54 protein-coding genes (2 of these 54 running past the window's edge) are annotated in these 56,200 nt (G+C 70.7%); 25 read left to right on the top strand and 29 right to left on the bottom strand.

Annotated elements, in window-relative coordinates:
- On the bottom strand, positions 1–494 hold the 5' portion of the coding sequence (locus tag FXO23_RS09430) for a hypothetical protein (protein WP_158882983.1). Its footprint begins 85 nt before the window's first position; 494 of the gene's 579 nt are visible here — the first part of the coding sequence; its start codon is at positions 492–494; its stop codon lies beyond the left edge, outside the window.
- 50 nt (positions 495–544) lie between these two features.
- Between FXO23_RS09430 and FXO23_RS09425 the strand changes: the two genes are divergently transcribed.
- From FXO23_RS09425 to FXO23_RS09410, 4 genes are all read left to right on the top strand, one after another.
- On the top strand, positions 545–2,035 hold the full coding sequence (locus FXO23_RS09425; protein WP_179956727.1) for a DUF7782 domain-containing protein: 1,491 nt from the start codon (positions 545–547) through the stop codon (positions 2,033–2,035).
- Positions 2,032–2,457, top strand: a complete 426-nt coding sequence (gene dtd, locus FXO23_RS09420) for a D-aminoacyl-tRNA deacylase (protein WP_158882981.1) — start codon at positions 2,032–2,034, stop codon at positions 2,455–2,457. The genes FXO23_RS09425 and dtd overlap by 4 nt, the downstream gene beginning before the upstream one ends.
- A gap of 258 nt (positions 2,458–2,715) precedes the next feature.
- Positions 2,716–3,759, top strand: a complete 1,044-nt coding sequence (locus tag FXO23_RS09415; RefSeq protein ID WP_158882979.1) for a sigma-70 family RNA polymerase sigma factor — start codon at positions 2,716–2,718, stop codon at positions 3,757–3,759.
- A 327-nt stretch (positions 3,760–4,086) separates the two neighbouring features.
- Positions 4,087–5,754 (top strand): fumarate hydratase, encoded by a 1,668-nt coding sequence (locus FXO23_RS09410; protein WP_158882976.1) that lies wholly within the window; start codon positions 4,087–4,089, stop codon positions 5,752–5,754.
- A 314-nt stretch (positions 5,755–6,068) separates the two neighbouring features.
- On the opposite strand, the gene FXO23_RS09405 is transcribed toward FXO23_RS09410, so the two are convergent.
- The 9 genes from FXO23_RS09405 to FXO23_RS09365 form a co-directional block, all read right to left on the bottom strand.
- Complete coding sequence (locus tag FXO23_RS09405) at positions 6,069–6,509, bottom strand: SRPBCC family protein (protein WP_158882974.1); 441 nt, start codon at positions 6,507–6,509, stop codon at positions 6,069–6,071.
- A 23-nt stretch (positions 6,510–6,532) separates the two neighbouring features.
- The gene (locus FXO23_RS09400) at positions 6,533–7,063 is read right to left on the bottom strand and encodes a hypothetical protein (RefSeq protein ID WP_158882972.1); all 531 of its coding nucleotides are present in this window, start codon (positions 7,061–7,063) and stop codon (positions 6,533–6,535) included.
- A gap of 44 nt (positions 7,064–7,107) precedes the next feature.
- Positions 7,108–7,905 (bottom strand): ABC transporter permease, encoded by a 798-nt coding sequence (locus FXO23_RS09395; protein ID WP_158882970.1) that lies wholly within the window; start codon positions 7,903–7,905, stop codon positions 7,108–7,110.
- Positions 7,905–8,759 carry a 2-aminoethylphosphonate ABC transporter permease subunit gene (locus FXO23_RS09390; RefSeq protein ID WP_158882968.1) on the bottom strand — a complete coding sequence of 285 codons (855 nt, stop codon included), beginning with the start codon at positions 8,757–8,759 and terminating at the stop codon, positions 7,905–7,907. Before FXO23_RS09390 ends, FXO23_RS09395 begins: the two co-directional genes overlap by 1 nt.
- A complete protein-coding gene (locus FXO23_RS09385) occupies positions 8,756–9,826 on the bottom strand; it encodes an ABC transporter ATP-binding protein (RefSeq protein WP_158882966.1) in 1,071 nt (356 codons plus the stop codon). Before FXO23_RS09385 ends, FXO23_RS09390 begins: the two co-directional genes overlap by 4 nt.
- Entirely contained in the window at positions 9,823–10,851 is a 1,029-nt protein-coding gene (locus FXO23_RS09380; RefSeq protein ID WP_158882964.1) for a 2-aminoethylphosphonate ABC transporter substrate-binding protein, read from the bottom strand. The genes FXO23_RS09385 and FXO23_RS09380 overlap by 4 nt, the downstream gene beginning before the upstream one ends.
- Before the next feature lie 12 nt (positions 10,852–10,863).
- Positions 10,864–11,535 (bottom strand): phosphonatase-like hydrolase, encoded by a 672-nt coding sequence (locus tag FXO23_RS09375; RefSeq protein ID WP_158882962.1) that lies wholly within the window; start codon positions 11,533–11,535, stop codon positions 10,864–10,866.
- Positions 11,532–12,650 carry a TIGR03364 family FAD-dependent oxidoreductase gene (locus tag FXO23_RS09370; protein WP_158882960.1) on the bottom strand — a complete coding sequence of 373 codons (1,119 nt, stop codon included), beginning with the start codon at positions 12,648–12,650 and terminating at the stop codon, positions 11,532–11,534. The genes FXO23_RS09375 and FXO23_RS09370 overlap by 4 nt, the downstream gene beginning before the upstream one ends.
- 223 nt (positions 12,651–12,873) lie before the next feature.
- Positions 12,874–13,650: a GntR family transcriptional regulator gene (locus FXO23_RS09365; RefSeq protein WP_246257054.1), complete on the bottom strand. Its 777-nt coding sequence runs from the start codon at positions 13,648–13,650 to the stop codon at positions 12,874–12,876.
- Between the two features lie 70 nt (positions 13,651–13,720).
- Between FXO23_RS09365 and FXO23_RS09360 the strand changes: the two genes are divergently transcribed.
- Both FXO23_RS09360 and FXO23_RS09355 read left to right on the top strand, forming a co-directional pair.
- On the top strand, positions 13,721–14,101 hold the full coding sequence (locus FXO23_RS09360; RefSeq protein WP_158882956.1) for a VOC family protein: 381 nt from the start codon (positions 13,721–13,723) through the stop codon (positions 14,099–14,101).
- Positions 14,098–15,369, top strand: coding sequence for an APC family permease (locus FXO23_RS09355; protein ID WP_158882954.1), 1,272 nt, complete (start codon positions 14,098–14,100; stop codon positions 15,367–15,369). Before FXO23_RS09360 ends, FXO23_RS09355 begins: the two co-directional genes overlap by 4 nt.
- Here FXO23_RS09355 and FXO23_RS09350 read toward each other — a convergent pair.
- Both FXO23_RS09350 and FXO23_RS09345 read right to left on the bottom strand, forming a co-directional pair.
- Positions 15,330–16,436 (bottom strand): NAD(P)H-dependent flavin oxidoreductase, encoded by a 1,107-nt coding sequence (locus tag FXO23_RS09350; protein WP_158882952.1) that lies wholly within the window; start codon positions 16,434–16,436, stop codon positions 15,330–15,332. The genes FXO23_RS09355 and FXO23_RS09350 overlap by 40 nt on opposite strands.
- Positions 16,437–16,444: 8 nt before the next feature.
- A complete protein-coding gene (locus FXO23_RS09345) occupies positions 16,445–18,064 on the bottom strand; it encodes an acyl-CoA synthetase (RefSeq protein WP_179956726.1) in 1,620 nt (539 codons plus the stop codon).
- A 64-nt stretch (positions 18,065–18,128) separates the two neighbouring features.
- On the opposite strand from FXO23_RS09345, the gene FXO23_RS09340 reads away from it, so the two are divergent.
- Positions 18,129–18,920 carry a crotonase/enoyl-CoA hydratase family protein gene (locus FXO23_RS09340; protein ID WP_158883074.1) on the top strand — a complete coding sequence of 264 codons (792 nt, stop codon included), beginning with the start codon at positions 18,129–18,131 and terminating at the stop codon, positions 18,918–18,920.
- A gap of 585 nt (positions 18,921–19,505) precedes the next feature.
- Here FXO23_RS09340 and FXO23_RS09335 read toward each other — a convergent pair.
- Entirely contained in the window at positions 19,506–21,083 is a 1,578-nt protein-coding gene (locus FXO23_RS09335) for an acyl-CoA synthetase (RefSeq protein ID WP_158882949.1), read from the bottom strand.
- 98 nt (positions 21,084–21,181) lie between these two features.
- On the opposite strand from FXO23_RS09335, the gene FXO23_RS09330 reads away from it, so the two are divergent.
- The 4 genes from FXO23_RS09330 (at position 21,182) to FXO23_RS09315 (ending at position 26,737) form a co-directional block, all read left to right on the top strand.
- Positions 21,182–22,180: a Zn-ribbon domain-containing OB-fold protein gene (locus FXO23_RS09330; RefSeq protein ID WP_158882947.1), complete on the top strand. Its 999-nt coding sequence runs from the start codon at positions 21,182–21,184 to the stop codon at positions 22,178–22,180.
- A gap of 10 nt (positions 22,181–22,190) precedes the next feature.
- Entirely contained in the window at positions 22,191–23,246 is a 1,056-nt protein-coding gene (locus FXO23_RS09325) for a thiolase domain-containing protein (RefSeq protein ID WP_158882945.1), read from the top strand.
- A complete protein-coding gene (locus tag FXO23_RS09320) occupies positions 23,246–24,412 on the top strand; it encodes a thiolase domain-containing protein (RefSeq protein WP_158882943.1) in 1,167 nt (388 codons plus the stop codon). The genes FXO23_RS09325 and FXO23_RS09320 overlap by 1 nt, the downstream gene beginning before the upstream one ends.
- Before the next feature lie 114 nt (positions 24,413–24,526).
- Positions 24,527–26,737: a GH92 family glycosyl hydrolase gene (locus tag FXO23_RS09315; protein WP_158882941.1), complete on the top strand. Its 2,211-nt coding sequence runs from the start codon at positions 24,527–24,529 to the stop codon at positions 26,735–26,737.
- Positions 26,738–26,781: 44 nt separating this feature from the next.
- On the opposite strand, the gene FXO23_RS09310 is transcribed toward FXO23_RS09315, so the two are convergent.
- Entirely contained in the window at positions 26,782–28,008 is a 1,227-nt protein-coding gene (locus FXO23_RS09310) for a cytochrome P450 (RefSeq protein ID WP_179956725.1), read from the bottom strand.
- 270 nt (positions 28,009–28,278) lie between these two features.
- On the opposite strand from FXO23_RS09310, the gene FXO23_RS09305 reads away from it, so the two are divergent.
- Positions 28,279–29,442 (top strand): steroid 3-ketoacyl-CoA thiolase, encoded by a 1,164-nt coding sequence (locus FXO23_RS09305; RefSeq protein WP_158882937.1) that lies wholly within the window; start codon positions 28,279–28,281, stop codon positions 29,440–29,442.
- A gap of 20 nt (positions 29,443–29,462) precedes the next feature.
- Here FXO23_RS09305 and FXO23_RS09300 read toward each other — a convergent pair whose 3' ends face one another.
- Positions 29,463–29,963 (bottom strand): pyridoxamine 5'-phosphate oxidase family protein, encoded by a 501-nt coding sequence (locus FXO23_RS09300; protein ID WP_158882935.1) that lies wholly within the window; start codon positions 29,961–29,963, stop codon positions 29,463–29,465.
- A gap of 55 nt (positions 29,964–30,018) precedes the next feature.
- The gene (locus FXO23_RS09295) at positions 30,019–30,621 is read right to left on the bottom strand and encodes a TIGR03086 family metal-binding protein (protein ID WP_158882933.1); all 603 of its coding nucleotides are present in this window, start codon (positions 30,619–30,621) and stop codon (positions 30,019–30,021) included.
- An 84-nt stretch (positions 30,622–30,705) separates the two neighbouring features.
- Between FXO23_RS09295 and FXO23_RS09290 the strand changes: the two genes are divergently transcribed.
- Complete coding sequence (locus tag FXO23_RS09290; RefSeq protein WP_158882931.1) at positions 30,706–31,716, top strand: RNA polymerase subunit sigma-70; 1,011 nt, start codon at positions 30,706–30,708, stop codon at positions 31,714–31,716.
- Here the strand turns inward: FXO23_RS09290 and FXO23_RS09285 are convergent.
- On the bottom strand, positions 31,713–32,930 hold the full coding sequence (locus FXO23_RS09285) for a cytochrome P450 (protein WP_158882929.1): 1,218 nt from the start codon (positions 32,928–32,930) through the stop codon (positions 31,713–31,715). The two genes, FXO23_RS09290 and FXO23_RS09285, sit on opposite strands and share 4 nt — an antisense overlap.
- Positions 32,931–33,131: 201 nt before the next feature.
- On the opposite strand from FXO23_RS09285, the gene FXO23_RS09280 reads away from it, so the two are divergent.
- Positions 33,132–33,476: a hypothetical protein gene (locus FXO23_RS09280; protein WP_158882927.1), complete on the top strand. Its 345-nt coding sequence runs from the start codon at positions 33,132–33,134 to the stop codon at positions 33,474–33,476.
- A 166-nt stretch (positions 33,477–33,642) separates the two neighbouring features.
- Here the strand turns inward: FXO23_RS09280 and FXO23_RS09275 are convergent, their stop codons facing one another.
- Complete coding sequence (locus tag FXO23_RS09275; protein WP_158882925.1) at positions 33,643–34,557, bottom strand: SDR family oxidoreductase; 915 nt, start codon at positions 34,555–34,557, stop codon at positions 33,643–33,645.
- Positions 34,554–35,345: an SDR family oxidoreductase gene (locus FXO23_RS09270; RefSeq protein ID WP_158882923.1), complete on the bottom strand. Its 792-nt coding sequence runs from the start codon at positions 35,343–35,345 to the stop codon at positions 34,554–34,556. Before FXO23_RS09270 ends, FXO23_RS09275 begins: the two co-directional genes overlap by 4 nt.
- 88 nt (positions 35,346–35,433) lie before the next feature.
- On the opposite strand from FXO23_RS09270, the gene FXO23_RS09265 reads away from it, so the two are divergent.
- The 5 genes from FXO23_RS09265 to FXO23_RS09245 all read left to right on the top strand — a co-directional run bounded on the left by FXO23_RS09265 (position 35,434) and on the right by FXO23_RS09245 (position 39,846).
- Positions 35,434–36,186 carry an enoyl-CoA hydratase family protein gene (locus tag FXO23_RS09265; protein WP_158882921.1) on the top strand — a complete coding sequence of 251 codons (753 nt, stop codon included), beginning with the start codon at positions 35,434–35,436 and terminating at the stop codon, positions 36,184–36,186.
- Complete coding sequence (locus FXO23_RS09260; RefSeq protein WP_158882919.1) at positions 36,186–37,049, top strand: CoA transferase subunit A; 864 nt, start codon at positions 36,186–36,188, stop codon at positions 37,047–37,049. Before FXO23_RS09265 ends, FXO23_RS09260 begins: the two co-directional genes overlap by 1 nt.
- The gene (locus tag FXO23_RS09255; RefSeq protein ID WP_158882917.1) at positions 37,046–37,804 is read left to right on the top strand and encodes a CoA-transferase subunit beta; all 759 of its coding nucleotides are present in this window, start codon (positions 37,046–37,048) and stop codon (positions 37,802–37,804) included. The genes FXO23_RS09260 and FXO23_RS09255 overlap by 4 nt, the downstream gene beginning before the upstream one ends.
- Positions 37,801–38,865: an NAD(P)H-dependent flavin oxidoreductase gene (locus tag FXO23_RS09250; protein ID WP_158882915.1), complete on the top strand. Its 1,065-nt coding sequence runs from the start codon at positions 37,801–37,803 to the stop codon at positions 38,863–38,865. Before FXO23_RS09255 ends, FXO23_RS09250 begins: the two co-directional genes overlap by 4 nt.
- A gap of 138 nt (positions 38,866–39,003) precedes the next feature.
- On the top strand, positions 39,004–39,846 hold the full coding sequence (locus FXO23_RS09245; protein ID WP_158882913.1) for an alpha/beta fold hydrolase: 843 nt from the start codon (positions 39,004–39,006) through the stop codon (positions 39,844–39,846).
- Here the strand turns inward: FXO23_RS09245 and FXO23_RS09240 are convergent.
- The 6 genes from FXO23_RS09240 to FXO23_RS09215 all read right to left on the bottom strand — a co-directional run bounded on the left by FXO23_RS09240 (position 39,830) and on the right by FXO23_RS09215 (position 45,968).
- Positions 39,830–40,387, bottom strand: coding sequence for a sugar O-acetyltransferase (locus tag FXO23_RS09240; protein ID WP_158882911.1), 558 nt, complete (start codon positions 40,385–40,387; stop codon positions 39,830–39,832). The two genes, FXO23_RS09245 and FXO23_RS09240, sit on opposite strands and share 17 nt — an antisense overlap.
- A 250-nt stretch (positions 40,388–40,637) precedes the next feature.
- A complete protein-coding gene (locus tag FXO23_RS09235) occupies positions 40,638–41,618 on the bottom strand; it encodes a pentapeptide repeat-containing protein (protein WP_158882909.1) in 981 nt (326 codons plus the stop codon).
- 64 nt (positions 41,619–41,682) lie between these two features.
- Entirely contained in the window at positions 41,683–42,903 is a 1,221-nt protein-coding gene (locus FXO23_RS09230; protein WP_158882907.1) for a metal-dependent hydrolase family protein, read from the bottom strand.
- Positions 42,904–43,111: 208 nt separating this feature from the next.
- The gene (locus tag FXO23_RS09225; protein ID WP_158882905.1) at positions 43,112–44,560 is read right to left on the bottom strand and encodes a sodium:solute symporter family protein; all 1,449 of its coding nucleotides are present in this window, start codon (positions 44,558–44,560) and stop codon (positions 43,112–43,114) included.
- Positions 44,557–44,754 (bottom strand): hypothetical protein, encoded by a 198-nt coding sequence (locus tag FXO23_RS09220; RefSeq protein WP_158882903.1) that lies wholly within the window; start codon positions 44,752–44,754, stop codon positions 44,557–44,559. The genes FXO23_RS09225 and FXO23_RS09220 overlap by 4 nt, the downstream gene beginning before the upstream one ends.
- Before the next feature lie 23 nt (positions 44,755–44,777).
- Positions 44,778–45,968 (bottom strand): M20 metallopeptidase family protein, encoded by a 1,191-nt coding sequence (locus FXO23_RS09215; protein ID WP_158882901.1) that lies wholly within the window; start codon positions 45,966–45,968, stop codon positions 44,778–44,780.
- A 120-nt stretch (positions 45,969–46,088) separates the two neighbouring features.
- On the opposite strand from FXO23_RS09215, the gene FXO23_RS09210 reads away from it, so the two are divergent.
- Positions 46,089–47,096 carry an Lrp/AsnC family transcriptional regulator gene (locus FXO23_RS09210; protein WP_158882899.1) on the top strand — a complete coding sequence of 336 codons (1,008 nt, stop codon included), beginning with the start codon at positions 46,089–46,091 and terminating at the stop codon, positions 47,094–47,096.
- Positions 47,097–47,245: 149 nt separating this feature from the next.
- Here FXO23_RS09210 and FXO23_RS09205 read toward each other — a convergent pair whose 3' ends face one another.
- The 4 genes from FXO23_RS09205 to FXO23_RS09190 are packed head-to-tail and all read right to left on the bottom strand — an operon-like array spanning position 47,246 to position 50,960.
- Positions 47,246–48,397, bottom strand: coding sequence for an acetyl-CoA C-acetyltransferase (locus FXO23_RS09205; RefSeq protein ID WP_158882897.1), 1,152 nt, complete (start codon positions 48,395–48,397; stop codon positions 47,246–47,248).
- A 10-nt stretch (positions 48,398–48,407) separates the two neighbouring features.
- Positions 48,408–49,019 carry a TetR/AcrR family transcriptional regulator gene (locus tag FXO23_RS09200; protein WP_158882895.1) on the bottom strand — a complete coding sequence of 204 codons (612 nt, stop codon included), beginning with the start codon at positions 49,017–49,019 and terminating at the stop codon, positions 48,408–48,410.
- Positions 49,020–49,029: 10 nt separating this feature from the next.
- Complete coding sequence (locus FXO23_RS09195; RefSeq protein ID WP_158882894.1) at positions 49,030–49,806, bottom strand: SDR family oxidoreductase; 777 nt, start codon at positions 49,804–49,806, stop codon at positions 49,030–49,032.
- Complete coding sequence (locus FXO23_RS09190; protein ID WP_158882892.1) at positions 49,803–50,960, bottom strand: acyl-CoA dehydrogenase family protein; 1,158 nt, start codon at positions 50,958–50,960, stop codon at positions 49,803–49,805. The genes FXO23_RS09195 and FXO23_RS09190 overlap by 4 nt, the downstream gene beginning before the upstream one ends.
- A gap of 77 nt (positions 50,961–51,037) precedes the next feature.
- Here FXO23_RS09190 and FXO23_RS09185 point away from each other — a divergent pair, with 77 nt between their 5' ends.
- The 5 genes in view from FXO23_RS09185 to FXO23_RS09165 are tightly spaced (each overlapping or abutting the next) and all read left to right on the top strand, a layout consistent with a single transcriptional unit that may run on beyond the window.
- The gene (locus FXO23_RS09185; RefSeq protein ID WP_158882890.1) at positions 51,038–52,549 is read left to right on the top strand and encodes a FadD3 family acyl-CoA ligase; all 1,512 of its coding nucleotides are present in this window, start codon (positions 51,038–51,040) and stop codon (positions 52,547–52,549) included.
- On the top strand, positions 52,549–53,394 hold the full coding sequence (locus FXO23_RS09180) for an enoyl-CoA hydratase (RefSeq protein WP_158882888.1): 846 nt from the start codon (positions 52,549–52,551) through the stop codon (positions 53,392–53,394). The genes FXO23_RS09185 and FXO23_RS09180 overlap by 1 nt, the downstream gene beginning before the upstream one ends.
- Entirely contained in the window at positions 53,394–54,539 is a 1,146-nt protein-coding gene (locus FXO23_RS09175) for an acyl-CoA dehydrogenase family protein (RefSeq protein WP_158882886.1), read from the top strand. The genes FXO23_RS09180 and FXO23_RS09175 overlap by 1 nt, the downstream gene beginning before the upstream one ends.
- Complete coding sequence (locus FXO23_RS09170; protein ID WP_158882884.1) at positions 54,536–55,501, top strand: acyl-CoA dehydrogenase family protein; 966 nt, start codon at positions 54,536–54,538, stop codon at positions 55,499–55,501. Before FXO23_RS09175 ends, FXO23_RS09170 begins: the two co-directional genes overlap by 4 nt.
- Positions 55,501–56,200, top strand: partial view of an acyl-CoA dehydrogenase family protein gene (locus tag FXO23_RS09165; RefSeq protein WP_158882882.1) — the 5' portion only. Its footprint extends 311 nt past the window's final position; 700 of the gene's 1,011 nt are visible here — the first part of the coding sequence; its start codon is at positions 55,501–55,503; its stop codon lies off the right edge, out of view. The genes FXO23_RS09170 and FXO23_RS09165 overlap by 1 nt, the downstream gene beginning before the upstream one ends.

Here is a 56,200-nt window from a genome sequence, read left to right as displayed (position 1 = left end):
ACCCGGTATTCCAGCTGCGCTTCCCGCCAGAGCCGGTCCTGCTCGTCGGTCTTACGTCCGGACAGCAGGAGCACCGACAGGTCGGAGCGCCGGATCATCGACTCGCGCACCATCGCCCGGATGCGCTCGGGCGCGTGCACGTTGACCGGGCCCAGCACGCCGCGCGCTTCCGCGGTGACCTTGCGGAGCTCCGCGGCGAGCTGGCCGTCGAGCTCATCGCCACGGCGAGTGAGCCGTCGTGCCTGGTAAAGCACCCAATCGAAGGATTCGATGGCGCCGATCAGCTCGGCGTAGCCGGCCGCGCGCCCCTCGTAACTGCGGTTGTCGCGCTCGCGCTCGCGTTCCCGGGCCCAGCGCACTTCCTCGCGCTCCAGTTCGCGACGCCAGCGCCGGTCCTCGCGCCACCCGGCGATGAGCTGCGCGGCGATCACCCCGGTGAACCCGAACACCGCGACCACGATGGGCACCCACAGCGGGACCTGGCCGGACGACACCGCGTCACCTTAGCGGCCGCGGAGGCGCCGCCGTGGCAGCATTACCCACCGTGAGCATTGATCATCCGGAGTTGTCCGCCGAGTTCTGCAAGCGGCTGCGGGACGCCTTCCTCCGCACCGGCTACGACGCCGACGGCGTGGTCGAGGCGCTCGGTGGCGCCGCGCACGCGGCGCTGGGCCGGGGCGAGCCGGAACCCGCGTACCGGGCGACCGCCGACGGCGGCGACCTGGGCACGCTGATCAGGCTGTTCCTGCTGGGCGCCACCGAACCGGAGGCCGCGGTCGCCGCCGCGCTGGCGCCGCTGCCGCTCGCCGACGCGGCCGGGGCCGGGCTGGTCCGGGCGCACGGTTCCGGCTTCCGCGCCGCACTGGACGTGCGCCCGCACGGGGACGAGGACGGCACCTGGTGGGTCTTCTCCGACCTCGATTCCGACCTGCTCGGCGGCGAAGTGCCCGAGGACCACGTCCTCGGCGTCGGGCACGCCTCGCTGAGCCTGATCCGGGCCACCACCCGGCGGCCGGTCGGCAGCCTGCTCGATCTGGGCGCCGGCAACGGCGTGCAGGCGCTGCACGCCACTCGCCACGCCGAGCGGGTGACCGCGACCGACGTCTCGCCGCGGGCGCTCGCCCTGGCCGAGGCGACCTTCCGGCTCAACGAACTCGACGTCGAACTGCTGCGCGGGGAATGGTTCGCCCCGGTCGCCCGGCGCCGCTTCGACCAGATCGTCTGCAATCCGCCGTTCGTGGTCGGCCCGCCGCGGGTGGACTACGTCTACCGCGACTCCGGCCTCGCCGGGGACGACGCGAGCGCGCTGGTGGTGCGCCAGCTCCCGGGTTTCCTGGCCGAGGGCGGGATCGGGCAGTTGCTCGCGTCCTGGCTGCACGTCGACGGCGAGGACTGGGCCGACCGGGTCGCCCGCTGGCTGCCCTCCGGGGTCGACGCCTGGTTCGTGCAGCGGGACGTGGCCGATCCGGCGCTGTACGTCGGCACCTGGCTCCGCGACGCCGGGATCGACCCCCGTTCGCCGCGGGGACGGGCCAAGGCGGGCGCCTGGCTGGACTGGTTCGCCGAGAACCGCGTCGACGGCGTGGGATTCGGTTTCGTGACGCTGCGTCGCACCGATGCTCTCGCGCCGACCGTGGTGTGCGAGGACCTCCGGCAGGCCTACGACGATCCGCTCGGGGCCGAGGCCGCGAACTGGCTCGATCGCGTGGAGTGGCTTCGCGCACACGGAAACGAACTCCTGGACACCCGGTTCGTGGTGCCGCCCACGGTCGTCCTGGAACGGGTGGACACGCCCGGCGACGAGGGCTGGGAACCGTCCGTACGCCGACTGCACCGGGTCGACGGTCCCGGCTGGCAGCACGAGGTCGACGAGCTCGCCGCCGCGCTGCTGGCAGGTTTCCGCGGCGCGCTGCCACTTTCCGACCTCATCGACCTGCTCGCCGTCGCGCACGGCCAGTCGCCCGAAGCGCTGACCGAGGCCGCGTTGCCGGTCGTGCGGGAACTGCTCCGCCACGGCATGGTCGTTCCGGCATGAGGGCGGTGGTGGCCCGCGTCACCGAGGCGAGCGTGACCGTGGAAGGCGCGGTGGTCGGCGCCATCGAGGAACCGGGTTTGTTGGTATTGCTCGGAATTCACACCGAGGACACCGCCGGGAAAGCGGCGGTCATGGCTCGCAAACTGCACGAACTGCGCATCCTGCGGGACGAGGAATCCTGTGCCACCACGGGCGCGCCCTTACTCGTGGTGAGCCAATTCACGCTCTACGGGGAAACCCGTAAGGGGCGCCGTCCATCGTGGACCGCGGCCGCCCGCCCGGAGGCCGCGGCCACCCTCGTTGACGCGGTAGTAACCGAGCTTCGCGAGCGGGGCGCGCACGTGAGCACCGGCACATTCGGCGCGATGATGGCGGTGCACAGCGTCAACGACGGCCCGTTCACCGTGCTGGTAGAGGTCTGAACCACTACTCCATTCCTACGACACAACCGAAGCCGGGATTTCGCTCTCAGGGAAACCTCAGCTTTGGTCGAGCAACCACCCCGGGTCAGCTCACGTCATCTTCTTCAGGAACGCGGGAACGATTTCGAAGCACCCAGCGTTGACCCAATAACCAGCCAGCAAGCTGGACTCGCGAGACGAGCACTCCACAGGCTCGGCTCGCGAAGCACAACCGGCGTGACGCAGCCACACGTCAGCCCGTGACCGGGGAGGCAGAACATGTCAGTCCAAACCCTCGAGCGCGAGACTCGTGGGATTCGCCAACGCGAGATCCCCAAGCCCGCCCCCGAACCAGCCGTTGAGTCCACTGTACCCGCGCTGGGGAGTGCGGACGTCGACCTCGACGCGCAGGGCCCCGCGGCCGACCTGGTCCGCGTGTATCTCAACGGCATCGGCAAGACCGCGCTGCTCACCGCCGCGGACGAGGTCGAGCTGGCCAAGCGCATCGAAGCCGGCGTGTTCGCCCAGCACATGCTGGACACCGCGGAGAAGCTGACCCCGAAGCGCCGGTCCGAGCTCACCGCGCTGGTCCGGGACGGCCGGATCGCCAAGAACCACCTGCTGGAGGCCAACCTCCGCCTGGTGGTCTCGCTCGCCAAGCGCTACACCGGCCGGGGGATGCCGCTGCTCGACCTGATCCAGGAGGGGAACCTGGGTCTGATCCGCGCGGTGGAGAAGTTCGACTACTCCAAGGGGTTCAAGTTCTCCACCTACGCCACGTGGTGGATCCGTCAGGCCATCACCAGGGGGATGGCCGACCAGGGTCGCACCATCCGGTTGCCGGTGCACCTCGTCGAGCAGGTGAACAAGCTCGCCCGCATCAAGCGCGACCTGCACCAGCAGCTCGGCCGGGAGGCCACGCACGAGGAGCTGGCCGCGGAGTCGGGCATCGCGGCGGAGAAGGTCGCCGATCTGCTCGACCACGCGCGCGACCCGGTGAGCCTGGACATGCCGGTCGGCACCGAGGAGGACGCCCCGCTCGGCGACTTCATCGAGGACTCCGAGGCGACCGACGCGGAGAGCGCGGTGATTTCCGGTCTGCTGCAGGACGACCTGCGTCGCGTGCTGAGCACCCTCGACGACCGGGAGCAGCAGGTGATCCGGCTGCGCTACGGCCTGGACGACGGGCAGCCGCGCACCCTGGACCAGATCGGCAAGCACTTCGGGCTCTCCCGCGAGCGGGTGCGCCAGATCGAGCGCGAGGTCATGTCGAAGCTGCGCCAGGGCGAGCGGGCCGACCGCCTGCGCGCCTACGCGAGCTGACCAGGCCTACGGAGAGTGAGCGAGGGTACTGCACCCGTTCGGCCGGGTTGACTTATGACCTGGGTCACGAGACGGTCGAAGGCTAGAAGCCTGCGAACCCTCGGACGCGGAAGGGCTTGCCCGCCCTGGCGGCGACGCCGTACCGTGCCCCGGGTCTCCAGCCACGCGGCGGGTGCTCACACCTGGCCGCTTTCCCCGGAAGGTCGGGTCCGTCGGGGTGGGCCCGGCCTTCCGACATTCCGGCGGGCAACAGTGACCGCACGGGGTGTGACGGCCCGCACGCGGTAACGTCAGGGCTCCCGATCAGCGTGCAAGGGAGCCCGCGCAGTGACTGCGACCACCACCACGTTCCAGCACACCGACGTGCTGCCGCTCGGCAAGGACAACCACACCGAGTACCGCCTCGTCACGCCGGACGGCGTGCGCGTCGTCGAGGCGGGCGGCCGCCGCTTTCTCGAGATCGAGCCCGCGGCGCTGACCGCACTGGCGCGCACGGCGATCACCGATATCCAGCACCTGTTGCGTTCGTCACACCTGGCCCAGCTGCGGGCGATCGTCGACGACCCCGAGGCGAGCGGCAACGACCGGTTCGTCGCCATGGACCTGCTGCGGAACGCGGCGATCTCGGCGGGTGGTGTGCTGCCGATGTGCCAGGACACCGGTACCGCGATCGTCATCGGCAAGCGGAGCGAGGGGGTGCTGACCGGCGGTGCCGACGAGGAGGCGCTCGCCCGCGGCGTGTTCGACGCCTACCAGGAACTCAACCTGCGCTATTCGCAGATGGCGCCGGTGAACTTCTGGGAGGAGCGCAACACCGGCACGAACCTCCCCGCGCAGATCGAGCTGTACCACAAGGACGGCGGCGGCGAGCCGAGCTACGAGTTCCTGTTCATGGCCAAGGGCGGCGGGAGCGCGAACAAGACTTTCCTGTACCAGGAGACCAAGGCCGTGCTGAACCCGAAGCGGCTGGCCCGGTTCCTGGACGAGAAGCTGCGCGGCCTCGGCACCGCCGCGTGCCCGCCGTACCACCTGGCGGTCGTGGTCGGCGGGATGTCGGCGGAGTTCAACCTCAAGGTCGCGAAGCTCGCGTCGGCCCGGTACCTGGACGATCTGCCGACCGAGGGTTCCCCGCTGGGGCACGGGTTCCGCGACCGGGACCTGGAGCAGCAGGTGCTGGAGATGACCCGGCAGTTCGGCATCGGCGCGCAGTTCGGCGGCAAGTACTTCTGCCACGACGTGCGGGTGATCCGGTTGCCGCGGCACGGCGCGTCCTGCCCGGTGGGGATCGCGGTGTCCTGTTCCGCGGACCGGCAGGCGAAGGCCAAGATCACCGCGGACGGCGTGTTCCTCGAACAGCTCGAACGGGATCCCGCCCGGTTCCTGCCCGAGGTCACCGAGGACGACCTGTCCGACGAGGTGGTCGGCGTCGACCTGAACCGGCCGATGTCCGAGATCCGGGCGCAGTTGTCCCAGCTGCCGGTGAAGACCCGGCTTTCGCTGACCGGACCGCTCGTGGTGGCGCGGGACATCGCGCACGCCAAGATCGCCGAGCGGCTGGAGGCCGGCGAGGAGATGCCGCGGTACCTGCGCGACCATCCCGTCTACTACGCGGGCCCCGCGAAGACGCCGGAGGGCTACGCGTCCGGTTCGTTCGGGCCGACCACCGCGGGCCGGATGGATTCCTACGTCGAGCAGTTCCAGGCGGCGGGCGGATCGCTGGTCATGCTGGCGAAGGGCAACCGGTCGAAGAAGGTCACCGCGTCCTGCCAGGAACACGGCGGTTTCTACCTCGGCTCGATCGGCGGCCCCGCGGCCCGGCTGGCGAAGGACTGCATCAAGAAGGTCGACGTGCTCGAGTACCCCGAACTCGGCATGGAGGCGGTCTGGAAGATCGAGGTCGAGGACTTCCCCGCGTTCATCGTGATCGACGACAAGGGCAACGACTTCTTCGCCGCCACTTCGGAACCGGTCCTCCAGATCTCGTTCCGCTCCTGATCACCGGGCTCGCGAGTTCCCCGTTCCGGTAACCGAACTCCACCCTGAGCTTCTCGGGCGTTGGAGGTACCCAATGCGGCGTTGGGTACCTCCAACGCCCCGAATGCCGCATTGGTGCGCGGGACGCACCGAAGGCCGCATTGACGCTCACAGGTCTCGTCCCGCTCATGATCATCGGGGCGAAAAATAGCGAGGGACCTTTACTACCGGCAGACCGTAGTAAAGGTCCCTCGCTATCTTTCTCCGGCAGCAGAGGTCCCTTGCTGCCGGTTCTCCGCGGCCGGTGGCGGGGCAGGCCACCGGCGAGGGTGCGGTCACGCCTCGGGGAACCGGGCCGCCAGGCGGTCCAGGGTCTTCTCGATCCCCTGCTTGTTCTTCCGGGGGAAGAAGCTCAGGTCGATCAGGAACGGGATGCGGGCGGTCGACCAGTCGAACGTCTCGGTGACCTCCGTCCGGTCCCCGTCGGCCGGTTCGAGCTCCCAGCGCCACCGGTGACCGTTGAAGTGCCGCCACGCGATCAAGCGGTCCTTCTCGAACTCGACGACCGTGTTCTGGATCTTGTACGGCGCGCCCATCTTCATGTCCATGCCGAACTTCGAACCCAGCTCGAGACGCTCCACCCCGCCGGGCCGGGCCGCCTTGACCGTGCCCGATCCGTCCAGTTCGGGATGCTTCGCCGGGTCGACGAGCAGCTCGAAGATCTTGTCCGGCGTGGTGTTGATCGTCCTGGTCACCGAGACCTGCCGTTTACTCATTACCCAAGAGTAGGGCAACTGGCCTACTTCTTGCGCTGCTCGCTGTGCAGCACCACCGTGCGGTCGCCGAGCGGCTCACCCAGCTGCACGGAAACGGTCGGGTACCGGATGTCCATGGTGCACATCTGGCTGGTCTGCGCGGTCGTCTCGACCAGGTTGACCACGACCTGCTGCCCGCTCTGCTCCTTGGGCTCGGCGCTCGCCCGGCCGCAGCCGCCCTCCTGCGCCTTGATCAGCAGGGTCTTGCCATCGGAGCTGACGGACGCCTCGTGCGGATAGCCTTCCGGCAGGGCGGACGTGTTGAGCTGGCCCGGCGGCACCGGCTGCTGGCCCTCGGCGGGCGGCGGTCCGGGTCGGCCCGGGTCCACCGGGTGCCCCGGCCCGCGGGGCAACGGCGGCGCCGGTTGGGGTTCCTCGCTCGGCGGGGCCGCCGGAGCACTGTTGCCCGGCTGCTGCCCGGCGGCGGGTTTCGGACTGTCGGCTGCTGGGTTGGCACAGGCCGTCCCCGCGATCAGGACGAGTCCCGCGCCAACGAGCGTTGTTTTCCACCTCATGCCCCGAGGACGGAACGAGCCCGTACCCGGGTTGCACCGGGATCTCAGCGCTCCGCGGCCCGGCCCCGCACCACGCCGATCACCACCACCCCGGCCAGCGTCACGACCAGCAGCAACACCGTGCTCGCCGAGGCGAGGAAAACCTGCCCCCGGGCGGTGAGGTTGTAGATGCTCGCCGGGAGCGTCTGCCAGTCCGGCGGGTACAGCATCATCGTGGCGCCCAGCTCGCCCATCGACATCGCCAGCGCGAGGCTCGCCGAAGCCGACATCGACGGCAGCAGCACCGGCAACCGCACCCGCAGCAGCACCCGGGCCGGGCTCGCGCCGAGGCTGGCCGCAGCCTGCGCGAGCTGCGGATCGGTCCGGGCCAGCGCCGCGGACACCGTGCTGTAGGTGAACGGCAGCACGATCATCAGATGCCCGATCAGCACGATCCACCGGGTACCGTTGAGCAGCACCGGCGGCTGGCTGAACGCGACCAGCAACGCCAGCCCCAGCACCACCGAGGGCACCGCGATCGGCAGGTGGAAAGCCGCGTCGACCACCCGGCGCACCCGCGGCGGCGCGGATTCGGCGGCCAGTGCCGCCCAGGTGCCGACGAGCACCGAACCCGCCGACGCGATCAGCCCGGTCTGCACGCTCACCGACAGGCTCGCGAACGTCTCGCCGGACAGCGCCTGCGCGAAGTTCGCGCCGGTGAGCGCGTTCGGCAGCACACCCGTCCACGCCGTGGCGGCCGAGGCGAGCACGATCATCACCAGCGGCGCGAGGACGATCGCGGTGAACAGCACGCCGAACACCAGCCACAGCAGCACGCGGCTGCGCCGGGTCCACAGCAGCATCAGGCCTTCCTTCCTCGCGACACGGCCCACCGGTACGCGCCGTACAGCAGCAGCGAGAGCAGCACGTTGACCACCGCGACCACGCACGCGTCGGGATAGTCGAACGTGACGATTCCCTTGGTGAACACCAGAACCGGCAACGTGATCACGTCCTTGGCGCCGATGAACAGCACGATGCCGAACTCGTTCATCGCGAGCAGCATGGTCAGGCAGGCGCCCGCGGCGAGCGCGGGCAGCGCTTCGGGCAGCACGATCTGCCGCAACACGCGCCACGGCCGCGCGCCCAGGCTCGCCGCCACCTCGAGCTGCGCCGAGGAGACCTGGCCGAACGCCGCGATCGCGGGCCGCATGACAAATGGCGTGTAGAAGGTGATCTCGGCGAGCAGCAGACCCCACTGCGAATTCAGGAAACCACCGTCCCCGCCCGCGCCCAGCAGCGCGTTGAGCACGCCCATGCCGCCGTAGAGGAAGGTGAACGCCAGCGCGATGAGGAACGACGGGAACGCCAGCACGGTGTCGACCAGCCGGGACAGCACCCGCGCACCGGGAAACGGCACGAACGCGACGACCAGCGCGAAGAACGTGCCGAGCAGCGTGCAGCCGGCGGTCGCGCCGAGCGCGACGGTGACCGTCCGCCAGAGGGCGTCCAGGAACTCCCCGGAGGTCACCACCTCCGCCCAGACGTCCAGGCCGATCTCGTGGTCCTCGGAGATCAGCGACTGGCGGACCACCAGGGCCAGCGGGTAGCAGAAGAACCCGGCCAGCACGATCACCGGGGGCACCAGCCACGGCCACCGCGGTGCCCGTCGACGCCCCGGAGCCGAGGCCGGTGCGCGCAGCGCCACCGCGGTCATCCGAGCGCCACCAGCGGGCAACCGTCCGGAATGGACACTCCGACGCGCTCCCCGACCCCGGGCAGCCCATCCACTGTGGACACTTCGGCCCGCAGGGCGCACACCGGATCGAGATCGAGATCGAGGTCCAGCCGGAAGCCGCTGCCCCGCCACTGCACCGCCCGCAACCGGGCGGGAAGCCCGTCGACGGCGCTCGCGTGCACGCCGATCCGGTGCGGCCGCACGCCGAGCGCCACCCGCTGCCCGGTGGTGACCGCGGACGTCGGTTCGGCCGACAGCTCCCGCCCGCCGAGGCGCACGGTCACCACGTTCCCGCCCTCGATCCGCAGCAGTTCGACCGGAACCAGGTTGGCGGCGCCCAGGAAGCTCGCGGTGAACTCGGTGGCCGGTCTGTGGTAAAGCCGATCGCACGCCCCGACCTCGACCAGCCGCGCGTCCCGCATCACGGCGATCCGGTCGGCCAGCGCGAGTGCCTCGCCCTGATCGTGGGTGACGTAGATCAGCGTGGTGTCGGGGAGTTCGGCGCGCAGCCGGAGCAGTTCGGCCACCATGTCCTCGCGCAGCGCGGCGTCCAGTGCCGAAAGCGGTTCGTCGAGCAGCAGCACGCGCGGGCGGATGGCCAGCGCGCGGGCGATCGCCACGCGCTGCTGCTGGCCGCCGGAGAGCTCACGCGGGAACCGCCGCCGGTACGCGGCCATGCCGACCAGCTCGAGCACCTCGCCGACCCGCCGGTCGACCTCGGCGCGCGGGAGTTTGCGCGCCCGCAGGCCGAAGGCCACGTTGTCGGCGACCCGCAGGTGCGGGAACAGCGCGTAGCTCTGCACGACCACGCCGAGTCCCCGGCGGTGCGGCGGCAGCTCGGTGACGTCCTGCCCGTCCAGGAACACCCGGCCGGAACTGGGCCGGACGAATCCGGCCAGCGCCTTGAGCGCGGTGGACTTGCCCGATCCGGACGGCCCGAGCAGGGCCAGGGTCTCCCCGCGCTCCACCGCGAGATCCAAGCGGGACAGGGCGCAAGTCTGTCCGAAGTGGACCGATACGTCCCGCAGTTCGACCGCCGCCGTCATCGGCCCACGGCTTTCTTGTACGCGGCCAGATCGGCGTCCAGCTTGCCGAGCACCGCGTTCCAGTCCGGCTGCCAGATGTCCACCCCCGCCAGGGCGGCCCTGACCTTGTCCGCCTGCGGCCCGGCCGGGGTGACGTCGGCGCGGGCGGGAGTGCCGTAGGCCTCCAGGGCCTTGGCCTGCACCTCGGGCGAGAGCAGGAACTCCAGCAGTTGCTTGCCGTGGTCCGCGTGCGGGCCGCCGGTAACCAGGCCCGCGTAGTACGGAAGCGCGAAGGTGGACCGCTTGCCCGCCGCGTCCGCCGGGAAGAACACCTCGAACCCGCCGCTCTTGTCGATCTCGGCGAGGTTCATCTGCACGTCGCCGTTGGCCACCAGGATCTCGCCCTTGGCGACCTTCGGCTGCAGCTTGCCGGTCGACGAGGACGGGCCGACGTTGTTGGCCTCGAGTTTGGCCAGGTAGTCCAGGGCGCCCTGCTCGCCGAGCACGTGCTGCAGCTGCAGCAGCACGGCGGTGCCGTCGCCCGCCTCACCGGGGGTGGAGTACTGGATCTTGCCCTTGAACCGGCCGTCGAGCAGGTCGTCCCAGGTCTTCGGCGCGGGGTTGGCGTGCCGCGGGTTGTAGATGAAGCTCAGGTAGTTGTTGATCATCGCGACGTACCGGCCCTGCGCGTCGCGCTGCCCGGCCGGGACCTGCTCGGCGCCCGCGACCGCGGCCGAGGTGAGCAAGCCCTGCGACGCGACGCGCTGGATGAACGGCGGCAGCGTGACCAGCACGTCGGCCTGCGGGTTGGCCTTCTCCTTCTCCACCCGGGAGGCGACCTCGCCCGAACCCGCGGTCACCGCCTGCACGGTGATCCCGGTCTTCGCCTTGAACTCCTCGAATCGCTTGGCGTACCAGTCTTCCAGGCCGTCCACTGTGTACACCGTGACGGTCCTGCCGCCGGAGCCGCCGCCCGCCGTGCCACCGCAACCGGTGAGCACCGCCAGCAGCGCCGCGGCCACCGCGGCGATTGCCTTGTTCTTCATGCTTTTCGCTCCTCAGGCCAGGATTTCGGGGAGGTCGGCGACGGAATCCAGAACGTGGGTGGCGCCCGCTTCGGCGAGCTGCTCGCGGGTGCCCGCCCCGGTGAGGACACCGGCGGCCACCGAGACGCCCGCGGCGAGGCCGGTGCGGATGTCGGCGGGGGTGTCCCCGGCGACCGCGATCGCCCGCACGTCGCTGACCCCGACCCGCAGGGCCGCGGTGAGCACGAGGTCGGGGAACGGGCGGCCGCGGACCTCGGCGCCCGGAGCCAGGACGAAATCGGCGAGGTCGTGCCAGCCGAGTGCGGTGAGGATCGCGTCCTGGGTGCGGGGCGCGAATCCGGTGGTGAGCGCGACCCGCACCCCGGCCGCGCGGAGCTTCCGGATCGTCGGCTCGGTACCGGGAATCGGCGCGCAGTGCCCGTTCTCGATCAGCTCCTCGTACGCGCGCTGGAACTCGGCGTTGGCCCGCTGGGCGAGGTCCTCGTCCCCGTTCAGCAGCGCGCGGAACACCACTATCTTGGACTGGCCCATGGTTTCCCGGACATAACTCAGCATCTCCGGGAAGCGCGAGTCCTCTTCGGACACTCCGGCGGCACCGATGGCCGCGGTGAACGCGCTTTCCACCAGGCCGTCGTCGGCGACCGTGGTGCCCGCCATGTCGAGCGCGACGAGTTCGATGTTCATAGTCCAACCTCCTTGGCGGTGTCCTCGGCGATCGCCGGGGAGCACGTCATCCCGCGCCCGCCGGGCCCGGTGATCAGGAACGCGTTTTCGGCGATCCGGGCGCGGTGCACGATCCGCGCGGGATCGGTCGCCTGCGCGTACACACCCGCCCAGCGGCGCACGATGCGCGGCAACGGCCGCCCCAGCAGCCCGCTCGCCACCGCCCGCAGGTGCTCGTACGGTTCCTCGGTGACGTCGAAGGGGAACGGTTCCTCGCAGGCGTGCGTGTCGCCGATGGTCAGACCGCCGTCGAGGCGTTGCACCATCAGCAGTTGCATCGCGTGCTCGCGGGCCACCTCCGGTTGCGGCTGCGTCCCGTTCAGACTGTCCAAAGCGGACCCACGATAGGCCGGGTAGTAGCGGAAGCTGTCCGCGTCGGCCACCGAGGTGGTGAGCGTTTCGCCGAGCGGTTCGGTCTGCGCCATCTGCAGCCGCACCCGGCGCACCGGAACCTCCCCGGCGGCTTCGCGGACCAGCCCGCCGAGCCAGGCGCCGGTGCACAGCAGCACCAGGTCGCCGTCGTGGCGTTCGCCGCGGTCGTCGCGCACGCCGTGCTCGGTGAGGTCCCGCACTTCCCGGCCCGGCAGCCAGGTGTACCGGCCCGCCCCGGCCAGTGCCGCCCGGAGCGCGGGCTGGGCCGTCCGGGGTTCGACCGCCCCGTCGCGGTCGCACCAGAGCGCGCCGAGGCAGTCGCCGCGCAGGGCCGGGTTCAGCTCGCGGGTCTCGGTCGCGTCGAGGAGTTTGAAACCGCGCTCGGCGGCTTCGGCACGCGCGACGACTTCGCGGGCGACGGCCCGTTCGGCCTCGGTGCGCAGCACGGTGAGCGAACCGTTGGCCCGGAACCCGAGGCCCGGCACGCGTGCCCCGAGGTCCGCCCAGAGCTTGCGCGCCCGCAGCGCCGTGGCCAGTTCCGGACCGCTCGCCCGGCCGCCGACCCAGACCAGGCCGAAGTTGCGGACCGAGGCGCCGCGGGCTTCCGGTTCCCGTTCCAGGTGCACCACTTCGTGGCCGCGTTCCACGGCCTGCCAGGCGTGCATGGTGCCGAGCACGCCACCGCCCACGATGAGAATTCGCACGGCGCAGACCCTCGCCCGCCGCGGCGAACACTCGATGTCCCGTCCCCCAACCCCAGGTAAACCACCCCCGAATATTGGACCAGATGAGTTACCCATTCGTGACCTACCGGCCGGGTAACCGAAGCCCCGAAGGCGGCGTTGGAGGCGCTGGAGGTTCCCAATGTGGCGTTCGGGACGTTGAACGACGCCAATGCCGCATTGGGGGCGTTGTGATGAGCGAGGGTCAGGAGGTGGGGGTGAGGCGGGTGGTGAAGGAGAGGCGGTCACCGCGGAAGAGGGAACGCACGCGTTCGAACGGGACGCCGTCGGGACCCCAGGACACCCGGTGCATGAGCAGCATCGGCAACGCCGGGTTCGTGCCGATCAGCAGCGCCTCCCGCGGCGTGGCCAGGACGGTCTCCACCCGCTCCTCCGCGCCCGCGAACACCACGCCGAGCTGGTCCCGCAGGCACGCGTAGAGCGAACCCGCCGGATCGAAGACCTCGAGCAGGGTCGGGAACCGGGCGGCGGCCAGATAGGTCGACTCCAGCCCGACGCGTTCGGCGTCGGCGCGCAGGACGCGTTCGATGTGCACCACCGGGTCCCCGGGCTCGATCCGCAACTCGGCGGCGAGGCCGGGATCGGCGGGCCGGTGTTCCAGGGTGATCAGCGTCCGCCCCGGCTCGATGCCCTGCTGCCGCAACCCCTCGGTGTAGCTGACCAGGGCCAGCGGCTGGACGAGCTTCGGGCCCGCGACGAACGTCCCGCTCCCCTGCCTGCGCCGCAGCCGCCCCTCGAGCACCAGTTCGGACACCGCCTGCCGGACCGTCGCCCGGGACACGTCGAACCGGTCGCACAGTTCGCGTTCGGTGGGCAGGGCGGCGCCCTCCCCGAGTTCGGCGATCAGGTCGAGCACCTGCACCTTCACCGCGTAGTACCGCGGAATCCGGCCGTGCTCGGGGATGCCGTCGCGCACCGGGCCCTCCGCGGGGTGAACCGGCTGCTGGGACTGAGCCTGCACGGGAAGCGAGCTTAGAGCGAATGCGCCTAGGCTTTGCTCGCGCATATCCCCCATCCCGAGAGGTGGACCCATGAGTACGGTCAGCGTGCGTTACCTCGTGACCGATGTTGACGCGGCGATTTCCTTCTACACCACGCATCTCGGGTTCGAAGTGGTCGCCCATCCGGCGCCCGGCTTCGCCACCCTGTCGCTGGGCGCGCTACGGCTCCTGCTCAGCGCCACCGAGGGGCCCGGCGGTGCGGCGCAGCCGATGCCCGACGGCCGGAAACCGGAACCGGGCGGCTGGAATCGCATCCAGGTGCACGTCGAGGACCTGGAGAGCACGGTCGACGGGCTGCGCGCCGCCGGTGCCCGGTTCCGCAACGAGATCGTCGAGGGCCGCGGCGGCAAGCAGATTCTCCTCGAAGACCCCTCCGGCAATCCGATCGAGCTGTTCGAGGCGACTCGGTGAGCTCTGCCCAGCTCCTCCGGCGGCTCGGCACCGGCGACGCCGTGCTCATCGGCCTCGGTTCGATGATCGGCGCCGGGGTGTTCGCGGCGTTCGGCCCCGCCGCGCGGGCCGCCGGATCGGGCCTGCTGATCGGGCTCGCGCTGGCGGCCGTGGTGGCGTACTGCAACGCGACCTCCTCGGCCCGCCTCGCCGCGCGCTACCCGGCCTCCGGCGGAACTTACGTGTACGGGCGGGAACGACTGGGTGAATTCTGGGGTTATCTCGCGGGCTGGGGGTTCGTGGTCGGCAAGACCGCGAGCTGCGCGGCGATGGCGCTGACCGTCGCGGCCTACGCGGCGCCGGGGCTGGACCGGCCGTGGCGGACGGCGATCGCGGTGGCCGCCGTGCTCGCGCTCACCGCGATCAACTACCGCGGCGTGCGGCGCTCGGCACTGGCCACCAAGATCATCGTCACGATCACGCTGCTGGTCCTGGCCGGTTCGGTCGCCGCGATCGCCTTCGCCGGGGATCCCGCGGCGGAACGCCTGTCCCCGTTCCCCGGTGCGGGAGCGGGCGGGATCCTGGAATCCGCGGGGCTGCTGTTCTTCGCCTTCGCCGGGTACGCGCGCATCGCGACCCTCGGCGAGGAGGTGCGCGATCCGGCGCGCACGATTCCCCGCGCGATCCCGCTCGCCCTCGGCCTCGCCCTCGTCGTCTACGCCGTGCTGGCGATCGCGCTGCTGCTGCAGCTGGGGCCCGCCGGACTCGGCGCGGCCGCGGACCCGGTGGCGCACGCGGTCGCGGACACCACGTGGTCGTCGCTGAGCCCGGTGGTGCGCGTCGGCGCGGCACTCGCCGCACTCGGTGCGCTGCTCGCCCTGGTGCTCGGGGTTTCCCGCACCACGCTGGCGATGGCGCGCGACGGCCACCTGCCGCGGGCGCTGGCCGCGGTGCACCCGCGGTTCGGGGTGCCGCACCGCGCGGAACTCGCGGTCGGCCTGGTGGTCGCGGTGCTGGTGACCGCGACCGATCTGCGCGGCGCGATCGGGTTCTCCTCGTTCGCCGTGCTCGTCTACTACACGATCGCCAACGCGAGCGCGTTGACCTTGCGCGCCAACGAGAACCGGGCGCCGCGCGTCGTCGGCGCGGCCGGGTTCGCGGGGTGCGTGGTGCTCGCGTTCAGCCTGCCCTGGCCCTCGGTCGTCGCCGGAGCCGTCGTGCTGGCGATCGGCGCCGGCGCCTACCGGGTTCAGCGCGTTTTGTCCAAACGGGACAGTGCTTCCTCGTAGCCGGTGACCAGTTCCCCGATCACCTCGGCGACCGGGCGCACGCGGTCCATCCGGCCGACGATCTGGCCCACCGGCATGGAGACCACCGAGGGGTCGTGCGCGGCGTGGATCCGGTTGTGCGCCTGGGAAACCAGCAGGTTCTGCAGCGGCATCGGCAGCGGCTCGGGGGCGTCGGGGGCGGACCACGCCTCGGTCCAGCGCGTCTTCAGCAGCCGGGCGGGTTTGCCGGTGTAGATCCGCGTGCGGACGGTGTCCGACGAGCTCGCCGCCACCAGCGCCTGCTGCATGGCCTGCGAATCCGCCATGGTCTGCAGGTACTCCTCGGTGGCGAGCCACATCGAACCCATCCAGGCCCCGGAGGCGCCGAGCGCGAGCGCCGCCGCGACCTGGCGGCCCGAGCCGATCCCGCCCGCGGCGAGCACCGGCGCCCGGTCCCCCACCGCGTCCACGATTTCCGGCAGCAGCACCATCGACGCGATCTCGCCGGTGTGCCCGCCCGCCTCATATCCTTGCGCGACAACGAAATCCACCCCGTTGTCGACATGCCGCACCGCGTGCTCGGCCTTGCCCGCCAGCGCGGCGACCGGGACGCCCTTCGCGTGCACCTGCTCGATCACGTCGACCGGCGGCGAGCCGAGCGCGTTCGCGATGAGCTTGATCGGGTGCTTGAGCGCCACCTCCACGTGCGAGCGGGCGACCGAGTGCAGCCAGCCGAGCACCCCGGCCCGCTCGTCGGTGTCGTCCGGCAGTTCCGGCACGCCGAGCTGCTTGAGCGTGCGGTCCACGAACGCGCGGTGCTCCTCGGGGATCAGCTTGTTCAGGTCCATCGACGTGCCCTCGGTCGGGATCTTCGAGGGCATCACGATGTCCACACCGTACGGTTTCCCGCCGGTGTTCGCGTCCATCCAGTCGAGGACCGCGTCCAGCTCGGCGGCGTCGTTGAACCGCACGCAGCCCAGCACGCCGAGCCCGCCCGCCTTGCTGATCGCCGCCGCCACGTGTTCGGACGGGGTGAACCCGATGATCGGGTACTCGATGCCGAACGTGTCGCACAGGGAGGTACGCATCCTTCTCCTCAGGCTCGCTGCGGGTCGATCGCGGGCTCGTGCTCGGCCGCGTACTTCTGCGCCCACGGGTAGTCGGGTTTGCCGCTGGGCGAGCGGCCGATCTCGTCGGCGACCCAGATGGTCCGCGGCACCTTGTACCCGGCGATCTCGGTGCGCACGTGCGCGTCGATCGCCGCGAAGTCCGGCGGATGCCCGGGCCGGGTCTGGATCACCGCGGCCACCCGCTGGCCGAGCCGCTCGTCCGGAACGCCGATGACCAGCGCGTCGAACACGTCCGGATGCGATTTGAGCGCGCCCTCGACCTCCTCCGGGTACACCTTCTCGCCGCCGGTGTTCACACACTGCGAACCCCGGCCGAGCAGGGTGACCGTGCCATCGGCCTCGTAGCGGGCGTAGTCCCCGGGCACGACGTACCGGACGCCATCGATCTCCACGAAGATCGTCCGGGTCTTCACCGGGTCGTTGTAGTAGCCGATCGGGACGTGGCCGCGGCGGGCGATCCGGCCCACGGCGCCGGTTTCCGGCTCGATCCGCCGGTTGTCCTCGTCGAGCAGGATGGCGTCCTTGCCGAAGTTCACCCGGGGTCCCGCCGAGTGGTCGGCGTCCTTGCTCACCATGCCGATCCCGGTGAACCCGCTCTCCGAGGAGCCGATCGCGTCGGTGATCACCACGTTCGGCAGGTGCTCGAGGAACTCCTGCTTCACCGAATGCGAGAACAGCGCGGCGTGGCTGGACACCGCGACGAGCGAGGACGCGTCGTAACCGCCCTCGCGGTAGGCCTCGATGAGCGGGCGGGCCATCGCGTCGCCGACGATGGTGAGCACCTGGACCCGGTGTTCCTGCACGGCCTTCCAGATCTCGTGCGCGTCGAACTGCGGCACGAACACCACCGGGCTGCCGGTGAACAGCGCGCCGAAGGCGGCCCACTGCGCGGCGCCGTGGATCAGCGGGGCGGCGGGCAGGCGGACCAGGCTGGTCTCCTTGCCCTGCTCGGCCAGCGTCCACTCGTCGGGCACGTATTCACCGGTGACGAAGTTGATCCCGCCGCCGAGCGCGCGCCAGATGTCCTCGTGCCGCCACAGCACGCCCTTGGGGTAGCCGGTGGTGCCGCCGGTGTACAGGATGTACAGATCGTCGTTGCTGCGCTCGCCGAAGTCCCGCTCCGGGGACGACTCGGCGAGGGCGGCCTCGTAGTCGACGCCGCCGTAGCGCGCGTAATCGGCGTCGCTACCGTCGTCGACGACTACAACGTGTTTCAGTTTCGGAGCCTCGGGGAGGACCGCGGCGACCTTGTCGGCGTACTGGCGCTCGTGCACCAGCGCGACCAGGTCGGCGTTGGTGAACAGGTAGCGCAGTTCGCCGTGGACGTACCGGTAGTTGACGTTGACCGCGATCGCGCGCAGTTTGTACGCGGCGACCATCGCCTCCACGGCTTCGATCGAGTTCCGCGAATACACCCCGACGTGCGAACCCGGTCCGACTCCGTGCTCGGCGAGGTGGTGCGCCAGGCGGTTGGCGCGCTCTTCCAGTTGGGCGAAGGTGACCTGCCGGCTACCGCAGATGATCGCGGCGCGATCCGGCACGGCGTCGACGGCGTGCTCGAGAAGATCCGCAATGTTGAGTGCCACCCAGTCAAAGTAGAACATGTTATCGTTCTGGGCAATGGCGAGAATCGGCTCGAAGGGCGGCGAGATGACCGAAGCTCCGCACGCGCTGGTGGAGAAGCGGGGGCACACCCTGATCGTCACGATGAACCGGCCGCAGGCGCGCAACGCGCTGACCGGGGACATGCTGGCGATCATGGTGGAGGCCTGGGACCAGGTCGACCAGGATCCGGAGATCCGCAGCTGCGTGCTGACCGGGGCCGGTGGCGCGTTCTGCGCCGGGGCGGACCTGAAGTCGATGGCCCGCAACTCGCCGGGCGACTCGTTCCAGAAGGGGGCGTGGGACCCGAGCCGGATCGAGGGCCTGCTCAAGGGGCGGCGGCTGACCAAACCGCTCATCGCCGCGGTCGAGGGGCCCGCGATCGCCGGGGGCACCGAGATCCTGCAGGGCACCGACATCCGGATCGCCGGGGAGAGCGCGAAGTTCGGGGTGTCCGAGGCGCGCTGGGGCCTGTTCCCGATGGGCGGGTCGGCGGTGCGGCTGCCGCGGCAGATCCCGTACACGGTCGCGGCGGACATCCTGCTCACCGGGCGGCACATCACCGCGGCGGAGGCGAAGGACATCGGGCTGATCGGCCACGTCGTCCCGGACGGAACCGCCCTGGACAAGGCCCTGGAGATCGCGGGACTGATCGCCGCGAACGGTCCGCTCGCGGTGCAGGCGATCCTGCGCACGATCCGCGACACCGAGGGCATGCACGAGGAGGAGGCGTTCAAACTGGACGCCCAGTACGGGATCAAGGTGTTCACCAGCGAGGACGCCAAGGAAGGCCCCCGAGCCTTCGCCGAAAAACGCACCCCGAACTTCCAGGGCCGCTGACCCCGCGCGGCACGTCGCGGCATCCAGGCTGCCGGTCCACCGGGAGTCCCCGATGCGGCTTTCGGGGCCTGGATGTACCCAATGCGGCATTGGGGGCGTTGAGGGTACCGAAAGCCGCATTGGGGGCGCGGCTGACCGGGGAGGCGGCACTTCGGGGAGCCGGGGGTGCCTTGGGGGAAAGCGGTGCCTGGTTGCGTGGGCAAGCACTCCGCACTTCGCCGCCGAAGTGCGCCCCACCCGGTACCGAAATCCCTCAGTGTGCGGCTTCGCGCCGTACTCGCCGGGTGCCCGGGTGAGAACTCGCCTACCGAAACGGGAACTCGGTAGACCGAAACGAAACGGGGGACTCGCACGTCCGAAACGGGGGACTCGCGCCAGCGAGCCTCGGCCTGCCGCGAGTTCCCCGTTCCGGTCGGGTGTGTTCCCCGTTTCGGTAGCCCGAGTTCCCCGTTCCGGGAGTAGACGAGCATCAATGCGGCCTTCGGCGCACGCGGGAAGGCAAGGTTCCCCACACCACATCGAGCACGCCGAGCACCACCCGAGAAGGCCTACCGAGAAAACCTCATCGGGGGATTTTCGGGTGGGTCAGATGGCGCGGTCGCGGCCTTGCCAGTAGGGGTCGCGGAGTTTGCGCTTGTAGAGTTTGCCGTTCGGGTCGCGCGGGAGTTCGGCGACGTAGTCGATGCTCTTGGGGAGTTTGAACTTCGCCAGCCGGGAACGGGCGTACTCCAGCAGTTCCGCGGTGAGGTCGGCGGAGGGTTCGACGCCCTCGGCGGGCTGGACGACCGCCTTGATCTCCTCGCCCCAGTCGTCGTGGGGCACCCCGAACACCGCCACATCGGCGACCTTCGGGTGCATCACCAGCTCGCCCTCGATCTCGGCCGGGTAGATGTTCACCCCGCCGGAAATGATCATGTCGGTCTTGCGGTCGTGCAGGTAGAGATAACCGTCCTCGTCGAGGTGGCCGACGTCGCCGAGGGTGAACAGGTCACCCACCCGCGCCTTCTCGGTCTTCGCCTTGTCCTTGTGGTACTCGAACTTCGAGTCGCCCATCTTCATGTACACCGTGCCGACCTCGCCCGGCGGCAGCTCGGCGCCGGAATCGTCGAGCACCTTGATCGTCGACCCCGGCCACGGGCGGCCGACCGAACCCGGTTTGCGCAGCCATTCGGCGCCGTTGATCGCGGTGCCGCCGCCCTCGGTCGCGGCGTAGTACTCGGTGACCACCGGCCCCCACCAGTCGAGCATCTGCCGCTTGACCTCCGGCGGGCACGGCGCCGCGCCGTGGATCATGTTCCGCAGCGAGGAGACGTCGTACTTCGCGCGGACCTCGGCGGGCAGGCCGAGCAGGCGGCGGAACTGGGTCGGGACCATATGACTGTGCGTGACCCGGTGCCGTTGGATGAGCCGCAGCATCTCCTCCGGATCCCAGCGGTCCATCAGCACCGCGGTGTGCCCGAGCTGCAGCGAGATCGCCACGAAGTTCAGCACCGCGGTGTGGTACAGCGGCGAACCGCACAGGTGCACGTGATCGTCGAACGGCTTCAGGCCGAAGATGCCGAAGAACCAGGTCGACGCGGCGGGCACCTGATCGGGATCGGCCCCGGTCAGCGGGCGCCGCACCCCCTTCGGCCGCCCGGTGGTGCCCGAGGTGTAGAGCATCGGCGACCCCGCGGTCCGGTGCTCCGGACGCCCGTCGCCCTCCCCCGAACCGAGTTCCTCGATCCGCCGGAAGCCGTCGATCTCGCCGACCGCGAACCGGGCGTTCGCCGGGATCCCCGCCTCCTCGGCCGCCGCCACCGCGACCTCGCCGAACCGCTCGTGCGCCAGGAACGCCTTCGCGCCGCTGTCGGCGAGGATGTAGGCGACCTCCGGCCCGACCAGGTGCCAGTTGACCACCACGATGTACAGCCCGGTCTGGATCGCGGCGAAATAGGCGGCGAGCAGTTCGTCGCCGTTGGGTTGCAGCACCACGATCGCGTCGCCCGTCTCCAGGCCGAGCGCCCGCAGACCGCGCGCGTAGGAGTTGGCCTTCGCGGCGAGTTCGCCGTAGCTGACCTCGGTGCCATCCGGATCGACCACGGCGAGGCGCTCGGGCTGTTCGGCGGCGATGTTCCACAGGCCGAGCGTCGCGGCCTGCTGCTGCGCGGCGGTAGTTGACATACCCGCAAATCTAGAACGCGTTTCACTTGTGAGCAAGGGGCAGGACGCGGCAGTAACGACACCTTGCCCAGTTTTCGAGAACGTGTTTCACTTCAGGCGTGACTGCCAGCACCGCCGATACCGAGGCTCCGCTCTCCGCACCGCTCGAGGTGGGCTTCGACTACACCCGCTCGCTCGGGCCAGTGCTCGGGCACTTCGTCAACGCGCTCCGCGAACGCCGCATCGAAGGCGTGCGCGGCGCGGACGGCCGGGTGCACGTCCCGCCCGTCGAGTACGACCCGGTGACCGCCGAGCCGCTGTCCGAATTCGTCGAGGTCGCGACCGAGGGCACCGTGCTCTCCTGGTCGTGGATCGCCGAACCCGTGGAGGGGCAACCGCTCCAGCGCGCGTTCGCCTGGGCGCTGATCCGGCTGGACGGCGCCGACACCGCCCTCCTGCACGCGGTGGACGCCGGTTCGCCGGAGCACATCCGCACCGGGCTGCGGGTGCGCGTGCGGTGGGCGGACGAACTCGTCGGGCACATCCGGGACATCGCGTACTTCGTACCGGCGGACGCCCCGGAGGACACCGAACCCACTCCGCCGCCGCCCCCGGTGGCGAAGCGGGAGGAAGGCGAGCCGGTCAGCACGATCATCACCCCGGTCCACCTGCACTACCAGCACTCGGCCTCCCCCGAGGAAAGCCGGTACCTGCGCGGGCTCGCCGAAGGGCGGCTGATCGGGCAACGCTGCCCCGCCTGCGCGAAGGTCTACATCCCGCCCCGCGGCGCCTGCCCGACCGACGGCGTGCCCACCTCGGAAGAGGTCGAACTGCCCGACACCGGGATCGTGACCACGTTCTGCATCGTGAACGTGCCGTTCCTCGGCCAGCGGCTCAAACCGCCGTATGTCGCCGCGTACATCCTGCTCGACGGCGCGGACATCGCGTTCCTGCATCTGGTGCTCGGCTGCGACGCGGCGGACGTGCGGATGGGCATGCGGGTCCGGGCTTCCTGGAAACCCCGCGACCAGTGGTGGACCACGCTGGAGAACATCGACCACTTCGAACCGACCGGCGAACCGGACGCGCCTTACGAGTCCTTCGCCCACCACCTGTGAAAGGAATCCCATGACCGATGTGGCGGTAGTGGGGTTCGCCCAGGCCCCCAACGTGCGCGCGACACCGGGCACCACCAACGGTGTCGAGATGCTGGTGCCGATCCTCGCCGAGGTCTACCAGCAGACCGGTTTGTCCAAAGAGGACATCGGGTTCTGGTGCTCCGGCTCCTCGGACTACCTGGCCGGGCGGGCGTTCTCGTTCATCGCGGCGGTCGACGCGATCGGCGCCTTCCCGCCGATCCACGAGTCGCATGTGGAGATGGACGCGGCCTGGGCGCTGTACGAGGCGTGGCTGAAGATCCGGATGGGCGAGGTGGACACCGCGCTGGTCTACGGCTTCGGGAAGTCCTCGGCGGGCCAGCTGCGCCGGGTGCTGGCCCTGCAGCTCGATCCGTACCTGGTCGCCCCGCTCTGGCCGGATTCGGTGTCCATCGCGGGGATCCAGGCACGCCTCGGACTCGAATCCGGGCTGTGGAGCGAAAAGGACCTCGCCGAGGTGGCCGCCCGGTCGCGTGCCGACGCGGCGGCCAACCCGCACGCGCAGCTGTCCGGACAGGTCGACGTGGCCGAACTGCTGGACGCCCCGCTCGTCGCGGATCCGTTGCGGGCGCACGACATCGCACCGGTCACCGACGGCGCCGCGGTGATCGTGCTGGCCTCGGCCGAGCGCGCACGCGAACTCACCGAACGTCCGGCGGTGATCACCGGGATCGAGCACCGGGTGGATTCGCCGGTGCTCGGCGCGCGGGACCTGACCCGGTCCCCGTCGACCGAGGCCGCGGGCCGGGCCGCGGGCGCCGGCGGGGTCGAGGTCGCCGAGCTGCACGCGCCGTTCACGCATCAGGAACTCATCCTGCGCCGGGAACTGGGGCTGGGCGACGACGTGCGCGTCAATCCGTCCGGTGGCGTGCTGACCGGCAATCCGATGTTCTCCGCCGGACTCGCCCGCATCGGCGAGGCGGCGAATCAGATCCTCACCGGCCGGGCGCGGAAGGTGCTCGCGCACGCGACCAGCGGCCCGGTGCTGCAACAGAACCTGGTGGCCGTCCTGGAGGGGCTGGACTGATGGGCAAGCAACTCACCGCGGTGCTCGGCACCGGGCAGACCCACCACCGGGCGAAGCGGACCGACGTGTCGATGCCCGGCCTGCTGCGCGAGGCGATCGACCGCGCGATGGCCGACGCCCGGACCGAATGGTCGGAGATCGACGCGGTCGTCCTCGGCAAGGCCCCCGATCTGTTCGAGGGCGTCATGATGCCGGAACTGTTCCTCGCCGATTCCCTGGGCGCGAACGGGAAACCGCTGATCCGGGTGCACACCGCGGGGTCGGTCGGCGGGTCCACGGCGCTCGTCGCCGCGAGCCTCATCCAGTCCGGCGTGCACCGCCGCGTGCTGACCGTGGCCTTCGAGAAGCAGTCCGAGTCCAACGCGATGTGGGGCCTGTCCATCCTGCCGCCGTTCCAGATGCCGGTCGGCGCGGGCGCGGGCGGCTACTTCGCCCCGCACGTCCGCTCGTACATCCGCCGCTCCGGCGCGCCGGAGCACGTGGGCGCGATCGTGGCCGCCAAGGACCGCCGCAACGGCGCGCTGAATCCCTACGCTCACCTGCGCCAGGGCGATATCACCGTGGAATCGGTGCGCGCGTCCCAGATGCTGTGGGACCCGATCCGCTACGACGAGACCTGCCCGTCCTCGGACGGCGCCTGCGCCATGGTGCTCGGCGACGAGGCCGCCGGGGACGCGGTGCCCGGTGGCGCGGCGTGGCTGCACGCGACCGCCATGCGCACCGAGCCCACCACGTTCGCCGGGCGCGACCAGGTGAACCCCCAGGCGGGCCGGGACGCGGCCGCCGCGCTCTGGCGGGAGGCGGGCATCACCGATCCGCTGTCCGAAGTGGACGTTGCCGAGATCTACGTGCCGTTCTCCTGGTTCGAGCCGATGTGGCTGGAGAACCTCGGTTTCACCCCGGAAGGCGAGGGCTGGAAGCTGACCGAATCCGGGGAGACCGCGCTGACCGGCCGCCTGCCGGTCAACCCGTCCGGCGGGGTGCTTTCCTCGAACCCGATCGGCGCGTCCGGCATGCTGCGCTTCTCCGAGGCGGCCAAGCAGGTGATGGGCCGGGCCGGGGACTACCAGGTCGACGGCGCACGCGTCGCCGTCGGGCACGCCTACGGCGGTGGTTCCCAGTACTTCTCGATGTGGGTGGTCGGCTCGGAAAAGCCGTCCCGGTAAGCCCTGGTTGACAGCGCGCCGCGCGGATCGCTATCACTGTCCGCAGGCTTGGTGCGCGACCACGCGCACCAGCACGGAGTCTGACAACGTTGTCAGACGGCTGGAGGGCGTGCGATGCGGACACCCAGGTGGCTGGCAGCGCTGGTCGTCGTGTTCTTCGCGGGATCGGTGGCACCCGCGCAGGCGGCGCCGGAACTCGAGCGGCGGCACGGCAACATCGACCTGGTCAACCCGTTGATCGGCACGGACGGCGAGAGCGCGACCGAGTACGGCGGGATGATCCCGAGCACCGCGCCGCCGTTCGCGATGACCCGCTGGTCGCCGATGACCCGGCAGAACTGGGTCAGCCGCCTCCCCTACCACCACGACGACACGAAGATCACCGGATTCATCGGCACCCACCAGCCCGCGATCTGGATGGGCGACTACGGGTATGTGGTCGGCATGCCGGGGATCGGGGACGTCAAGCCGACCATGGAGGCCCGGGGCCTGCCGTTCCGGCACGAGGACGAGCGCGCCAAACCCGACCGGTACTCGGTCGACCTGGACGCCGGGGGCGGGAAGAAGCTGCGGGCCGAGCTGACCGGGACCTCGCGGGTCGGGGTCATGCGGTTCAGCTACCCCCAGGGCGCGCCCGCGAACTTCGTGCTGGAGGCGACCCGGGCGGGGATCACCGGGAACGTCCGGATCGACCCGGCGCGGCGCGAGATCTCCGGCTACAACCCGGATCGCCAGGACAGCAAGCTCGGTCCGTTCAAGGCGCCGAACTTCAAGGGTTACTTCGTCGCGAGCTTCGACACCGGGTTCGACAGCTTCGGCACCTCGTCCGGGGGTGCCCTGCACGAGGGCGAAACAGGACGCACGGACCCGGCGGTCGGCGCGTTCGCCCGCTTCCCCGCGGGTACGCGGCAGGTGCAGGTCCGGATCGCGACCTCGTTCATCTCCGTCGAGCAGGCCAGGGAGAACCTGCGCCGGGAGGCGCCCGATCCGCGCTCGTTCGACCGGGTGGCGGCGCAGACCCGCGCGGCGTGGAGCGAGAAGCTGGACCGGGTCGCCATCGAGGGCGCCACGCCCGACCAGCTCGCGAACTTCTACACCGGCATGTTCCACGCGCTGCAGTACCCGTCGGAGATGTCGGAGTACGGCCGCTACTACAGCGCCTACGACGACCGGGTGCACCGCGGGGTGAGCTACACGAGCTACTCGCTGTGGGACACCTTCCGCGCCGAGAACGCCTTCCTGACCCTGTTCGCCCCGGAACGCGTCGACGACATGGTCACGTCGATGCTGCACGACTTCACCGAGGGCGGCTGGCTGCCGATGTGGAAGAACCCCGCCGAAACCAACATCATGGTCGGCACCAACGCCGACTCGATCATCGCCGAGGCGATCAACAAGGGTTTCACCGGTTTCGACCGCGAACTCGCCTACCGGGCCGTGTACAAGGACGCGATGACCCCGCCGGACCGCGACACCGAACTCCGCTACGCCGATCGCGAGGAAGGCACGCCGGTCGAGGCGCGGGCCGGGCTCACCTGGTACCAGGACAAGGGCTGGGTGGCCGCCGACCGCACCGCGGAAGCCGGTTCCCGGACGCTGGACTACGCCTACGAGGACTGGGCGGTCGCGCAGGTCGCCAAGGCGGTCGGCCGGACCGCGGACGCCGAGTTCTTCCTGCGGCGCAGCCAGAACTACCGCACCCTGTACAACGCCTCGACCGGCTTCATGCAGTCGCGCAACCTCGACGGCTCGTGGGCGAAGGGCGGCTGGACCGAGGGCGACGAGTGGGTCTACACCTTCGACGTGATGCACGACGTGCCCGGCCTGATCGACCTGATGGGCCGCGACCGGTTCTTGTCCACTTTGGACCGGCACCTCGCCGAGGGGCACAACAACCACACCAACGAGCCCAGCCACCACATCGCCTACCTGTACGACTACGCGGGTCAGGCGTGGAAGACGCAGGAACGCGTCCGGCAGATCGCGAAGAGCGACTACGCGAACCGCCCGGACGGGCTGAGCGGCAACGACGACTGCGGGCAGATGTCGTCCTGGTACCTGCTGTCCGCGATGGGCATCTACCCGGTGAACCCGGCTTCGGACCAGTACGCGATCGGCAGCCCGTTCTTCACCAAGGTCACCGTGCGGCTACCGGGACGACACCGGCCGCTGGTGATCTCCGCGCCCGGGAACTCGGACACGAACCAGTACGTCCAGGGCGTCCGGCTGAACGGGAAGCCCGTCACCAAGCCGTTCCTGAGCCACCGCGACCTCACCGGCGGCGGCGAACTGCGGTTCACCATGGGCCCGTCACCCCGTACCTAGGTGACGACTCGGCCCGAAAGCGCGCGCGCTTTCGGGCCGAGCGATCAGGCGTAGTGCACCGGGTAGTGCTTGATGCCGTTGAGCCAGCCGGAGCGGAGGCGGACCGGCTCACCGGCCTCGCGGATGCCGGGCATCTCGTCGGCGATCGCGTTGAAGATGAGGTCGATCTCCAGGCGGGCCAGGTTGGCGCCGATGCAGTAGTGCGAACCGGTGCCGCCGAAGCCGACGTGCGGGTTGTCCTCGCGCAGGATGTCGAACTTCTCCGGCTGGTCGAACACCTCGGGATCGAAGTTGGCCGAGCTGTAGAACATGCCGATCCGGTCGCCCTTGCGGATGTGCTGCCCGCCGAGCTCGGTGTCGGCGGTCGCGGTGCGCTGGAAGGCGACGACCGGGGTCGCCCAGCGGACGATCTCGTCCGGGGCGGTCTTCGGCCGCTTCTCCTTGTACAGCTCCCACTGGTCGGGGTGGTCGAGGAACGCCTTCATCCCGTGCGTGATGGCGTTGCGGGTGGTCTCGTTACCGGCCACCGCCAGCAGGATCACGAAGAAGCCGAACTCGTCGGAGGCCAGCGACTCACCGTCCACATCGGCCTGGACGAGTTTGGTCACGATGTCGTCCATCGGGCACTTGCGGCGTTCCTCGGCCATGTTCCAGGCGTAGCCCACCAGTTCCGCGGAGGCGGCGACCGGTTCGACGTCGTACTCGGGGTCGTCGTAGCCGATCATCTGGTTGGACCAGTCGAAGATCTTGAGCCGGTCCTCCTGCGGGATGCCGAGCAGTTCGGCGATCGCCTGCAGCGGCAGCTCGCACGCGACGTCGGCCACGAAATCCCCGGAGCCCTTCTTCCTGGCCTCGTGCACGATCTTCGCGGCGCGGTCGCGCAGCGCCTCCTCCAGCCTCGCGATCGCCCGCGGGGTGAACCCCTTCGAGACGATCCGGCGGAGCTTGGTGTGCTGCGGCGCGTCCATGTTGAGCAGGATGAGCCGGATGGCGTTCAACTGGTCCTCGGTCATGTCCTCGTCGAACCGGATGATCGCCGTCTTCTCCTGGGAAGAGAACAGCTGGCTGTCCCGGGAGACGGCCTTGACGTCCTCCAGCCGGGTCACCACCCAGTAGCCCTCGTCCCCGAACCCCGCGCGGTTGAGCGGCTGCGGGTTCCACCAGACCGGGGCGGTGCGGCGGAGCTCCGCGAACTCCTCCAACGGCAGCCGGGTGGCCAGCAGATCGGGATCCGTGAAGTCGAAGCCGGCAGGGATGAGCGGCGTTGCCACGGCTACCTCCATCGGTCGTCGGGTTGTCCGCACCCCACGCGTCAGTCGTGGAACACGTTCTAGACGCGATTAAAGCATACGGTGTTAACTAAGTGAAGAGCTTGAGTGAACCCCGTTTACTTGCTCGATTAGGATCTTGAAACTCCTGGTAGAACCACCGTCGCCGGAGAGTCACCAAATGGCGGTTGACCTGCGTCACACTTGCCCTGTTTTGTAACTTGTTCTAGTTTTGCGGTACTGGAACCCGGCCGCTGGACAAAGGAGACGAGCGTGCGCAATCCCGTCATCGTGGAGGCCGTGCGAACCCCGATCGGCAAGCGCCGGGGCTGGCTGTCCGGGCTGCACGCCGCCGAAATCCTGGGCGCGGCGCAGCTCGCGCTGCTGGAAAGGGCGGGGATCGATCCCGCGCTCGTCGAACAGGTCATCGGCGGGAGCGTCACCCAGGCGGGCGAGCAGGCCGGCAACATCTCCCGGACGTCCTGGCTGCACGCCGGTCTGGCGCAGACGACCGGCGCGACCACCATCGACGCGCAGTGCGGGTCCGCCCAGCAGGCCACGCATCTGATCGCCGGGCTGATCGCGACCGGCGCGATCGACGTCGGCATGGCCTGCGGGGTCGAGGCGATGAGCCGGGTGCCGCTCGGCGCGAACCGCGGCACCGACGCGGGCGCGCCGCGGCCGGATTCCTGGTCGATCGACATGCCCAACCAGTACGGGGCCGCCGAGCGGATCGCGGTGCGGCGCGGGATCACCCGCGACGACGTGGACCGGTTCGGCGCCGAGTCCCAGGCGAAGGCCGCCGCCGCGTGGGCCGAAGGCCGGTTCGACCGCGAGGTCGCGCCGGTGAAGGCGCCGGTGCTCGACGACGAGGGCAAGCCGACCGGGGAGACCAAACTGGTCGGCCGCGATCAGGGCCTGCGGGAGACCACCGCGGCGGGCCTGGCCAAGCTCAAGCCGGTGCTCGAGGGCGGCGTGCACACCGCGGGCACCTCCTCGCAGATCTCCGACGGCGCCGCCGCCGTGCTGCTGATGGAGGCCGACCGCGCCAAGGAACTCGGGCTGAAGCCGCGGGCGCGGATCGTCGCGCAGGCACTCGTCGGCGCCGAGCCGTACTACCACCTGGACGGCCCGGTGCAGTCCACCGAGCGGGTGCTCAAGCGCAGCGGCATGACCATCGCGGACCCGGATCTGTTCGAGATCAACGAGGCGTTCGCGTCGGTCGTGCTCTCGTGGCAGCAGGTGCACGAGCCCGACCCGGCGAAGGTGAACGTCAACGGCGGCGCCATCGCCCTGGGCCACCCGGTCGGCAGCACCGGCGCCCGGCTGATCACGACCGCGCTGCACGAACTCGAACGCCGGGACGCCTCCACCGCGCTGATCGCGATGTGCGCCGGTGGCGCGCTGTCCACCGCCACGATCATCGAACGGATCTGATCGCCTGTTCGGTTGTGGTGCTACTCGTCCAGCGGCATCGCCTCCTCCATGTAGCGCGCGAACCGTCGCAGGGGTTTGCCCGGATGCCAGAGTTCGATCAACGGCGCGTCCAGCTTCGGATCGATCGAGGTGCGGACAACCTCGTTGAGCCGCAACAGGAACAGATCGGACGGGCCGGGGACGGGCTCGTCGGTGGGCGCCTGGATCACCTCGGGATCGGTGACCTCGATCGCCACCCCGGAGAGCTTCGCGTCGCCCTTCTCCATCATCTCGGTTTCGGTGCCCGGGTTGGTGTGCAACGAATAGCGACCGTCGCGCCGGAGGTCGCGGGACTTCATCCCGCCGGACATCGCGCCCAGGACGAGGTCCGGCCCGAAGAAGTCCACCTCCGTGCCGCTCAGCCGCGGGCGGCCGTCCCTGCGGATGGTGCCCAGCACGTGGTGCTTGTACGCCCCGAGCCGCGCGCGAACCTTCGCCGCGAGCACGGGCTGTTCGCCCTCGAACTGCTGCCATGTGGTCATAGCCGCAGTGTCCTCCCGGGCACCGACAAAACCGATGAGCGTCCGGGAACGGAGTTCAGCGCGGCGGCTCGATGGCCCGGCCCAGGAGGGCGGCGAGCCGGTCGAGGGGCGAGGCGTGGCCGGGAACCGGTCGCGGCGGCGCGAACGGGCTCCGGTCCGGCGGGACGTCGGCGAGCTTGCCGCGGGTGAACTCCAGTCCCTGCTCGACGAGATCGTCCGGGAACCGGGGTTGCTGCCCGGTCGCCTGGGCGAGATCCCAGCCGTGCACGAGTTCCTCGACGGCGCGCAGATGCACCGCGGCGATGCCGGGCACCGGCCCGACGGGTACCTCGAACACGCGTTCCAGCACGCCCGGCTGCCGGAACGCGCCGAGCAGTTCTGCGGCGGCGCGCCGGTAGGTGGCCGCGGGGTCGTCACCGAGCGCGTCGCGGACCTTGGGGTCCAAGGCGCCGGGCGGGACAGCCGCTTCCCCGCGCAGGATGCCGGTGAACAAGCGGTTCCCGAGGACCAGGTGGTTGACCAGTTCCCGGACGGTCCACTCCGGACACGGGGTGGGGGAACTCCACTGGTCGTGCCGGACGGCGGCGACCAGGTCGCCCGTGGCGCCGAGGACCGTGGCGAGGCCGTCGACGGGTGCGGTGGTGGTTTTGTCGATCATCGCTGCTCTTCTCCGTAGGGTTGCGGTCGTTCGTTTGTTGAGACACCGTCGGCCCGCGAAACGGAACGGTGGGAGGATCCCGCGGTGAGTCAGGACACGCTGGACCGCGCGCGGGCCGGGGATGAGCAGGCGTTTCGCGAGCTGACCGACCCCTACCGGTGCGAACTTCAGTTGCATTGCTACCGGATTCTCGGGTCACTCGCCGACGCCGAGGACATGCTGCAGGAGACGTTGCTCGCGGCGTGGCGCGGCCTGGGCGGCTTCGCCGGCCGCGCGTCGCTGCGGACCTGGCTGTACCGCATCGCCACCAATCGCTGCCTCAACGCGCTGCGCGACGCCGGGCGGCGGCGACCACCCGAGCCGGTGCCGCCGTTCGAGGCGCCCGAGCCCACCCGCCGCGGCGACGTGACCTGGCTGCAGCCCTATCCGGACGCGATGCTGGAGCAGATCGCCGACCGGGCGCCGGAGCCCGAGGCCCGCTACCGCTCCAGGGAGGCGGTCGAGTTGGCGTTCGTCGCGGGGCTGCAGCACCTCCCGCCACGCCAAGCCGCCACCCTCGTGCTGCGTGACGTGCTCGGCTACTCCACCGCGGAGGTCGCGGCCATGCTGGACACCAGCGCGACCGCGATCAAAGGCGCCCTGCAACGTGCCCGCGAGCAGCTGCGGCGACAGCCCCTGGACCCCGAGCGCACGGCGCTTCCCGATTCGCCGCGCGAGCGGGACCTGACCCGGCGTTTCGCCGACGCGTTCACCACCGGGGACGTCGACGGCATCATCGCGCTGCTGACCGACGACGCGTGGCTGGCCATGCCACCGGCACCCCACGAATACCACGGCACAGCGGCGATCGCGGACTTCCTCGGCACGTTCACCGCCTGGCGCGGACGCCGGACCTTCCGGCTGGTCCCCACCTGGGCCAATACCCAGCCGGCGCTCGGCTGCTATCTCACCGAACCCGGCGAGCCGACCGCGCACCCGGCCGGGCTGCTCGTGCTCACCCTGCGCGAGGACCGGATCCTCGGCGTCACGTGGTTCCTCCACGACGGCTTGCTACACCGTTTCGGACTACCCGCGACCTGCGAGTCCGGGCCCTAGTTCGTGGTCACCGGCAGCGACGTGTAGCTGTGCAGCGCCAGTCCCTCCCGGAAGACCGGGGTGCCCGCGACCTCCAGACCCGGGAACCGGGACAGCAGCGCCGGGAAGGCGATCTGCGCTTCCAGCCGGGCCAGCGGCGCGCCGAGGCAGTAGTGCACGCCGCCGCCGAAGGAGAGCGGCGGTTCCTCGGCGCGGTCCAGCACCAGCCGATCGGGTTCGCGGAACACCGCGGGATCGCGGTTCGCCGCGCCGAGCAGGCCGATGACGCGTTGCCCTTCGGTGAAGGCGACCTCGGCGATGGTGAGATCGGCGGGGGCGCTGCGCGTGGACACCAGCTGCACGGGCGAGTCGTAGCGGAGCAGCTCTTCCACCGCGGGCGCGGCGAGTTCGGGTTCGGTGCGCAACCGCGCCGCCTGCTCGGGCGCCGCCAGCAGCGCGAGCAGCCCGTTCGCGAGCAGCCCGGTGGTGGTCTCGAAACCGGCGGCGAGCAGCAGCGCCGCCATGGTCACCAGTTCCTCGGCGTCCAGTGCTTCGGTGCCGTCCTGGGCCGCCACCAGCGCGGAGATCAGATCGTCGGCCGGTTCGGCGCGGCGCGCGGCGGCCAGTTCCGCGAGGTAGTCGCGGATGGTGACCGCCGCGGTGTCCGCCTGGTCGACCACGGCGGGGCGGAGATCGTCCAGCACCATGGTCCAGTCCCGGACGAGGGTCTGGAACATCGGCCGGTCCGCGGCCGGGATGCCGAGCAGTTCCCCGATCACGGTCACCGGCAGCGGAAACGCGAACTCGGTGACGAAGTCGGCCGTGCCCTCGAGCCGTTCGCACAGCTCGGCGGTGATCCGCTCGACGGCCGGGCGCAGTTCGGCGACCCGGCGGGCGGTGAACGCGGCGGAGACCAGGCGGCGCAACCGGGTGTGCACGGGCGGGTTGAGCACGAGGATGCTGGTGTACATCAGCCGCAGCGACGGCCGTTCCCGCCAGTTGTCGTGCCCGGCGCCGAGCAGGAGCAGTTCCGGCCTCTTCTCCAGCCGGTGATCGCGCACCAGCGCCGCGCACTGCCGGTATCCGGTGACCACCAGCCGCCCGTCCGGTGCGGTCACCGCGGGCCCCAGCGACCGCAGCCGCGCGTAGTGCGGGTACGGATCCGCCTTGCCCGCCGCCGTGTCCAGCGCCGCGAGCACCTCGCCGACGACGTCATGGTCCAGCCTGGTGGTCATGCTTTCCCCCTTCGGACGACCAGTCCAGGATGCCGTCGGGGACGCGGCGGTGGCTACCGCTGATCGCGGGAGGCGGGACTTGAGCACCACCACACGGGCCGGTGACCCGCCCTAACCGAACGGGTGGAATCGGCCCCTCGGCGCCGGAAGGGCGGGCAGTGTTGAGAAGTCTCCAGCCACCGCGGAAAGGATGCGTTCCCGATGCGCCTGCGCACCGCATTTCTCGCCCTCGCCAGTGCTTTCGCCCTGGTCTGCACGGTTTCCGGCACCGCGTTCGCAACCGAGGGCGAATTCATCTACCGCTACTACAACAAGGACGGAAACCTCGCAGTCGGTGGGCTGGTCGATCCGCCCAGCGGCAAATGCATCGAGATCCCCGAGGTCGCGGCGTTCCACAACGCGTACGCGTTTCGCCCGCGCAACAACACCCACTCGTCCGCGACGATGTTCAAGGACAGCGACTGCGAAGGCGACGCCTACTTCACCCTGAAGCCCGGCGGCAAGGCCTCGGACCGGCTCAAGCTGCGGTCCGTGGTCTTCAGCTAAGCTGTGCTTCTTAGTGCGCGCGTCCGGATTTGCGTAGCCAGGCCGTGACTCGCGCAGGTCTCTCACTTGGCGCAAGTCTGCGGCCTGCCTCCGCAAATCCGGGGCCTTCGGCCGAGGCGCGCGCCGGGTCGTCTCGAGCGGGGACACGCGGCTTTTGAAACACGTGCTAGGCCGGGGTGTAGGAGTACGGCGGATGCGGAACGGGAGCCTCGGCGACCAGTCGCTTGATCACCGGGCCGAGTTCGGCGGGCTCCCAGCGGGCGCCCTTGTCCTCGGCCGGTCCGTGCCGCCAGGACTGGGCGACCGACACCCGGCCACCGTCCACTTCGAACATCCGCCCGGTGACACCCGCCGATTCGGCGCTGCCCAGCCACACCACCAGTGGTGACACGTTTTCCGGTGCCATGGCGTCGAAACCGTCGTCCGGCACGGCCATGTCGTCGGCGAAGGCCTGCTCGGTCATCCGGGTCCGCGCGGCGGGCGCGATCGCGTTGACCGTCACCCCGTAGCGTTCGAACTCGGCGGCCTCGACCAGGGTCAGCCCGGCGATCCCGGCCTTCGCGGCGGAGTAGTTGCCCTGCCCGACGCAGCCCAGCAGCCCGGCGCCGGAACTGGTGTTGATCACGCGCGCGTCCGGGGTGCGGCCCGCCTTCGTCTCCGCGCGCCAGTACGCCACGGCATGCCGCGCCGTCGCCACATGTCCCTTGAGGTGCACGCGGATCACCGCGTCCCATTCCTCCTCGGCGAGGTTGACCAGCATCCGGTCCCGCAGGAAGCCCGCGTTGTTCACCAGGACGTCCAGGCGGCCGAACGAGTCCAGCGCGGTCTGCACCAGCCGTTCCGCACCGGCCCAGTCGGCGACGTCGTCGGTGTTCGCGACGGCCTTTCCGCCCAGCGCCTCGATCTCGGCGACCACGTCCTGCGCGGGCCCGCCGGAGCCGCCGCTGCCGTCGAGCGCGGCGCCGATGTCGTTGACCACGACGTGCGCACCCTCCCGGGCGAAGGCCAGCGCGTGTGCCCGGCCGATCCCCCGGCCCGCGCCGGTGACGATCACGACCCGGCCGGCTACGATTCCAGTCACGAATTCTCCTTATCGCCTTGTGCGGTGCTCGCCGCCAGGAAGGCCGGGCGTTCCCCGCCGCCGTGCACGGCCAGCGTCGCCCCGCTCACGTAGGAAGCCAACGGGGAAGCCAGGAACACCGCGCACGCGCCAACCTCTTCCGGTTCCGCCAATCGTCCTAACGGGACGGTCGCGCCGACGGCGGCCACTCCCGCCTCATCACCGTAGTGCAGTTCGGCCCGTTCCGTGCGCACCATGCCCACATCCAGGGCGTTGACCCGGACCTTGGGCGCCCATTCGACGGCGAGGCTCGCGGTCAGGTTGTCCAATCCGGCCTTCGCGGCCCCGTAGGAGGCCGTCCCCGGCGAGGGCCGGGTCCCGCTGACGCTGCTCACGTTCACGATCACGCCACCGGATTCCTGCTGCTGCATCACCGAGTTCGCGCGCTGCGCGACGGTCAGCGGGGCGAGCAGGTTCAACGCCACGATCTTCGCGTGGAACCGCGGCGACGCGGTCGCGGCCTCGGCGAACGGCGCCCCGCCCGCGTTGTTCACCACGACGTCCAGCCGCCCGTGCCGGTCGGCGAGATCGCCGATGAGCCGGTCGACCTGACTCGGTTCCCGCACGTCGCAGAGGGCGAAGGTGGCGGCGCTTTCCGCGACGCGCACCGGTTCGTCGGGCATCCCGCGGGCACAGGTGACCACGGTGGCCCCGGCGCGCAGGAAGGCCCGGGCGATCCCCGCGCCGACCCCGCGCACACCACCGGTGACCAGCACGACCGCACCTTCGAGGCGGAGTTCGAGCGCCACCGGCGCACCTCCTGACGACTCTGTACCCGGATCTGGGACCCTGCTAACGTACCAAGCAAGTGCTAGGTTTGGAAGCGAGGCAGCAAGTATGCCGATCACCGCGCACCACCCCGAGCCGGGCATCGCCGTGGTCACGGTCGACGCCCCGCCGGTCAACGCGCTCACCGTCCAGGGCTGGTTCGACCTCGCCGACGCGATCACCGCCGCCGGCCGGGATCCGGGCACGCACGTGGTCGTCCTGCGCGCGGAGGGCCGGGGCTTCAACGCGGGCGTGGACATCAAGGAGATCCAGCGCGACGAGGCGTATTCCGCGCTCATCGGCGCGAACCACGGCTGCGCGGCCGCGTTCTCCGCGGTCTACGACTGCGCGGTCCCGGTGATCGCCGCGGTGCAGGGATTCTGCCTCGGCGGCGGGATCGGCCTGGTCGGCAACGCCGATGTCGTGGTGGCCGCCGAGGACGCCACCTTCGGCCTGCCCGAGGTGGACCGCGGCGCGCTCGGCGCGGCCACCCACCTCGCCCGCCTGGTGCCCCAGCACCTGATGCGGGCGCTCTACTACACGGCCGCCACGATCGACGCGCACCAGTTGCACCACCACGGCTCGGTGTACCGGGTCGTCCCGCGCGCCGAACTGGACGAGGCCGCGCTCGCGGTGGCCCGGCAGATCGCCGCGAAGGACACCCGGGTGATCCGCGCCGCGAAGCAGGCCATCAACGGCATCGACACCCAGCCGGTGCACCGGAGCTACCGCTTCGAACAGGGCTTCACCTTCGAACTCAACCTCGCGGGCGTCTCCGACGCGGCACGCGAGGAGTTCATCAAGAACGGCAAGGGGAACTGATGGCGGACAAGCGCATGACGCCGGACGAGGTCGTCGCCGAACTCGCCGACGGGATGACCATCGGCATCGGCGGCTGGGGCTCCCGGCGCAAACCGATGGCACTGGTGCGGGCGATCCTGCGGTCGCCGCTGAAGAACCTGACCGTGGTCTCCTACGGCGGCCCGGACGTCGGCCTGCTGGCGTCGGCGGGCAAGATCCGGCGGCTGGTCTTCGGGTTCGTCACGCTCGATTCGATCCCGTTCGACCCGTGGTTCAACCGGGTCCGGGAATCGGGCGGGATCGAGGTGACCGAATACGACGAAGGCGTGTTCGGGACCGGGCTTTCCGCCGCGGCGCAACGGCTTCCGTTCCTGCCGACGCGGGCCGGGCTGGGTTCGGACGTGCTGCGGTTCAACCCGGAACTGCGCACCGTGCGCTCCCCGTACGGCGACGGCGAGGAACTGCTCGCCGTGCCCGCGCTGACCCTGGACGCGGCGCTGGTCCACCTCAACCGGGCGGATCAGCGCGGCAACGCCCAGTACCTCGGGCCGGATCCGTACTTCGACGATCTGTTCGCGCTCGCCGCGCGGAAGTGTTACGTGTCCGTGGAAAAGGTCGTGGACACCGCCGAACTGACCGCGACCGCCCCGGTGCAGAGCCTGCTGCTCAACCGCGCGAGCGTGCACGGCGTCTGCGAAACCCCGCACGGCGCGCATTTCACCACCGCGGCCCCGGACTACGGCCGGGACGAACGGTTCCAGCGGCACTACGCCGAATCGGCGAAGGATCCCGACGCGTGGCCGCGGTTCGTCGACCGGTTCCTGTCCGGCGACGAACGCCACTACCAGGCCGAGGTCGCGAAGTTCACCGAGGAGGCCGCATGACCAGCGTTACCCGCGCCGAGATCGCCGCCGTCGCCTGCGCCGAGTTGTTCCGCGGGGACGGCGAGATCGTGGCCAGCCCGATGGGCCTGCTGCCCTCGCTGGGCGCCCGGCTGGCCCGGCTGACGTTCGAACCGGATCTGCTGCTGTCCGACGGCGAGGCGTACCTGCTCGCCAACACCCCCGGGCTCGGCGCCGACGAGAAACCGGTCATCGAGGGCTGGCAGCCGTTCCGCAAGGTGCTGGACACCGTGGTGCCGCACGGGAAACGGCATGTCGTGATGGGCGCGAACCAGGTGGACCGGCACGGGAACCAGAACATCTCGGCGATCGGCGACCATGCCCGGCCGAAGAAACAGCTCCTCGGGGTGCGCGGCGGACCGGGCAACACGGTCAACCACCGCACCAGTTACTGGGTTCCCCGGCACAGCCGCCGGGTGTTCGTGGACCAGGTCGACGTGGTGTCCGGGGTCGGGTTCGCCCGCGCGAACGAGGCGGGCCCGTCCGCGTGGCGGTTCCACGACGTGCACCGGGTGGTGACGAACCTGGGCGTGCTCGACTTCGGCGGGCGCAACCGCGCGCCGCGCCTGCTGTCGGTGCATCCCGGCGTCTCGGTCGAGGAGGTCACCGAGGCCACCGGGTTCGCGCTGGAGACCCGGCACACCACCGAGACCCGGTTGCCGACCGACGAGGAACTCCACCTGCTGCGCGCGGTGCTCGACCCGAAGTCCTTGCGGGACAAGGAAGTTCCGGTATGACACTCAGTACCCCGCTCACCGGGTTGGTCGGTGTGCGGCATCCGGTGGTGCAGACCGGGATGGGGTGGGTCGCCGGGTCCCGCCTGGTCGCGGCGACCGCCGAAGCCGGTGGCCTCGGCATCCTGGCCTCGGCGACCATGACCTACGACGAACTCGAGGCCGCGGTCAAGGAGACCAAGGCGCGCACCGGCAACCCGTTCGGGGTGAACCTGCGGGCCGACGCCGAGGACGCCTCGCGCCGGATCGACCTGCTGATCCGCGAGAACGTGCGCGTCGCGTCCTTCGCGCTGGCCCCGCGCAAGGAGATGATCGCGCGGCTGAAGGACGCCGGGATCGTGGTCATCCCCTCGATCGGCGCCGCCCGGCACGCGGAGAAGGTCGCGAGCTGGGGCGCGGACGCGGTGATCGTGCAGGGCGGTGAGGGCGGCGGGCACACCGGCGGGGTGGCGACCACGCTGCTGCTGCCCTCGGTGCTGGACGCGGTGGACATCCCGGTGATCGCCGCGGGCGGTTTCTTCGACGGCCGGGGCCTGGCCGCGGCACTGGCCTACGGCGCGGCCGGGGTCGCGATGGGCACGAGGTTCCTGCTCACCAGGGAGAGCACCGTTCCCGACGAGGTCAAGCGGGCCTACCTCGAACGGTCGCTCACCGACACCGTGGTGACCCGCAAGGTCGACGGGCTGCCGCACCGGGTGCTGCGGACCGAACTGGTGGACGCGCTGGAACGCTCGGGCCCGGCCCGCGGGCTGGCCCACGCGGTCCGGAACGCGGTCCGGTTCCGGAAGCTCACCGGGCTGTCCTGGCGCGCGATGATCCGGGAGGGCATCGCGATGAAACGCGGCAACGAGCGCACCTGGTCGCAGGTGATCATGGCGGCGAACACCCCGATGCTGCTGCGCGCCGGGCTGGTCGGCGGGGACACCGGCGCCGGGGTGCTCGCGTCCGGGCAGGTGGTGGGCATGCTGGACGACCTGCCCGCGGTGGCCGATCTCGTCGAGGGGATCGTCGAGGATGCCTCGACCATCATCCAGCGTCTCGGGTCTCTCCGTGCTTGTGCTTGACTTCGGGGCGTGATCCCTGACAGCGAGTCTGCAGACTGGACTGAACCGGGTGAGAAGAGTGCTGGAACGCGCCCCGGCCGAAGGCCACGCGATCGGGACGGCGGGGCGCCAGAACAACGGAACGAGACAGACCCTGCCATGTCAAGCCCCGGCGGCACGAGCGCGTCCGCGCGTTCTCGGACAGGCACCGAGAACACCTGCGCGGTCTCCGATGCCGAACTGCACGTCCAGCGCAACGGGGATGGTCCGCCGCTGCTGCTGATCGCGGGCGGGCTCGGCGCCGGCGACAGTTTCCGCGCGCTCGCCCGGCAACTGGCCTCCGACTACACCGTGCTCACCTACGACCGCCGCGGGCATTTCCGCAGCACGGATCGGACAACCGGTCCGATTCCGGTCGCCCGGCACGCCGAGGACGCCCGGGCCGTGATCACGCATTTCGGCTACGAGCGGACGGACGTCTTCGGCACCAGTGCCGGCGCGCAGATCGCGCTGGAGCTCGCGGCCCGGTTCCCGGAGGCAGTCGACCGGATGATCGCCCACGAACCGCCCGCGATCCAGTTGCTGCCGGATGCCGAAGAGTGGGTGGCGTTCGGCGCCGAGCAGGTCAAGCGCAGCGAGAACGGCGACCTGCTGGGCGCTTTCCTGCAGTTCGTCGGCTCGCTCGCCGGGGCGGGCGTCCCGCAGCTGCGGCCGATCCGGCTGCCCAACGAGGACGACTGGAAGCTGCTGTTCACCCGGGAACTGATGTCGTTCTACGAGTACGAACCGGACGTGCCCGCGCTGCGCCGGGGCGGAGCGGACATCACGCTCGCCGCGGGCGAGGGCAGCCGCGGCTACTTCCACTACACCCCGGCGAAGATCCTGGCGCTGGAACTGGGCCTGCCGTTCGTGGAGGTGCCCGGGGCGCACCTGGCGCCGCAGCGCAATCCGTCGAAGTTCGCCGCGGTGATCCGGGATCTGCTGGTCACAACTGCCGGATGACCTGGCAGGGGTTCCCCGCCGCGAAGACCCGCGGCGGCAGGTCCCGGGTCACCACGCTGCCCGCGCCGACGACCGTGTTGTCGCCGACCGTCACCCCGGGGCAGACGATCACGCCGCCGCCGAACCAGACGTTGTCGCCGATGGTGATCGGTTTCGCGGTTTCCCAGCGCCGGCGCCGGAGTTCGTGGTCCTCCATCGGGTGCAGCGCGGTGAGCAGCTGCGCTCGCGGGCCGATCGACACGTCGTCGCCGATCCGGATCGGGGCGCAGTCGAGCAGGATCGCGTCGTAGTTGAGGAAGCTGTTCGAGCCGATCTCGATCAGGTAGCCGTAGTCGCACTGGAACCTGGGCATGACCCACGAACCGTCACCCAACCGGCCGAGGAGTTTGCGCAGCACGACCTCGCGGCGATCGGATTCCTCGGCCGTGGTCGCGTTGAACTCGTCGAGCAGCGCCTGCGCGCGCCGCCGCTCGGCGACGAGTTCCGGGTCGTTGTCGCGGTACAATTCGCCACGCAGCATGCGTTCCTTGTGCTCACCCATGCGCCCGAGGCTAGCGGCACAAGACCCGCCGAAACGGTCACGACCGGCAAGCCGCGCCGGACTTCGCCGACCCTTGGCCGCGGGGCCGGATCCGGCGAACACCTCCTCGGCCGCCAAGCCGGAGATGACCGTCGGCATCAGGCCCCTGCCCCGGTAGCCGGGGCGGGAAAGCGCGCTCACGAAGCGCGGTGCGGGGATCGCACACGTCGGTCACCTCCTCGTTCTGGTCGACCTGTCGCTGAGACGTGCGTCACCGGGGATCGGTTGCGACTTCTTCGGAAACGAGTCGCGCCCACGGTCGTTCGTCCGGTATCTCCCGTTCGCTCCAGCCGCGGGGCCAGACGCGGCGGACTTCCTTGTCCGTCCTGGTCAGCGCCCCCGCGAGGACGGCCGGGGTGGTGGTGCCGAATTCGACCTGGCCTTCGAACCTGGCGCCGCGGAACGGTTTCTCCCGGGTGTCGAAGGTGACCCGGCGGAAGTCGGCGAGGCCGAGGAAGCGCGCGTCGCGGAAGTCCGCGGTCTCCTCGACGGTCGCCCCGCGGAAGGTCGCCGGGCCGACGAACGTGGTCCCGATGAACAGCGCCGACTTGCACACGCAGTGGGTGAGCGTGAACTTCTCCAGGTTCGCGCCGGACAGGTCGAGCTCGATCCCCGGCCAGTGCGACGTTTCGTCCTCGGGCCGCAGGTGCCGGGTCAGCAACCGCTGCGCGGCCTGGCGGACCTCCCATTCCTCCGCGCGGTGCACCGACCGCATCCGCGGCGGCGCGCTGGCGGCGGGGGCCGAGGGCCGGGCGGGCATCCGGAGGTAGGCGCACACCAGGTTGACGATGGTCTGCCGGTGCGCGGGATTGCCCTGGGCGAGGCGTTCCAGCGCGTACAGCCCGGCCAGCCGGACGGCGGCCTTGTCGCTGCCGAGCTGATCGGCCGCCTTGCCGTACAGCTCGGTGACCCGGCGTTCGGTGGCGTCGTGGTCCTTCTGCTTGACGTCCAGTTCGGTGGCGCGCTGGCGCCGGGCGGCGAGCAGCAGGGCGGCCGCGCCGCCGGTGCCGACCACGATGCTCGCCGCCGTGCGAATGACGTCGAGTCGAATCGAGTCACGCGTCTCGCCGGTGCCGAGCGTGGTCCACAGCAGCGCCACGGCGAACCCGGCGACGCAGAGGAGCCCGGCCGACCACACCAGGATCGTCGTGGTGGAAAGGACCTGGTGTACCTCGGTTTCGCGTCTCGCCACTGAGCCCCGCCCGCGTCCGCCTTCCGCTTTCGGTAGTCGGATGGTAGCTCAACGCGAAAGATCCTCAGTCTTCTTTCGGTTCCCGGACCGTGACCCGCACGCCGTCCTTCCACACCTCCCGGATGTTCTCGCCGAGCGCGGACAGGTCGTAGGCGTCCCCGGAAACGACCACCAGATCGGCGCGCCGGCCCGGGGCGAGCACGCCGAGATCGTCGTAGCCGAGCAGCTCCGCGGCCGACGAGGTGGTCGCCGCGAGCACCTCGCCCGGGGTCATCCCGGCGGCGGCCATCAGCGGCAGTTCGTCGAGGTTCGTCCCGTGCGGGCCGACCCCGCTGTCGGTGCCCATCGCGATCTTGACCCCGGCGGCCACCGCGCGCCGCATGGAGTCGGCGTGGATCTCCACGACCTCCTCGGCCTTGCGCACCACCGAAGCGGGCAGCGTCGCACCGGCCCGCGCCGCGCGGATCACGTTCACCGGCGCGACCAGCGTGGGCACCAGCCAGGTGCCGCGCGCCAGCATCAGGTCGATGGCCTCGTCGTCGAGGTAGATGCCGTGCTCGATGGACCGGATCCCGGCCCGCACCGCGTTCTTGATCCCTTCCGAGCCCTGGGCGTGCGCCATCACGTGCCGCCCCTGCATCGCGGCCTCGGCGACCAGGACGTCCAGTTCCTCCAGCGAGAACTGGGAATGCCGCGGATCGTCGCGGGGTGAGAGCACACCGCCGGTGGTGCACACCTTGAGCACCTCGGCCCCGGCCCGCAGCAGGGCCCGGGCCGCCTTGCGCATCTCGTCCGGCCCGTCCACCAGCGCGCTCGGCCGTCCCGGATGGGGCAGCGAAAGCGGCACGCAGTGGCCGGACGGCAGCCAGCCGTCGCCGTGGCCGCCGGTCTGGCTGATCAGGCTGATCGAGATCTGCAGCCGCGGCCCCGGGATCAGCCCGTCCTCGACGGCCTGCTTGATGCCGAGGTCCGCGCCGGCGGCGTCCCGGACGGTCGTGATGCCCAGGCGCAGGGTGCGCCACAGGTTCCGGGCGGCCTCGTAGAACTGGTACGAGAACGGCTTCTCGACGCGTTGCAGCAGGCCGATCTGGGAGACCGTGACGTGGACGTGGCAGTCGAACAGGCCGGGGAGCAGGGTCATCCCGGCGCAGTCGACGACCTCGTCGCCGTCCAGTCCGGTGCCCACCTCCAGGATCCGGCCGTCGGCGACCAGCACGTCGGCGGGCGCGGGATCGGCGCCGGTGCCGTCGAAAACCAGGCCACCGGCGAAAACGGTACGAGTCATGCTGTGCCCTCCGCGGCTTCGCGCGCGTCCGCGATCGTGTCGCCAGGGCGCGACTTGAGAGCGCATCGAACGTCGATGGGCAGGGCGCCCTGCCGCCCCGACTCGTGCTGATGGCGCCTCGGCGGGAAAGAGTGCCTCGGCGCTGGGGCCTGACGGCCGGGGCGCGCCCTGTGGTCAACTCGAGTGCCGCGACTCGCCATTGAGAGACTCATGCGTTCACCGTCGCAGGTTCGCCTTCGGCGGGTACCGGCGACCTGCCGGTGGCCCGTTCGACGGCCGCGGCGATCGCGAGCACGACGACGTTCACCGCGAGCCCGACCAGTCCGGCGTTGAAGTGCCCGACCAGTCCGGGGTCGACGAAGGTCAGCCAGACCACCACGGCCTCCCCGGCGATCAGCCCGAGCAGCACCGGCATCTTGGTGACCACCTTGCGCCGCAGGAAGCCCAGCGCGTTGGCCGGGGCGAGCTGCACGGTGCCGCTGAAGGTGAGCAGCAGCAGGTTCGCCAGCAGATCGGGGCGGAAGATGCCGAGCAGCAGGGCCAGCGCGCACGCGCCCACCACGGTGCCGTGGTTGATCCAGAACTGCGTGCGCTCGTTGCGGACCCGGGCGATGTTCCGGGCCACCAGCGAGGAGATGCCGATGAGGATGCCCGCCGCGGGCACCATCGCGGTGGCGATCGCGGCGACCACCACGAGCCCGGTCGCCCACGGCGGCAGCACCTGCTTGCTCAGCGTGAGCAGGACGCCGTTGGAGTTCGTTTCCTTGGGCAGCACCAGAACCGCGGCGAAACCGACGATCATCGGCAGCATCAGGCAGATCTCGTAGAGCGGCATCCAGGTGTAGTTGCGGCGCAGCACCTTCGGGTCGCGCGCGGACATCACCGCGGGCCAGGTCTGCGGCAGCGTCATCAGACCGACCCCGATCGCGCTGACCAGCATGCTGGTGGTGAACCAGGTGAGATCGTTCGTTCCGGAGTGGACGGTCAGCAGCTGCGGCCGCAGTTCGGCGACCCGGTGGAACATCGCGGAGATCCCGCCCGCGAAGTGCGTGGGGATCGCGATCATCAGCACCACCAGGACGACCAGCATGATCGCGTCCTTGAAGTACGAGGTGGTCGCCACGCCGCGCAGCCCGGCCCACAGCACGAACGCCACCACCAGCAGCGAGCCGACCACCATGGACAGCGTGCTGGACGCGGCGTCCCCGGTGACCAGTTTGACGATCAGGCCGAGGCCGGTGATCTGCAACTGCAGGTACGGCAACACGAACAGGACGCCGAGGACGGCGGAAACGGTGCCGAGGAGGCGGCTGTCGTAGCGGTCCTCGAGGAAGTCGCCCTGGGTCAGGTAACCGCGCCGCTTGCCGAGCGACCAGAGCCGCTTGGCCAGGAAGAACAGCACGATGTACCCGATCGGGACGTACGGCAGCGCGTACATCGCGGCCACCCCGCCGCTGAACGCCAGGCCCGCCATGCCGAGGAAGGTGAAGGTGGTGAACACCTCCCCGGCCTGCAGGAACCACATCGCCATCGCGCCGAACTTGCGCCCGCCGACCGTCCACTCGGCGAGGTCCGCCGCCGGTTTGCGGCGGCCGAGGAAACCGAGGACGCCGATCAGCACGATGCCCGCGAAGGTGAAGACGAGGGTCGTGGTCATCGATCCTCCTCCTCGCGGGCCATCAGCTTCTCGGCGACGAGCAGGGCGGGCGTGCACGCCAGGCACCAGGCGCCGCCCCAGACGAGCATGCGGGGCAGGCCCAGCCACAGGCCGGGTGCGTTGACGAACGGCAGGAACGGCATGAGGATCAGCGCGAGGGCCGGGATCGCGGGAACCAGGTGGTACGGGCGCACGGGCGCATCCCTTCTACGTGGATTCAGGCGAGCGCGAGCCGCCGGGTGGCCAGTTCGGCGAGCAGGGCGGCGCCGTCGGCGAGCACGCCGTCGTCGAAGGTCGCGAGCGGGGAATGGTTGGTGGGCGCGGAATCCGGGTCGTCGGCCTGGGTCGCGCCGAGGAACACGAACGCCCCGGGAACCGCGTTGAGCACGCGGGAGAAGTCCTCGGAGCCGGTCATCGGATGCGGCAGGTCGACAAAGCGCTCCTCGCCGAAGACCTCGCGCACGGTCGAGGCGACGAACTCGTGCCCGTCGGCGTGGTTGACCGTCACCGGGTACTCGGTCTCGTAGCTGACCTCGACCTCGAGCCCGTGCGCCGCGGCGATGTCCTGGCACAGCTTGACCGCGTGCTCGCGCAGCCGTTCCCGCGCTTCGACCGAGAACGAGCGGACCGTCGCCTCGAAGGTGGCTTCCTCGGGGATGATGTTGCGCTTGGTGCCCGCGTGGAAGGTGCCGACGGTGACCACGACCGGGTCGAACACGTCGAACCGGCGGGAGACCATGGTCTGCAGCCCGGTGACCATCTCGCAGGCCGCGGGAACCGGGTCGAGCGCGCGGTGCGGCTGTGACCCGTGGCCGCCCGCGCCGACGACCCGGACGAACAGCCCGTCGGAGGCGGCCATCAGCGGTCCCGGGCGGCAGACGAACGTCCCGGCGGGGAACATCGACGAGGTCACGTGCAGCCCGTAGGCCGCGTCCACCGGACGACCCGCGGCTTCCAGCACGCCCTCGTTGATCATGTGGCCCGCGCCGTCGAAGCCCTCCTCGCCCGGCTGGAACATGAACACGATGTCGCCCGCGAGGTCGGCCTGCCGGGCGGACAGCAGCTGCGCGGCGCCGACCAGGCCCGCGGTGTGCAGGTCGTGGCCGCAGGCGTGCATGACGCCGTCGAGGCGCGAGGTGAAGTCCTCGCCGGACCGTTCGGCGACCGGCAACGCGTCCATGTCCCCGCGCAGCAGGACCGCGGGGCCGGGTTTGCCGCCGCGCAGCACCGCGGTGACCGAGGACAGGCTCTTGCCGGTGGTGATCTCCAGGGGCAGCCCGTCGAGGGCGCCGAGCACCTTGTCCTGCGTCCGCGGCAGGTGCAGGCCGACCTCGGGTTCCTGGTGCAGGGCACGGCGCAGTCGCGCCAGGTCACCGGACAGTTCCGCCGCGTCTTCGCGCAAAGTCATGGGGCTCCTTCTCCGATTGTCGACCTATGCTTGGTCAGCGATGATCCAGTTGCCGAGCACCCGGACCGCCGGAATCCATGGAATCCACCACGACTCTGCCGGTCCGGCGAAGATTCCGCCATGCTGACCGAGCTTGAGCTGACTCTGATCAACGCGCTGCAGGTGGACCCGCGGGCGTCGTGGTCGGTGATCGGCGGCGCCCTGGGGATCGGCGCGGCGACCGCGGCCCGGCGGTGGGACCAGCTGGTCGAGGCGGGGGACGCCTGGATGACGGCGTATCCGGCGGGGCCGCTCGCGGCGCGAATGGCGCTGGCGTTCGTGCAGATCGACTGCGCGCCCGGGATGCCGACCGAGGTGGCGCGGACGCTCGCCGCCGATCCGCACGTGCCGACGATCGAACACGTGGCGGGGCCGTGCGATCTGCTCATCCACGTGGTGGCGCCGGATCTGCGCGCGGTGTCCGATTACGTCGTCCACCGGCTCGCGGCCCTGCCCGGAGTGACCGGGACGCGGACACTGGTGGCGCCGCGGTTGTTCAGCGAGGGGAGCCGGTGGGAGGTGCGGGCGATCTCCCGCAGCCAGCGCGAGGCACTCGCGGCGCACGTCCCGTCGGCGAGCGCGCCGATCCGGTTCGGCGAACTGGATCGCGCGCTGATGCTGGCACTGGGCGAGAACGGGCGAATGTCCTATGCGGAACTTTCCGGACATCTCGGGGTGAGCGCGAGCACCGTCCGGCGACACCTGGACGCGTTGCTGGGCGGCGGTTCCGTGCGGTTGCGGTGCGAGATCGCCCGGTCGAAGTCCCCGGCCCCGGTGACCATGATGCTGTGGCTGCGCGTCCCACCGGACCGCTTGGAGGAAACGGCCCGCTCACTGGCGAACCTGCCCGAGGTGCGGATGTGCGCGGCGATCAGCGGCGCCGCCAACCTGCTGCTGGTGGCGTGGCTGCGCTCCCCCGCCGACACGGTGCCGCTGGAAAGCTCGCTGGTGGCCAGCCTGCCCAGGTTGGAGATCATCGACCGGGCGGTCACCCTGCGCGGCGTCAAACTGATGGGCCGCCTGCTCGACGACACGGGCCGCGCGGTCGACCGCGTCCCCCTGGACTTCTGGGCACCGGTGCGCACCTGAGCACGGGCTCACCAAAAAATAGCGGGGGACCTTTACTACGGTTCAACGGTAGTAAAGGTCCCCCGCTCCCGTTGAGCTGGAGCAAAGGTCCCCCGCTATTTTTGCGACGCGCAGACACCCCGGGCGGAAACTCGCCTACCGGAATGGGGTCAGAGGCGTTCGATGATGGTGACGTTGGCCGTGCCGCCGCCTTCGCACATGGTTTGCAGGCCGTAGCGGGCTTCACGGCGTTCGAGTTCGTGGAGGAGGGTGGCGAAGAGTTTGGTGCCGGTGGCGCCGATCGGGTGGCCGAGGGCGATGCCGCCGCCGTTGACGTTGACCCGCTCGGGGTCGGCGCCGGTTTCCTCCAGCCACGCCAGGACCACGCTCGCGAAGGCTTCGTTCACCTCGAACAGGTCGATGTCCTCAATGGACAGTCCGGTCTTGCGCAGGGCGTGCGCGGTCGCCGGGATGGGGCCGGTCAGCATCCACACCGGATCGGCGGCCCGGACCGAAATGTGGTGCACCCGGGCGCGCGGGGTCAACCCGTGTTCGCGGACGAACGACTCCGACGCGATCATCGCGGCGCTCGCGCCGTCGGAGATCTGGCTGGCCACCGCGGCGGTCAGGCGCGAGCCTTCGCTCAGCGGTTTCAGCCCGGCCATCCGTTCCAGGCTCGTGTCGCGGCGCGGGCCCTCGTCGTGCACCAGGTCGCCGAACGGGACGATCTCCCGGGAGAACCGGCCGGAATCGATCGCGGCGAGGGCGCGCTGGTGACTCGACAACGCGAACTCTTCCATCGCTTCGCGGGAGATGTCCCAGTGCCCGGCGATCATGTCGGCACTGCGGAACTGGGAAACCTCGACCGAGCCGTACCGCTCCTGCCAGCCCTTCGAACCGGAGAACGGGTCGTCGAAACCGTATTCCCGCCCGGCGAGCATGGCCGCGCTGATCGGGATCTGGCTCATGTTCTGCACGCCCCCGGCGACCACCAGGTCCATCGTGCCGCTCAGCACCGCCTGCGCGGCGAAGTGCACGGCCTGCTGGCTCGAACCGCACTGCCGGTCGACGGTCACCCCGGGCACGTGGTGCGGGAAACCGGTCGCGAGCCACGCCGTGCGCGCGATGTTGCCCGCCTGCGAGCCGAGCGTGTCGGTGCAGCCCAGGATCACGTCGTCGACCAGCGCCGGATCCACCCCGGACCGCTCCACGACCGCCTTCAGCACGTGCGCGCCCAGATCGGCGGAGTGCACGGCGCTCAGCCCGCCGCCCCGCCTGCCCACCGGGGTGCGCACCGCGTCGATGATGTACGCCTCGGCCATACCCGCTCCTTCACTTCTTGACCGGGCGGCGCCGCGTGGCGATGCCGTCCAGCAGGATCCCCAGGTACTGTTCGGCGACCGCGTCCGCGGACAGCGCGCCTTCGGGGTTGTACCAGCGCACGGCGACCCACACCGTGTCCCGGATGAACCGGTAGACCAGCTCGACGTCCAGATCGGCGCGGAACACGCCGTCGCGCACGCCGTCGGTCAGGATCGTGTTCCACAGCTTGCGGAACTCGGCGTTGCGGTCGTTGAGGTAGTCGAACCGCGGGAACTGCATGAGGTGCTTGGCCTCGTTCTGGTAGATCGCCACCTCGGCCGGGTGCCGGTCGATCGACTCGAAGGACGCCACCACCACGGCTTCCAGGGTCTTGCGCGGGCCCAGTTCGGCGGCGACGATCTCGGCGTACCGGCCGAACAGCTCGTCCAGGAACCCGGTCAGGATCTCGTCCGCCATCGACTCCTTCGAATCGAAGTGGTGGTAGAGGCTGCCCGACAGGATCCCGGCGGCGTCCGCGATGTCGCGGACCGTGGTGGACACGAAGCCCCGCTCGGCGAACAGTTTCGCCGCGATGCCCAGCAGTTCGGCCCGGCGCCCGGAACCGCCCGGTTTCGTGTTCATCGGTGTCCCTTCACGGATGCTGGCTGCTCACGGAGACCACCTCGCCGGTGAGGTACGAGGCGTAGTCACTGGCCAGGAATACCATCACATTCGCCACCTCCCACGGCTCCGCGGCCCTCCCGGAGACCTCCCGGCCGGTCAGCTCGGTGAGCAGTTCCTCGGTGGTGACCTTCGCCAGGAACGGGTGCATCGCCAGGCTCGGCGCGACCGCGTTCACCCGGATCCCGTGCGGCGCGACGTCCACCGCGGCCGCGCGGGTCAACGCCATCACGCCCGCCTTCGCCGCCGCGTAGTGCGCCTGCTCGCCCTGCGCCCGCCAGCCGATCACCGAGGCGTTGTTCACCACCGCGCCGCCCCCGCCCTGTGCGATGAACCGGCGGACCGCGGCGCGGGTGGCCCGGAACGTGCCGTTCAGGGTGACGTCGAGGACCCGCGTCCACTCCTCGTCGGTCATGTCCACAATGGACTTGCTGCCGCCGAGCCCGGCGTTGTTGATCAGCACGTCCAGCCGTCCGAACTTCTCGGCCGCGCCGTCGATCAGCGCCTGGACCTGGTCCTCCCGGGTCACGTCGCAGGGAATCGCGTGCACCTCGCCCAGTTCGGCGAACTCCGCGACCTTCTCCGCCAGGCGCCGCTCGTGCCAGTCGCTGACCACGACCCGCGCGCCTTCTTCCAGGCCGCGCCGGGCCACCGCCGAGCCGATGCCCGTTCCGGCGGCCGCGGTCACCACGACCACCTTGTCCCGCAACAGATCGCGGCCCTCGGGGTACTTCGGGACAGGAATCACGGGCGCACCTCTCGCGGCAGGCCGAGCACGCGCTCGGCGATGATGTTGCGCTGGATCTCGTTGGAACCGCCGTAGATCGTGTCCGCGCGGGTGAACAGGTACAGCCGCTGCCAATCGTCGAGTTCGTACGGCTCGGCCTCGGCGACCAGTCCGGCCGCGCCGCGCACCAGCATCGCCAGCTCACCCAGCGACCGGTGCCAGTTCGCCCACACCAGCTTCGACACCTCGGCCACCCCGGTCGAGGAATCGCCGAGCGTCCGCACCGCGTGCGCGCGCATGACCTCCAGGCCCAGCCAGGCCCGGGCGATCCGCTCGGCGATCACCGGATCCCGCGCGGCGCCGCTGGATTCGGCGAGATCGGTCAGCGCCCGCAACTCCCGCCGGAAGCCCACCTGCTGCCCCAGCGTCGCCACCCCGCGTTCGAACGCCAGCGTGCCCAGGGCCACCCGCCAGCCGTCGCCGGGTTCGCCCACCACCTCCTCCCGCGGCGTGCGGGCGCCGTCGAAGAAGACCTCGTTGAACTCCGAGGTCCCGGTGAGCTGCTGGATCGGCCGCACCTCGACGCCCGGTTGCCGCATCGGCACCAGCAGGTAGGACAGCCCGTGATGCCGCTTCGAACCGCGTTCGGTCCGGGCCAGGACGAAACACCAGTCGGCGACGTGCGCGAGCGAGGTCCACACCTTCTGCCCGTGCAGCACCCACTCGTCGCCTTCGAGCGTCGCGGTGGTGGCCACCGCGGCGAGGTCGGATCCGGCGCCGGGCTCGGAATAGCCCTGGCACCACAGTTCCTCCACCGCCGCGATCGGCGGCAGGAACCGGCGCTGCTGTTCGGGCGTGCCGAACGCGATCAGGGTGGGGCCGAGCAGCTCCTGCCCCAGATGGCTGACCTTCGCCGGGGCGCCCGCGCGGGCGTACTCCTCGTGGAAGATCACCTGCTCCTCCAGGGAAGCGCCGCGGCCGCCGTGCTCGGCCGGCCAGCCCAGGCACGTCCAGCCCGCCGCCGCGAGGTGCCGCTCCCAGGCGACCCGCTCCTCGAACGCCTCGTGCTCGCGCCCGGGACCGCCCCGCCCGCGCAATCCGGCGAACTCCCCGCGCAGATTCTCCTCGAGCCAGGTACGCACCCGTTCACGGAAAGTGCTGCCACTTTCGGGCACCGCGCCTCCTCTCGCGCCACTGGACCCGCCGTCGATCCGTACGTTACCCTACCAAGCACTTGCTAGGGAGATGGGCGATGACGATTCCGGCGGCACTCACCCGGGCGGCACAACGGTTCGCCGACCGGGAAGCGGTGGTGGACGGACCGGTCCGGCTGACCTACGCGGAGCTGTACCGGCAGGTCCGCCGATGCGCGGGCGTGTTCCTCGCCGAGGGGATCCGGCCCGGCGACCGGGTGGCCGTCTGCTCGCCCAACACCCACCACTGGGTGACCGCGGCCCTGGCCGCCCTGCACCTCGGGGCCACCCTGGTGCCGATCAACACCCGATTCACCGGCCCGGAAACGCGGGACATCCTCGAACGCAGCAGGGCGAGCGCGCTGGTGGTCGCGGGCGAGTTCCTGGGCCGGGACCGGCTGGCCGAACTCGGCGACGCCCGGCCCGGTGTGGTGCTGCGGATTCCGGTCGAGGGCGAACCGGCCCGCGAACCCGGGGTCATCGACTGGGCCGATCTCGAAGGCCGCGCAGCGGACCTCGACGAGGTCGACGCCCGCGCGGCCACGGTGCGGCCCGGGGACGTCAGCGACATCCTGTTCACCTCCGGCACCACCGGGCGCAGCAAGGGCGCGATGACCAGCCACCGCCAGGCGCTCGCGGTCGCCGAGGCCTGGGCGGACTGCGGCGCGGTCACCGAAAGCGACCGCTACCTGGTGATCAACCCGTTCTTCCACAGCTTCGGCTACAAGGCCGGGATCCTGGTCGCCCTGCTGACCGGCGCCACCCTGCTCCCCCAGCAGACCTTCGACGTCGAGCGGGCGATGCGGCTCATCGAAGCCGAGCGGGTCACCGTGCTTCCCGGCGCCCCGACGATCTACCAGGTCATGCTCGACGCCCCGAACCGCGGCGACTTCGACCTGTCCAGCCTGCGGCTCGCGGTCACCGGCGCGGCCACGGTCCCGGTCGCCCTGGTGGAACGGATGCAGGCGGAGCTGAGCTTCGAAACCGTGCTCACCGCCTACGGCCTGACCGAGGCCGTGGTGGTCACCATGTGCCGCGCGGGAGACGACGCGGAAACCGTCGCCCGCACCTCCGGCCGGGCCACCGCGGGCTTCGAAGTGAAGATCGCCGGGGACACCGGCGAGATCCTCCTGCGCGGCCCGAACGTGATGCTCGGCTACCTCGACGACCCCGAGGCCACCGCCAAGGCGATCGACGCCGACGGCTGGCTGCACACCGGTGACGTGGGCGTGCTCGACGAGCGCGGCTACCTGAAGATCACCGACCGGATCAAGGACATGTACATCTGCGGCGGGTTCAACGTGTACCCGGCGGAGGTGGAACAGGTCCTCGCGCGGCTGCCCGGGGTGGCCGAATCGGCGGTGATCGGCGTGCCCGACGCCCGGCTCGGCGAAGTGGGCAAGGCTTACGTGGTACCGAAAACCGATCTGTCCACAGCGGACGTGATCGCGTACGCCAAGGAGAACCTGGCGAACTACAAGGTTCCCCGGCACGTCGAGTTCACCGCGGAACTGCCGCGCAATCCGTCGGGCAAGGTGCTGAAACGCGTGTTGCGGGAGAAGGAGTCCTGATGGCAGAAGTCGTCCGCTACGAACGGCGCGGACCGGTCGCGCTGGTGACCATGAACCGCCCCGAATACCGCAACGCGCAGAACTCGGCGATGACCTACGCCCTGGACGAGGCGTTCACGCGGGCGGTGGACGACAACGAGGTCAAGGTGATCGTGCTGGCCGGTGCGGGCAAGCACTTCTCCGCGGGCCACGACATCGGCACCCCCGGCCGGGACGTGGACGTTCCCTTCGACCGCAAGGCCGTGCTGTGGTGGGACCACACGGACAAGGAGGGCGGCGATCTCCGGTTCGCCCGCGAATCCGAGGTCTACCTCGGGATGTGCCGCCGCTGGCGGGAAATCCCCAAGCCGACCATCGCCAGCGTGCAGGGCGCGTGCATCGCGGGCGCGCTGATGCTCGCCTGGGTGTGCGATCTGATCGTCGCCTCGGACGACGCCTTCTTCGCCGATCCGGTGGTGCGCATGGGAATTCCGGGCGTCGAATACTTCGCGCATCCGTGGGTGCTCGGCCCCCGGGCGGCCAAGGAGGTGCTGTTCACCGGCGAGCGGTTCACCGCCCAGCAGGCCAAGGAATGGGGCATGCTGAACCGGATCGTGCCGCGCGCCGATCTGGAGTCCGAAACCCTGGCGCTGGCGGAGAAGATCGCCGAGATGCCGCGGTTCGGGCTCGCGCTGACCAAGAAGGCGGTCAACCAGGCCGAGGATCTGATGGGGATGCGCGCCGGGATGGACTCGGTATTCGGCCTGCACCACTTCGCCCACGCCCACAACGCCGAGGTCTCCGGCGGGGACTCGCTCGGCGGCCAGGACGCGCGTTCGATGCGCGACGCGAACAGGAAGTCTTGATGGACCTCGAAATCGACGAGAAGGCCCGGGCTTTCCGGGACGAGGTGCGGGGCTGGCTCGCGGACAACGTGCCCCGGCAGCCCCTGCCGTCCTTCGACACCGCCGAGGGATTCGCCCGGCACCGGGAATGGGAGGCGAAACTCGCCGACGCCCGGCTGTCCGTGGTCTCCTGGCCGCGCGAATTCGGCGGCCGGGACGCGTCCTTGCTGGAGTGGGTGCTCTTCGAGGAGGAGTACTACGCGGCGGGCGCGCCCGGCCGGGTGAGCCAGAACGGCATCTTCATGCTCGCGCCGACCCTGTTCTCGCACGGCACCGACGAGCAGCGGCGGCGCGTCCTGCCGAAGATGGCGCGCGGCGAGGAGGTCTGGGCGCAGGCGTGGTCCGAACCGGAGGCGGGCAGCGACATCGCCGCCCTGCGCAGCACGGCCACCCGCACCGAGGGGGGCTGGCTGCTCTCCGGGCAGAAGACCTGGAGTTCCCGGGCGACCTACGCCGACCGTGCGTTCGGGCTCTTCCGCAGTGACCCGGAAAGCAAGCGGCACAAGGGTTTGACCTACTTCATGATCGACCTGCGCGCGGACGGCGTGCGGGTGCGGCCGATCCCGCAGCTCGACGGCGAGCCCGGGTTCGCCGAGATCTTCCTGGACGAGGTGTTCGTCCCGGACGCCGACGTGATCGGCGAACCGGGCAACGGCTGGCGGGTCGCGATGACCACCGCGAACAACGAGCGCGGCCTGTCCCTGCGCAGCCCCGGCCGCTTCCTCGCCGCCGCGGACCGCCTGGTCGAGCAGTGGTCGCGCACCGGCGACCCGGCCGACACCGCGCTCGCGCACCGGGTGGCGGACGCGTGGATCGGCGCGCGGGCCTACCAGCTCTACACGTTCGGCACGGTGAGCAGGCTCGAGGCGGGCGGCGAACTGGGGCCGGAGTCGAGCGTCAACAAGCTCTTCTGGTCGCATCTGGACGTCGATCTGCACGAGACCGCGCTGGACCTGCTCGGCCCGGAGGCCGAACTGCGCGGCGAGCGGAGCTGGGCCGACGGCTGGCTGTTCTCGCTCGCCGGGCCGATCTACGGCGGCACCGACCAGATCCAGCGCAACACGGTGGCCGAGCGGCTGCTGGGACTCCCCCGAGGTGATCGATGAGGTTCGCGCTTTCCCCCGAACAGCACCAGTTCGCGGACAGCATCGACGCGTTGCTGTCCGATGTGGACACCTATGCCATCGCCCGGGCGTGGGCGGCGGGCGAGCACGAGGGCGGGGTGAAGCTGTGGCGGCGGCTCGCCGAACTCGGGGTCACCGCGCTCGCCGTCCCGGAGCGGTTCGACGGGATCGGCGCGGACGCCGTCGATCTGGTGGTGGCCTTCGAGAAACTCGGCTACCACGCGGTGCCCGGGCCGTGGGTGGACACGGTCGCCGTCCTGCCCGCCCTGCTCGACGACGAGGTGCTGGCCGGGGTGGCGGCGGGCGAGACGCTCGCCTCGGTCGCCTGGCCCCCGCACGTTCCGTATGCCCTGGACGCGGAGGTGGCCGAGGCGAGGGTTCTGGTGGACGGCACGTGTCTGCGCACCTTCACGGCGGGGCGTCCTTTGTCCTCTGTGGACTCCGCCCGCCGCCTGTCCGAGCCGGTGGCGGGTGAGCAGATCAGCGTCGCCCGGGATGCCGGGCTCGCCTTCGACCAGGGTGCGCTGGCCACCGCCGCGCAGTCGCTCGGCGCCGGCCAGTGGCTGCTCGACGCCTCGGTCGCCTACGCCAAGCAACGCAAGCAGTACGGCAAGGAAATCGGCCAGTACCAGGCGGTCAAGCATCTGCTCGCGGACGTGGCCACCGCGCTCGAACTGGCCCGGCCGCTGCTGCACGCGGCGGGGCTGGCGATCAGCACCGGATCGGCCACCCGGGCGCGGGACGTGTCGGCGGCGAAAGCCGCCGCGGCGGACGCGGCCCGGCTCGCCGCGCGGACCGGGCTGCAGGTGCACGGGGCGATCGGCTACACCGCCGAACACGCCCTCGGCCTGCGGCTGGGCAAGGTGCGCGCGCTCGCCGCGGCCTGGGGCACGGGTGCGTTCCACCGGTCGCGGGTGCTCGACGCGGTGGTGGCGGCCCGCTGATGCGTACCGAGGAACAGCAGGCACTGGCCGACGCCGTGCGGAAGCTCCTGGACTCCTCCCGCGATCCGTGGCCGGTGCTGTGCGAACAGATCGGGGTCGCCGGGCTCGCGATTCCCGAGGAATACGGCGGCGCCGGGGCCGGGGTCGCCGAACTCCAGGTGGTCGCCGAGGAAATCGGCCGGGCGCTGGCGGACGTACCGTTCCTCGGCTCGGCCGTGCTCGCCACCGCCGCGCTGCTCGAATCCGGCGACTCGGCGGCATGCGCCCGGCTGCTGCCCGGCATGGCCGAGGGCGCGATCACCGCGCTCGCCTGGGCTGGCGAAACCGGGTGGTCCCTCGAAACACCCGCCCTGACCGCCGCCGACGAATACACAGTGGACGGTACCGCGCATTACGTGGTGGACGGCGACCTCGCGCGCACCCTGCTGGTGGTCGCCGGTCTCGGCGGCGAGATCGGGCTGTTCGAGGTCGATCCCGGCCAGGACGCGGTACGCGTCACCCGCTCCCCCGCGATGGACCAGACGCGCGGGCTGGCCACCGCGGAGTTCACCGGCGCCACCGCCCGGCGGATCGGCGGGGACTTCCGGACCGGGCTGGCGCGGGTTCGCGACACCGCCTGCCTGGCGCTCGCGGCCGAGCAGGTCGGCGCGGCGGCCCGGGCGCTCGAGCTGACCGTGGAATACACCCGGCAGCGGCAGC

Source organism: Amycolatopsis anabasis, assembly GCF_009765355.1.
Lineage (GTDB): Bacteria > Actinomycetota > Actinomycetes > Mycobacteriales > Pseudonocardiaceae > Amycolatopsis > Amycolatopsis anabasis.
Note: the sequence above shows the minus strand (reverse complement) of the source record. Positions and strands in the feature narration are given on the sequence as shown.

Excerpts from the sequence above, each read along its gene's own strand:
- dtd (WP_158882981.1), top strand. The coding sequence starts at position 2,032 with ATGAGGGCGGTGGTGGCCCGCGTCACCGAGGCGAGCGTGACCGTGGAA.
- FXO23_RS09415 (WP_158882979.1), top strand. The coding sequence starts at position 2,716 with ATGTCAGTCCAAACCCTCGAGCGCGAGACTCGTGGGATTCGCCAACGC.
- FXO23_RS09405 (WP_158882974.1), bottom strand. The coding sequence starts at position 6,509 with ATGAGTAAACGGCAGGTCTCGGTGACCAGGACGATCAACACCACGCCG.
- FXO23_RS09400 (WP_158882972.1), bottom strand. The coding sequence starts at position 7,063 with ATGAGGTGGAAAACAACGCTCGTTGGCGCGGGACTCGTCCTGATCGCG.
- FXO23_RS09395 (WP_158882970.1), bottom strand. The coding sequence starts at position 7,905 with ATGCTGCTGTGGACCCGGCGCAGCCGCGTGCTGCTGTGGCTGGTGTTC.
- FXO23_RS09390 (WP_158882968.1), bottom strand. The coding sequence starts at position 8,759 with ATGACCGCGGTGGCGCTGCGCGCACCGGCCTCGGCTCCGGGGCGTCGA.
- FXO23_RS09385 (WP_158882966.1), bottom strand. The coding sequence starts at position 9,826 with ATGACGGCGGCGGTCGAACTGCGGGACGTATCGGTCCACTTCGGACAG.
- FXO23_RS09380 (WP_158882964.1), bottom strand. The coding sequence starts at position 10,851 with ATGAAGAACAAGGCAATCGCCGCGGTGGCCGCGGCGCTGCTGGCGGTG.
- FXO23_RS09375 (WP_158882962.1), bottom strand. The coding sequence starts at position 11,535 with ATGAACATCGAACTCGTCGCGCTCGACATGGCGGGCACCACGGTCGCC.
- FXO23_RS09360 (WP_158882956.1), top strand. The coding sequence starts at position 13,721 with ATGAGTACGGTCAGCGTGCGTTACCTCGTGACCGATGTTGACGCGGCG.
- FXO23_RS09350 (WP_158882952.1), bottom strand. The coding sequence starts at position 16,436 with ATGCGTACCTCCCTGTGCGACACGTTCGGCATCGAGTACCCGATCATC.
- FXO23_RS09340 (WP_158883074.1), top strand. The coding sequence starts at position 18,129 with ATGACCGAAGCTCCGCACGCGCTGGTGGAGAAGCGGGGGCACACCCTG.
- FXO23_RS09335 (WP_158882949.1), bottom strand. The coding sequence starts at position 21,083 with ATGTCAACTACCGCCGCGCAGCAGCAGGCCGCGACGCTCGGCCTGTGG.
- FXO23_RS09325 (WP_158882945.1), top strand. The coding sequence starts at position 22,191 with ATGACCGATGTGGCGGTAGTGGGGTTCGCCCAGGCCCCCAACGTGCGC.
- FXO23_RS09320 (WP_158882943.1), top strand. The coding sequence starts at position 23,246 with ATGGGCAAGCAACTCACCGCGGTGCTCGGCACCGGGCAGACCCACCAC.
- FXO23_RS09315 (WP_158882941.1), top strand. The coding sequence starts at position 24,527 with ATGCGGACACCCAGGTGGCTGGCAGCGCTGGTCGTCGTGTTCTTCGCG.
- FXO23_RS09300 (WP_158882935.1), bottom strand. The coding sequence starts at position 29,963 with ATGACCACATGGCAGCAGTTCGAGGGCGAACAGCCCGTGCTCGCGGCG.
- FXO23_RS09295 (WP_158882933.1), bottom strand. The coding sequence starts at position 30,621 with ATGATCGACAAAACCACCACCGCACCCGTCGACGGCCTCGCCACGGTC.
- FXO23_RS09285 (WP_158882929.1), bottom strand. The coding sequence starts at position 32,930 with ATGACCACCAGGCTGGACCATGACGTCGTCGGCGAGGTGCTCGCGGCG.
- FXO23_RS09280 (WP_158882927.1), top strand. The coding sequence starts at position 33,132 with ATGCGCCTGCGCACCGCATTTCTCGCCCTCGCCAGTGCTTTCGCCCTG.
- FXO23_RS09265 (WP_158882921.1), top strand. The coding sequence starts at position 35,434 with ATGCCGATCACCGCGCACCACCCCGAGCCGGGCATCGCCGTGGTCACG.
- FXO23_RS09260 (WP_158882919.1), top strand. The coding sequence starts at position 36,186 with ATGGCGGACAAGCGCATGACGCCGGACGAGGTCGTCGCCGAACTCGCC.
- FXO23_RS09255 (WP_158882917.1), top strand. The coding sequence starts at position 37,046 with ATGACCAGCGTTACCCGCGCCGAGATCGCCGCCGTCGCCTGCGCCGAG.
- FXO23_RS09250 (WP_158882915.1), top strand. The coding sequence starts at position 37,801 with ATGACACTCAGTACCCCGCTCACCGGGTTGGTCGGTGTGCGGCATCCG.
- FXO23_RS09245 (WP_158882913.1), top strand. The coding sequence starts at position 39,004 with ATGTCAAGCCCCGGCGGCACGAGCGCGTCCGCGCGTTCTCGGACAGGC.
- FXO23_RS09240 (WP_158882911.1), bottom strand. The coding sequence starts at position 40,387 with ATGGGTGAGCACAAGGAACGCATGCTGCGTGGCGAATTGTACCGCGAC.
- FXO23_RS09230 (WP_158882907.1), bottom strand. The coding sequence starts at position 42,903 with ATGACTCGTACCGTTTTCGCCGGTGGCCTGGTTTTCGACGGCACCGGC.
- FXO23_RS09225 (WP_158882905.1), bottom strand. The coding sequence starts at position 44,560 with ATGACCACGACCCTCGTCTTCACCTTCGCGGGCATCGTGCTGATCGGC.
- FXO23_RS09215 (WP_158882901.1), bottom strand. The coding sequence starts at position 45,968 with ATGACTTTGCGCGAAGACGCGGCGGAACTGTCCGGTGACCTGGCGCGA.
- FXO23_RS09210 (WP_158882899.1), top strand. The coding sequence starts at position 46,089 with ATGCTGACCGAGCTTGAGCTGACTCTGATCAACGCGCTGCAGGTGGAC.
- FXO23_RS09205 (WP_158882897.1), bottom strand. The coding sequence starts at position 48,397 with ATGGCCGAGGCGTACATCATCGACGCGGTGCGCACCCCGGTGGGCAGG.
- FXO23_RS09200 (WP_158882895.1), bottom strand. The coding sequence starts at position 49,019 with ATGAACACGAAACCGGGCGGTTCCGGGCGCCGGGCCGAACTGCTGGGC.
- FXO23_RS09185 (WP_158882890.1), top strand. The coding sequence starts at position 51,038 with ATGACGATTCCGGCGGCACTCACCCGGGCGGCACAACGGTTCGCCGAC.
- FXO23_RS09180 (WP_158882888.1), top strand. The coding sequence starts at position 52,549 with ATGGCAGAAGTCGTCCGCTACGAACGGCGCGGACCGGTCGCGCTGGTG.
- FXO23_RS09175 (WP_158882886.1), top strand. The coding sequence starts at position 53,394 with ATGGACCTCGAAATCGACGAGAAGGCCCGGGCTTTCCGGGACGAGGTG.
- FXO23_RS09170 (WP_158882884.1), top strand. The coding sequence starts at position 54,536 with ATGAGGTTCGCGCTTTCCCCCGAACAGCACCAGTTCGCGGACAGCATC.